The 44,613-nt window shown below is 71.8% G+C and carries 20 protein-coding genes and 1 pseudogene (1 of these 21 running past the window's edge); 1 reads left to right on the top strand and 20 read right to left on the bottom strand.

Annotated elements, in window-relative coordinates; genetic code table 11:
- Window positions 1–74 precede the first annotated feature (74 nt).
- The 8 genes from ACFRU2_RS19880 to ACFRU2_RS19845 all read right to left on the bottom strand — a co-directional run bounded on the left by ACFRU2_RS19880 (window position 75) and on the right by ACFRU2_RS19845 (window position 20,276).
- Window positions 75–1,778, bottom strand: coding sequence for an ABC transporter ATP-binding protein (locus ACFRU2_RS19880; RefSeq protein ID WP_382973707.1), 1,704 nt, complete (start codon window positions 1,776–1,778; stop codon window positions 75–77).
- Complete coding sequence (locus ACFRU2_RS19875) at window positions 1,765–12,711, bottom strand: amino acid adenylation domain-containing protein (protein ID WP_382973704.1); 10,947 nt, start codon at window positions 12,709–12,711, stop codon at window positions 1,765–1,767. Before ACFRU2_RS19875 ends, ACFRU2_RS19880 begins: the two co-directional genes overlap by 14 nt.
- A gap of 57 nt (window positions 12,712–12,768) precedes the next feature.
- Window positions 12,769–14,556 (bottom strand): ABC transporter ATP-binding protein, encoded by a 1,788-nt coding sequence (locus tag ACFRU2_RS19870; protein WP_382973701.1) that lies wholly within the window; start codon window positions 14,554–14,556, stop codon window positions 12,769–12,771.
- A 4-nt stretch (window positions 14,557–14,560) separates the two neighbouring features.
- Window positions 14,561–15,622 (bottom strand): iron-siderophore ABC transporter substrate-binding protein, encoded by a 1,062-nt coding sequence (locus ACFRU2_RS19865; protein WP_382973699.1) that lies wholly within the window; start codon window positions 15,620–15,622, stop codon window positions 14,561–14,563.
- Window positions 15,623–15,728: 106 nt separating this feature from the next.
- Window positions 15,729–16,574 (bottom strand): ABC transporter ATP-binding protein, encoded by an 846-nt coding sequence (locus ACFRU2_RS19860; protein WP_382973696.1) that lies wholly within the window; start codon window positions 16,572–16,574, stop codon window positions 15,729–15,731.
- A gap of 40 nt (window positions 16,575–16,614) precedes the next feature.
- Complete coding sequence (locus tag ACFRU2_RS19855; protein ID WP_382973695.1) at window positions 16,615–17,700, bottom strand: FecCD family ABC transporter permease; 1,086 nt, start codon at window positions 17,698–17,700, stop codon at window positions 16,615–16,617.
- Window positions 17,697–18,785 carry a FecCD family ABC transporter permease gene (locus ACFRU2_RS19850; RefSeq protein WP_382973692.1) on the bottom strand — a complete coding sequence of 363 codons (1,089 nt, stop codon included), beginning with the start codon at window positions 18,783–18,785 and terminating at the stop codon, window positions 17,697–17,699. The genes ACFRU2_RS19855 and ACFRU2_RS19850 overlap by 4 nt, the downstream gene beginning before the upstream one ends.
- A 123-nt stretch (window positions 18,786–18,908) precedes the next feature.
- On the bottom strand, window positions 18,909–20,276 hold the full coding sequence (locus tag ACFRU2_RS19845; RefSeq protein WP_382973690.1) for a lysine N(6)-hydroxylase/L-ornithine N(5)-oxygenase family protein: 1,368 nt from the start codon (window positions 20,274–20,276) through the stop codon (window positions 18,909–18,911).
- A gap of 262 nt (window positions 20,277–20,538) precedes the next feature.
- Here ACFRU2_RS19845 and ACFRU2_RS19840 point away from each other — a divergent pair, with 262 nt between their 5' ends.
- Entirely contained in the window at window positions 20,539–21,486 is a 948-nt protein-coding gene (locus tag ACFRU2_RS19840) for a methionyl-tRNA formyltransferase (protein ID WP_382973687.1), read from the top strand.
- 139 nt (window positions 21,487–21,625) lie between these two features.
- Here the strand turns inward: ACFRU2_RS19840 and ACFRU2_RS19835 are convergent, their stop codons facing one another.
- The 12 genes and pseudogenes from ACFRU2_RS19835 to ACFRU2_RS19780 all read right to left on the bottom strand — a co-directional run.
- Entirely contained in the window at window positions 21,626–23,248 is a 1,623-nt protein-coding gene (locus ACFRU2_RS19835) for a hypothetical protein (RefSeq protein ID WP_382973685.1), read from the bottom strand.
- A 247-nt stretch (window positions 23,249–23,495) separates the two neighbouring features.
- The gene (locus tag ACFRU2_RS19830; protein WP_382973683.1) at window positions 23,496–24,239 is read right to left on the bottom strand and encodes a hypothetical protein; all 744 of its coding nucleotides are present in this window, start codon (window positions 24,237–24,239) and stop codon (window positions 23,496–23,498) included.
- Between the two features lie 17 nt (window positions 24,240–24,256).
- Entirely contained in the window at window positions 24,257–24,478 is a 222-nt protein-coding gene (locus ACFRU2_RS19825; protein WP_382974023.1) for a phosphopantetheine-binding protein, read from the bottom strand.
- Between the two features lie 78 nt (window positions 24,479–24,556).
- Window positions 24,557–25,327: pseudogene (gene ddaH, locus ACFRU2_RS19820) on the bottom strand (dimethylargininase); the annotation flags it as partial.
- 212 nt (window positions 25,328–25,539) lie between these two features.
- Complete coding sequence (locus tag ACFRU2_RS19815) at window positions 25,540–27,084, bottom strand: AMP-binding protein (protein ID WP_382973681.1); 1,545 nt, start codon at window positions 27,082–27,084, stop codon at window positions 25,540–25,542.
- A 25-nt stretch (window positions 27,085–27,109) separates the two neighbouring features.
- Window positions 27,110–27,766 (bottom strand): FMN-binding negative transcriptional regulator, encoded by a 657-nt coding sequence (locus tag ACFRU2_RS19810; protein WP_382973679.1) that lies wholly within the window; start codon window positions 27,764–27,766, stop codon window positions 27,110–27,112.
- A 2-nt stretch (window positions 27,767–27,768) separates the two neighbouring features.
- Window positions 27,769–29,061: a lysine N(6)-hydroxylase/L-ornithine N(5)-oxygenase family protein gene (locus ACFRU2_RS19805; protein WP_382973676.1), complete on the bottom strand. Its 1,293-nt coding sequence runs from the start codon at window positions 29,059–29,061 to the stop codon at window positions 27,769–27,771.
- Between the two features lie 22 nt (window positions 29,062–29,083).
- Window positions 29,084–29,440, bottom strand: a complete 357-nt coding sequence (locus ACFRU2_RS19800; RefSeq protein ID WP_382973673.1) for a nuclear transport factor 2 family protein — start codon at window positions 29,438–29,440, stop codon at window positions 29,084–29,086.
- Window positions 29,441–29,447: 7 nt separating this feature from the next.
- A complete protein-coding gene (locus tag ACFRU2_RS19795; protein WP_382973671.1) occupies window positions 29,448–29,666 on the bottom strand; it encodes an MbtH family protein in 219 nt (72 codons plus the stop codon).
- A gap of 27 nt (window positions 29,667–29,693) precedes the next feature.
- A complete protein-coding gene (locus ACFRU2_RS19790; RefSeq protein ID WP_382973670.1) occupies window positions 29,694–39,503 on the bottom strand; it encodes an amino acid adenylation domain-containing protein in 9,810 nt (3,269 codons plus the stop codon).
- A 1-nt stretch (window position 39,504) separates the two neighbouring features.
- Entirely contained in the window at window positions 39,505–44,094 is a 4,590-nt protein-coding gene (locus ACFRU2_RS19785) for an amino acid adenylation domain-containing protein (protein ID WP_382973667.1), read from the bottom strand.
- Window positions 44,091–44,613, bottom strand: the end of a protein-coding gene (locus ACFRU2_RS19780) for an amino acid adenylation domain-containing protein (protein WP_382973664.1). 10,553 nt of this gene lie beyond the right edge of the window; the window shows 523 of its 11,076 coding nt (coding positions 10,554–11,076); its start codon lies beyond the right edge, outside the window; the stop codon is at window positions 44,091–44,093. Before ACFRU2_RS19780 ends, ACFRU2_RS19785 begins: the two co-directional genes overlap by 4 nt.

Here is a 44,613-nt window from a genome sequence, read left to right as displayed (position 1 = left end):
CCCCCCCCCGCCCCCCCCCCCCCCCGGGCCCCCTCCTGTTCCGTTCACCGGCTCGCGTTCACCGTCTCACGGGGTCACCGCGTGACCGCCGCGCAGTACGCCGGGTCGCTCGCCAGCAGGTGGCGGTGCGTCCCTTCGGCCGTGACCACCCCGTCGTCCAGGACGAGGACCCGGTCGGCCGCGTCCAGCAGGGCCGGGCTGCTGGTGATCACCACGGTGGTGCGGCCCCGGCGCAGCTCCGCCATCTTGCGTGCGACGAGCTGCTCGGTGACCGCGTCCACGGCCGTCGTCGGGTCCCGCAGCACCAGCACGTCGGAGTCCGCGGCCAGCGCCCGGGCCAGCGAGAGCCGCTGGCGCTGCCCGCCGGAGAGGTTCGAACCGCGGTCGCGGACCTCGTAGTCGAGTCCCTGGCGGTGCAGGGCGACGACATCGGTCAGCATGGACGCCTCGACGGCCTCGGGCACCGTCCGGCTGGTGCCCGACGGGTCGATGTTCGTACGGAGGGTTCCCGCGAAGATCTCCCCGTCGTACGGGTTCACCAGCATCAGTTCGCGGACCGCCTCGACCGACAGGTCCGCGAGGTCCTGCCCGCCGAGCCGCACCGTGCCGCCGTACGCGGCGGGCGGCACGTTCACCGCCAGGATCGAGGCGAGTTCGGCCGCCGCCCGCGGCTGGTAGACCGCGATCGCCGTGAACTGGCCCGCCGGGACGTGGAACTTCAGGCCCTGGAGGGACTCGTACCGGACGCAGTCGATCTCCAGGTCCCCGCCGGGTGCCGGGCGGGCCGTCCCCGGGGCCGCCACCGGCGGGGCGGACAGCACCAGGGCCATCCGCTCCGCCGAAGCGCGCGCCATCATCACGTACTTGGGCATGTCGGAGAACAGCCGGAGCGGCTCCATGATGAACTGCGCCAGGCCCACGGCCATGACGAGCTCACCGATGCTGATCTGCCCGTCGAAGGCCAGCCAGCCGGCGGTCAGGGTCACCGCGGCGGCGAGGGTCGAGTTCAGGGCCAGCGCGGTGCCCGTGTAGGCGCCGTTCACCTTGGCGACCGTGATCGCCTGCTCCTTGGCCTCCGTGCTGACCTTCCGGTAGGACCGGAAGGCCGCGTGGTTGCCGCCGAAGCCGTGCAGCGGGCGCAGGCCGGTGATCAGGTCGGCGACCTTGGCACCCGCCCGCGCCACCCGGGCCTGCTGCTCCTGGGTGCTGCTGCCGATCCGCTTCGACATCACGCTGAGGGTCGACAGGATCGCGACCGTTCCGATCATGACGAGCAGGCCGAGCCGCAGGTCCGCCAGGCTCAGCGCGACCGCCGCGACCAGCACCGCGACCGAGGAGCTGATCAGCATCGGCACGACCTCGACGATGTCGGAGGTCTGGTCGGCGTCCTCGGTGGCGATGGTGAGCACCTCGCCGGACTTGAGGTCCACGTCCCGGGCCACCGGCTGGAGGCCGCAGGACGCGACCCGCACCCTCCAGTGGTGGGCCTCGGTCGTGTTGGCCTTCTGCAGGATGCGCATCCCGTACCGCCACGACAGCGACACGGTCGTGATGATCACGGCCAGCGCGGCGATCGAGAGGGCGAGTGCCCCCGGGCTCCGTTCGCGCATCGTGTGGTCGACGATCAGGCCGAGCGCGATCGGGAAGGCCGTCTCGCCCGCCTGGTACAGGCCCATGAGGACGGTGCCCCAGACCATGGCGCCGACGTTGCGCCGTATGGCGGTCCGGAGGATGTCGGATCCCGCGCGGCGGGATCCGTGGACGTCAGGAGTTGTCATCAAGGTGCCGGGCAATCGCTTCGGGGGTTCGCAGGGTGAGCAGGTCGCGGATGGTGATCGTGGGGCCGAATTCCCGGCGCAGGAGTCCGACCAGGCGTACGGCCAGCATGGAGTGTCCGCCGAGGGACACGAAATCGCTCACGGCGCTCACCTCGTCGTCGTCCAGGTCCAGGGCTTCGGCGAAGAACTCGCAGACCAGGACCTCGGTCTCGGTCTCCGGGCCGCGCTCGCCCGAAGTGGTCAGCGCGCCCAGCGGCTTGGGCTCCGGCAGGGCCTTGGTGTCGGCCTTCCCGTTCACCGTGAGCGGGATGGCGTCGACCTGAGCGTAGTGCGTCGGGCGCATGTAGTCCGGCAGTCCGGTGCCCGCCTCGGCGGCGACCGCCGCCAGGTCGGCTCCGGCGTCCAGCACGAGGTACGCGGCCAGCCGGTAGGCGCCGTCGACCTGCGGGTCGGGCTGGGCGACGGCGGCGGTGAACCGGACCGCCGGGTGTGCGGCGAACGCGGCCTCCACCTCCCCCAGTTCGACGCGGTGACCGCGGATCTTGACCTGCTGGTCGGTGCGGCCGAGGTACATCAGGTTCCCGTCCGGCCGGCGGACCACCAGGTCGCCGGTGCGGTACATGCGCTCGCCGGGGGCGCCGAACGGCGAGGCGACGAACCGGTGCGCGGTCTGGGCCGGCTGGCCGAGGTACCCGCGGGCGATGCCGATGCCGGAGACGTAGAGCTCACCGGGAACCCCGTCCGGCAGCGGCCGCAGCCACGGGTCCAGGACGAACACCTCGGTGTTGTCGATGGCCACGCCCACCACCGGGTCCTGGCACTCGAAGGTGCCCACGCCCAGGGTGTTGATGGTGTATTCGGTCGGGCCGTACAGGTTGTAACCGACCGTCCCCTCGGTCTCGGCGAGCCGCTGCCACAGGGTCGAGGTGACCGCCTCGCCGCCCAGGAGCACCAGCGCGGGGCGCCGCTCCGGGTTGTCGAGCAGGCCTTCGGCCGCCAGCTGCTGCGCGTAGGTCGGGGTCACGTTGATGACGTCGATCCCGTGCTCACGGCAGTAGTCGACCAGTCCGGGTGCGTCGCGGCGCAGTTCCTCGTCGCAGATGTGCACCTCGTGGCCGTCGGCGAGCCACAGGAGCTCCTCCCACGACATGTCGAAGGCGAAGGAGACGGTGTGCGCGATCTTGAAGATCCGGTTCCCGTGCTCCGCCAGCACCGGTTCGAAGATGCGGCGCTGGTGGTTGATCAGCATGTTGGTGAGGCCGGCGTACTCCGTCACGACGCCCTTGGGCTTGCCCGTCGAACCGGAGGTGTAGATCGTGTACGCCGGGTGCCGCAGCCGGTTCGGGTCCTCCGGTGCGAACGTCACGAGCGGCTCGGCCTCCGGAAGGGGCCGGTCCAGTTCGATCAGCTCGCCGGTCAGCCTGGGTGCGACGGCGCTGACGGTGAGGATCACCTCGGGCCGGGCGTCCGCGACGATCGTGGCGATCCGCTCGTCCGGGTGGTCCAGCTCCAGCGGTACGTACGCGGCTCCGGTGCGCAGGACGGCGAACAGCGCGACGATCCACTCCAGCGTGCGCGGGATCGCCAGGCCCACCGTCTTCTCCGGGCCGATGCCGCGTCCGGCGAGCACGCCCGCCAGCAGGCGGCTGCGGTCCCGGAGTTCGGCGAAGGTCATGCTCCGGCCCTGGGCGACGAGCGCGACCCGCTCGGGTGCGCGGTCCGCCGCCCGGTCGAAGCGGTCGACCACCGTGTCGGTGCCGATGTCGGTGCGCTCGGCCGACCCGGGCACCGGCCCGAGGCCGGGCAGCGCGCCCACCGGTCCGGTGGAGCGGGCCAGGTCCTGGAGCAGGCCGACGTAGTCGTCGAGGAGCCGGCGGGCGCTGCCGGAGTCGCCGTGGCGGTGCTCCAGCTTGACCGTGAGCCGGTCGCCGGGGGTGACGACCCAGGTGAAGGGGTAGTGGGTGGAGTCGTCCGACTTCACCTCGGTGATGCCGTGGCGGGCGTTCATCTCGGCGAGCCCGTCCAGGTCCAGGAAGTTCTGGAGCACGAACAGGTTGTCGAAGAGGGTGTCGTGGCCGCTGGCCCGCTGGATCTCGCCGAGCCCCAGGTGCTCGTGCTCCATCGCGTCGACCCGGGCCGCCTGTACGGCTGCCAGGTACTCCCCGACCGTGTCCTGCGGCCGGGCCCGCGTCCACATGGGCACGGTGTTGAGCAGCACGCCGACGATGTCGGACAGGCCCTCGCCCTCGCGGCCGGAGACGGTCACGCCGAACACGGCGTCGCTGCGGCCGGTGTGGGCGCCGAGGAGCAGGCCGAAGGCGCCGGTGAGGACCGAGTTGAGGGTGACTCCGTGCGCCCTGGCCGTCTCCCGCAGCAGCTGCGACTGTTCGGCGGTCAGGGTGTGCAGGAGCGCGGGCGGCAGGTCGTCCGAGAGGGACGGCGCCGGTCCGGCGAGCAGCGTCGGGCCGGAGAGCCCGGTCAGGTGCTCGGCCCAGAACCGCTCCGAGACGGCCGGGTCCTTGGCGGCGAGCGATCGGGCGTGCTCCTCGAAGGAGGGCACGGCCGGGGTCGCGTCCGGCTGCTCACCGGCGATCAGGGCCCGGTAGGCCTCGAACAGGTCCCGCAGCACGATCGCGCGGGACCAGCCGTCCCACAGCAGCAGGTGGTAGCTGAGGAGCAGGCCGTCGCGGCCGTCGGGCAGCCGGATCACGGTCAGCCGGATCAGCGGTGGCTCGGCCGGGTCGAAGCCGGTGTTGCGGTCGCGGACGCGCAGGGCTTCGACGTCCTCCTCGGTCGACAGCTCGACCGTGTGGACGCCGACCCGGCGGCCCGCCTTGAGGATCTGGACCGGATTGCCGTCGTCGTCGGTGGTGAAACCGGCGCCGACGACCGGGTGTCGGGCCATGACCACGGCCATGGCCTCGGTCAGTGCGTCGGTGTCGAGGCGGTGGTCGAGGGCGAAGTAGCTCTGTGCGACGTAGTGTCCGGCCGTGCCGGCCAGCTGGGCCTGGAAGAACAGGCCGCGCTGGAGCGCGGTGACGGGCGCCGTGCGCTCGGCCGTCACGGAGGCTTCCGCGAGGGTTTCCAGGGCGTGCAGCCAGTGCGCGGTGATCTCGTCGGGGATCTCCTCGGCGAGGGTGAAGGTCGCGTGCAGGCTGCCGGTGGCCGCGTCGGTCCAGGCGTTGACCTCGACGGCGTACGGGCTGCCCTGGTCGCCGCCGGTGATGTGCAGGGCGCTGGACTCGCTGCCCCGGCCGAGGTAGTTGAAGAGCACCTGCGGGCGGGCCGTCAGCAGCGGGGCCGTCTGCGGGTTGAGGTAGCGCAGGCGGCCGTAGGCGAGGTGCCCGGACTCGTCCGGCTGGCGCGCCGCGAGCTCGCGGGCCGCCGCGACCGGGTCGGTGTGCGCGGTGAGCCGGACGGGCGCGATGGCGGTGAACCAGCCGACCGTACGTATGTAGTCGTGGTGCTCCAGTACGGACACCCGGCCGTGCCGCTCCAGTTCGATCGCGAGATCGGTGGGCGTCGGCTGGATCCGCGTCAGGGCGGTCCGCAGGGCGCCGCACAGCAGCTCGGTGAGCGCGACGCCGAGCGCCGCGGGGGCGGTGCGCGTCACCAGGTCGCTGACCTCGGGGCCGAGGACCACGGTGGTGTCGCGCAGCGCGCCGGACGCGGGCAGCAGCGCGGGGGCCCGGAGGGTGTCGACCCAGGGCCCGAGGTCGTCGGCGCCGGCGGCGGACCGCAGGGTGAGGGCGTCGGCGTACTCGGCGTACGAGGTGGTCGCCGGTGCGAGGGTCTCCCCGCGCAGGGCGGCGGCGAGGTCGTCGAGCAGGATCAGCCAGGACACCGAGTCGACGGCGATGTGGTGCACGGTGACCACCAGCGTGCCGGTCTCCGCGAGCCAGGTGAAGGCGGCGACCTCCCCGGTCTCGGGGTCGAGCCGTCCGGCTGCCTCGTTGGCGGCGGCCGTGGCGTCGGCCGTGTCCGTGCGGACGACGGCGGCCTTGCGCGCGGGTTCGGTGCGCAGGGTCCACACCCCGTGCTCGGTGTTCAGGCGCATCCGCAGGGCCGGGTGGGCGGCCAGTACGGCGTCGGCGGCGCGCTCGATGTCGGCGAACGCGGTGCCTTCGGCCACCTCGACGGTCCGGGCCTGGGCGAACCGGGCGAGGGAACCGCCCAGTTCGCGCTGGCGCAGGATGATCGGCGTGGGCGCCAGCGGGCCGTCCTCGCGGCGCGCGGGGGCCGGAGCCGGGGCGGCCTGGGTCTGCGGTGCGCGCGTGCCCAGGAGCTCGGCGAGGGCGCGCGGGGTCTTCAGGAGGAACACGTCGCGGGGGGCGATCGGCAGGCCGAGGGCCCTGGCGCGGTTGACCACGGTGATGGCGACGATGCTGTCGCCGCCCGCGCCGAAGAAGTCGGTGTCCGCGTCGGCGGCCGGGTGGGACAGGGTGTCGGCGAAGATCCCGACCAGCGAGGCGAGCAGGGAGTCGGCCGCGGATCCGGTGGCGGCCACGGGGGTGTCGTCCTGTGCGGCCGCCGCGATCAGGGCCTTGCGGTCCAGCTTGCCGTTGACGGTCAGCGGCAGGGAGTCCACGGGCAGGACCCGGCCCGGCACCATGTGTACGGGCAGCTTCTCCGCGAGGAGGGCGGAGAGGTCGCCGGGCACCCGGCCCACGACGTGCGCGACCAGGTGGTCGCCGCTGTCGGCCACGGTGACGGCCACGTCGACGACGCCGTCGAGGTCGCGCAGCGCCGACTCGACCTCGCCGAGCTCGATGCGGAAGCCCTTGAGCTGGACCTGGTCGTCGGCGCGGCCGGTGAACTCCAGCTCGCCGTCGAGGGTACGGACGGCCAGGTCGCCCGTGTGGTACATCCGGGAGCCGTCGTTCGCGAACGGGTTCGCCACGAACCGGCCGGCGGTGAGACCCGGCCGCCCGAGGTAGCCGAGGGAGACCTGGTCGCCGGCCACGTAGATGGCGCCCACCTGGCCCGGCGGCACCGGCCGGAGCCGGTCGTCGAGCAGGTGGGTGACCAGGCCCGGGATGGGTCCGCCGATCGGGCTCACGTCGTCGCCGAAGGCGAAGTCCCCGTCGGTCAGCACCCGGTGGGTCACGTGGACCGTGGTCTCGGTGATCCCGTACATGTTGACGAGCTCGGGCGAGGCGGCGCCGTGCCGCTCGACCCAGCCGCGCAGCCGTCCGAGGTCCAGTGCCTCGCCGCCGAAGATGACGCGGCGCAGGGCCGGAAGCGGCTCACCCGCGTGCCGGTCGGCCTCGACGAACTGGTAGAAGGCCGAGGGCGTCTGGTTGAGCACGGTCACTCCGCGCTCGCGGACCAGCCGGTGGAAGTCGACCGGGGAGCGGGTCAGGCCGTAGTCGGGGACGAGCAGCTCGCCGCCGTGCGCCAGGGCGCCCCACAGCTCCCAGACGGCGAAGTCGAAGGAGTAGGAGTGGAACTGGACCCAGACGTCGTCGGGGCCGAAGTCCATGTCCGGCTGGGTGTTGGCGAGCAGCGCCAGCACGCTGGAGTGCGGGACGACGACGCCCTTGGGCTTGCCGGTCGAACCGGACGTGTAGATCACGTACGCGGGGTCGTGCCAGTTGGCCTCGTCGGCGACGGGCTCGGCATCCTCTTGCGGCAGTTCGTCGCCCTGTACGAGGACCCGGGCGGCGACTCCCGCCCGCTCCAGCAGCGCGGTGAAGCGTTCGCGCTGACCGGGGTCCACGAGGACGGCCTGCGGGGCGGCGTCGCCGAGGACGTACTCCAGCCGGTCGTCGGGGTAGGCCATGTCGAGCGGGACGTAGGCGCCGCCCGCGCTGACGATCGCGACCAGGGCGACGACCTGCTCGATGGTGCGCGGGACGGCCACGGCCACGCGCCGGCCCGGCCCGACTCCGGCCGCGCGCAGGGCGGCGGCCAGTTCGTTCTTCGCGTCGGCGAGTTCGCCGTAGGTCAGGGAGCGGGTGGTGCCGTCGAGTGCGCACTGGGTGACGGCGGTGGCCGCCGGGTTCCGGTCCGCGGCGGCGTCGAAGAGCGCGCCGAGCGTGGTCGGGGTGATCCGTGCGGGGCTCCTGCCGCCCGCGGGCGCCAGGTCGCCGACCGGGGCGTCCGGCCGGGTGAGCAGGCCGGTGAGGGTGTCCGTGAACCGGGTCAGGATGTCCCGGGCGCTGCTCTCGCGGAGCAGTTCGCCGTCGTAGATCAGGTTGAAGCGCGGGCGCCCGTCGAGGGCCCGCTCCACGACCAGGGTCAGCGGGTAGTGCGGAGCCCCCTCGTTGACGAGGCCGGTGACGGCGAGGGTGTCGCCGGTGCGGCGCAGGGCGGCCACGTCGGTGGCCACGTCGAACACCACGAGGGTGTCGAAGAGGGAGCCGACGCCGGCCAGCCGGCCGATCCGTGCCAGCGAGACGTGCTGGTGCGGCAGGACCGCGCCCTGGTGCTCGCGCACCGAGGCGAGCAGTTCGCGCGCCGTGGTGCCGGCGGCCCACCGCGCGCGCAGCGGGACGGTGTTGATGAACAGGCCGACCATGTCCTCGATGCCGGGGACGTCCGCGTCGCGGCCGGAGACCGTGGATCCGAAGACCACGTCGGCGGAGTGCAGGATCCCCCCCAGGGTCACCGCCCAGGCGCTGTGCACGGCCACGCTCAGCGGTACGCCGGCGGCGCGGGCGGCGGCGTCGACGTCGAGGGACTGCGCCGGCTCGACGGAGGTGTCGGCGAACCGGTCGGACGGGGTGTGGTCCCGGGCCACCAGCGAGGGGCCGGGCAGCTCGGCGAGTTCGGCGCCCCACACGCGGTCGCTCTCGTCGGCGTCGCGCTCCGCGAGCCAGCCGACGTAGTCGGGGAAACCGCTCAGCGGGTAGGTGCTTCCCGGCGCGTGGTACTCGGCGAGCAGCGCGCGCAGCATCGGGGGCACCGACCAGCCGTCGGCGATGATGTGGTGGACGGTCTGCACGAGGACGTTGCGGCCGGACTCCGGGTCGCGGACCAGCGTGAACCGCATCAGCGGGCCGGTGGCCAGGTCGAATCCGGCGCGGCGGTCCCGCTCGGCGAGTTCGTGGAGTGCCTCGTCCGTGATGCCGGGCCGGTCGAGGGTGGTGAAGGGCGCCTCGGCGCCGCTTTCCAGTACGGAGACCACGCGGCCGTCGGCGAGGGCGGTGAACCGTGCGGCCAGGTTCGGGTACAGGGTGAGCAGCCGGGTGGCCGCGGCCCGGAGGCGGGCGGGGTCGAGCTCGCCCTCCAGCGTCAGCAGCTGCTGTTCTACGTAGCTGCCCGCGGAGTCGTCGTCGAAGACGGAGTGGAAGTACAGGCCTTCCTGGAGCGGGGTCAGGGGCAGGACGGCGCGCAGCGCGGGTCCGTCCAGGGCGTCGACGTCGGCCTGGGTCAGCCGCACCAGCGGGAAGTCGCTGGGCGAGTGGCCGCCCTCGTCGAGCGCGGCCAGGGCGGTGAGGGCGGCCTGGAAGTGCCCGCCGATCGCCTCGATGTCCTCGTCGGTGAACATCCCGTCGGGCCAGGAGAGGGTGGTGACGAGTTCGTACGCGCCGGTGGCGGCGGGTTCGGCGATCGCGTTGAACTCCAGGGCCCGCGGCAGGCGCATCTTCGGGTCGCGCTTCTCGCCGAGCTGGCCGGTGGTGCCGGAGAGCTGCCAGTCCCCCGACGCGCCCGCGTCGAAGCGGCCCAGGTAGTTGAAGAGGACCTGGGGTGCCGGGGCCGTGAAGGGGGTGTCGGCCAGGTAGCGCAGGGCGCCGTAGGAGACGCCGTTGCTCGGGACGCGGGCGAGGTCTTCCTTGACCGCCTTGAGGGCGGCGGCGAGGTACCGGGGGTCGGTGAAGTCGCCGGTCGTGCCCGGGTCCACGGTCACGGGGAACAGCGTCGTGAACCAGCCGACGGTCCGCGACAGTTCGGGCTCGATGCCGGCGGCGCCCGCCACGTGGCGGCCTTCGCGGCCGTGGCCCTCCAGCTCGACGTGCGCGAAGGTCTGCTCCTGGCCGCGGCCGCGGCGCCACCGGGCCAGGGTGACGGCGAGCGCGGTCAGCAGGACGTCGTTGACGCCCGCGTGGAACTTCGCGGGGATCTCGCCCAGCAGGGCGGCGGTGGCCTCGGAGCCGACGGTGAAGATCCGGTGCCGCTCCCGCTCGACGGTGTCGGCCTCGGAGGGGGCCCGCCTGCCGAGCAGCGCGTCGGGGCCGGGGAGGGGGCGCTCGAAGTAGGCGCGGTCCGCGTCGAAGTCCGCGTTGCCCAGGAGCTGGGTCCAGCGCCGGAACGAGGTGCCCACGGCCGGGAGTTCGATCTCCTCACCGGCGGTGAACTGGCGCCATGCCGTGGCCAGGTCCTCCATCAGGACCCGCCAGGACACGCCGTCGACCACGACGTGGTGGGCGACCAGGACCAGCTGGCGGGCCTCGCGGCGCCAGACGGCCCGCAGCATCACGCCGCCGTCCGGGTCCAGTCCTCCGGTGGCGAGGGCCACGCACGCGTCGAGCGAGCCGTCGCTCTCCTGCCAGTCGGCCGCGGCTCCGCCGGTCTGCGGGATGTCGAAGCTCCAGCGGTCTCCGCGTACGAGCCGGGCGCGCAGCATGTCGTGCCGGGCGACGACGGAGTCGAGGATCGGGCCCAGCGCGTCGGCGGTGAGGTCCGCCGGGGTGTTCAGTACGACCGCCTGGACGAATCCGTCGATCGCGTCCGTGGTCCGGCCCAGCCACTGGACGATGGGCGATCCCTCCACGGGACCGGTCGCCACGTCGGCGTGGTCCGCCCGGGTCACGTCCTCGCGGCCGGCCACCGCCGCCAGGGCGCCCAGGACGCTGTTGGCGAAGATCTGCCCCGCGGTGACGTAGAGGCCCGCTTCGCGCAGGGCGCTCAGCAGCGAGATCGCGAGGATGCTGTCTCCGCCGAGCTGGAAGAAGTCCTGGTCGACGCCGACTTCCTCCAGCCGCAGCACGGAGGCGACGGCCGCGCACACGGCGCGCTCCTCGTCGGTGGAGGGCCGTACGAACGCCCCGGTCACGATCTCCGGTTCGGGCAGGGCGCGCCGGTCGAGCTTGCCGTTCGCGGTGAGCGGGAACTCGGTCATCACGACGACGTGGGCGGGCACCATGTACTCGACCATGTGCTCGGTGGCCCAGGCCTTGACCTCGTCGGCCCGCAGTTCCTCGTGGCCGGCGGCCGGGATCACGTAGCCGACCAGGTAGGTGCCGCCCGCGCTGTTCTTCTTCGCGATGACGCAGGTGTGCCGTACCGCGGGGTGCTCCGCGAGGCCGACCTCCACGTCCTCCAGTTCGAGGCGCATGCCGCGGATCTTGATCTGGTTGTCGGCGCGGCCGAGGAAGTCCAGGGAGCCGTCGGGGGCGAACCGGGCGAGGTCGCCGGTGCGGTAGAGGCGGGAGCCGTCGGTGGCGAAGGGGTTCGCCACGAACCGGGACGCGGTCAGTCCGGGTGCGCCCACGTAGCCGCGGCCCAGGAGGAAGCCGCCGACGTAGAGCTCGCCGCCGACGCCGACCGGGACGGGGCGCAGCTCGTCGTCGAGGACGTAGAGCTGGGTGTTGGGGTTGGCCTTGCCGATCGAGGTGGAAAGGCGCTCGGCCTCGCCGCGGTAGATGACGTGGGAGACGCCGATGGTCGTCTCGGCCGGGCCGTAGCCGTGGTACATGGGGATGTCGAGCCGGGTGCGGAACCGCTCGTACAGCTCGGGGGTGAGCACCTCGCCGCCGCACCACACGTGGCGCATGCTGTCGAGGCGGTCGGAGTCTCCGGCGATCTCCAGCAGGACGTCCAGCATGGAGGAGACGAGGTAGGTGAAGGTGACGCGGTGCTCGGCGATCACGGCGAGCAGGTGGTGCGGGTCGCGTTCGCCGCCGGGCCGCAGGACGACGAGGCGGCCGCCGCACACGAGCGGGAGGAAGATCTCGTTGATGGATATGTCGAAGGACAGCGGTGCCTTGAACAGCGAGGCGTCGTCGTGGCCGAAGCCCAGGATCTCGTCGACCTGCCACAGCAGGCGTTCGCTGATCGCCTCGTGGCGGATCATCGCGCCCTTGGGGCGGCCGGTGGAACCGGACGTGAAGATCACGTAGGCCAGGGCGTTGCCGTGCGCGGTGATTCCGGTGTCCCCGGCGGGCTGGTCGGCGTACCGCCAGTCGTCGAGGTCGACGGCGGCGGCGGCCGGTTCCGCGGGGTCGTGCGCGCCGGAGTCGTTCAGCTGGAGCACGACCTGCGCGTCGTCGATGACGACGGCGCGGCGGGCGGCGGGCCACTGCGGGTCGAGCGGGACGAACGCGCAGCCGGCCTGGAGCACGCCGAGGAGGCCGATGACCATGTCGGCGGAGCGGCCCAGCGAGATGCCCACGACCTGCTCGGAGCCGAGTCCGCGTCCGATCAGGTGGTGGGCCAGCTGCGCGGACAGCTCCGCCGCCTGGCGGTAGGTCAGCGAGCGGTGTTCGTCGATGACGGCGATCGCGTCCGGCCGCAGGCGCGCCTGCTCGCGGAACATCTCCACGATGGTCGGCCGGACCCGGTCCGCCGCGTTGTCGTTCCACTCGGCCAGGGTGGTGAGCCGCTCCGCCACGGTGGACGGGCTGATGGTGCCGAGGGGCCGGTCGGGGAAGTCCGCCAGGTCGTCCAGCGCGAGCTGGGCGTCGGCCTGCGGGACGCCGGCCGGCAGGCCGTCGGCGGGGACCGCGATGGCCCAGCCGTCCGGTGCCGCCTCGCCGGTCTCCCAACCGCTGGGCGCCGTACCGCCGTTGTCGACCCATCCGAGGACGTCCGCGAAGAGCGTGCCGGGGGTCAGGTCGATTCCGTCGGGGCTGGCGCCCGTCGCCCAGTACGACAGTCCGATGGCACAGGCCTCGGCGATGGTCCGGTCGGAGTATCCGCCGGTACGCCGGCGCACGTCTGCCAGGCGCGTAGGAGAGATCAGCACGAGACGAGCGCTCGGTTCCATCATTGAAGACTCAACACCCTTCCAAGGTACGAAGGCTAGCCTAACCTAAATTAGGGTGACCTAACTAGCGTCTCTCCAGGCTCGCCAGAGTCGCGCGTAGCGGCCACCCAGGGCCACCAACTCCTCGTGCGTGCCCTGCTCCACGACGCGTCCCGCATCCAGCACGGCGATCCGGTCGGCGGCCACCGCCTGGGTCAGCCGGTGGGCCACGAACAGCGTGGTCCGCCCGGCGCAAGCGGCCAGTACGGCCCGCTCCAGCTCGGCGGCGCCCTCACTGCCCGCCTCCGCGGTCGACTCGTCGAGCACCACCACGGGCGCCCGGCCCAACACCAGCCGGGCCAGGGCGACCTGGGCCACCTTCGTACCGTCCAGCCGGGCACCGCCCTCGCCGACCGCGGTGTTCAGACCCTCGGGCAGCGCATCGACCCACTCGGCCGCCCCTACGGTGGCCAGCGCGGCCAGCAGTTCGGCGTCGCCCGCCTCCGGCGCGGCCAGTCGCAGGTCGTCGGCGAGCGGCCCGGAGAACACGTGCGTCTCCTGGGTCAGGATGCTCACCAGCGCCCGCGCGGCGGCCTCGTCCAGATCGGCGAGGTCGGTCGACCCGATCCGCACCGACCCGGCCTCGGGGGTCCCGATGCCGGCGACGAGCGCGGCCAGGGTGGTCTTGCCGGCGCCCGTCGCGCCCACCAGGGCCAGGGAGCCGCCCGCCGGGATCGTCAGGCTGACATCGCTCAGGACCGGTTCCTCGGCTCCGGGGTAACGGAAGGTCAGCCCCTTCACCGTCACCGCGTACGGCTCCTCGCCCGCCGCCTCGGCGGACGCGTCGCCCACCAGCCGGTCCTGCGTGGACTCCCCCAGCACCCCGACGAGCCGGGTCAGGCTCGCGCCCGACTTCTGGGCCTCGTCGAAGGTGAACATGATCGCGCCCAGCGGGGTGAACAGCCGGTGGAACACCAGCGGCGCAGCCGCCACTTCGCCGAGGCTGGCCGAGCCGGTCTCCAGCAGGGCGTAGCCCACCACCAGGATCAGGACCAGGCCGATGAACTCGGCGCGGTTCTCCCGGCCGACGAACCGGCCGAAGAAGTGGAACACCTCGATGCCGAGGTCCCGCACCCGCCGCGAATCCTCCGAGACCTTCTCGCGGAAGGCCTCCTCCAGGCGGTGCGCCCGTACCGTCTCGATGCCGTTCAGCCCGCTGATCAGCGCCTGCGCGCGCTCGGCCTGGGCCACCGCGCGCTTGCGGTAGAGCGGGGCCGACCGGGGCAAGTACCAGCGCAGGGCCAGCGCGTAGGCCGGCAGCGCACAGGCGCCGGCCAGGCCGAGCCGCCAGTCGAGGCCGAACATGCCGATGGTGGCGATGGCCACCAGGACCCCCGCGGAGAACACCGTGGGGATGGCCGAGCGGATGCCCTTGGACAGGACGGCGACGTCGTCGCCGACCCGGGAGAGCACGTCTCCGCGGCCCACTTGCTCGACCCGGGCGCTGGGCATGCCCAGGACGGCCCGTACGGCACCTTCGCGCAGGTGCGCGAGCAGATCGGCGCCGAGCCGCCCGATCAAGTAGGCGGACAGGGCGGTGGCCGCCGCGCCGAGCAGCGCGGCGGCCACCATCCATGCCCCGATCGTGACCAGGACCGAACGCGGTTCGCCCCCGGTCACCGCGTCGACCACCCGGCCGAGCAGCAGGACGGGGAGCATCTGGAGAGCCGCCCCGGCGACCGTGCTGAGTACGGCGCCGGACGTCAGCCAGGGCATCGTGCGGCAGTTGGCCACGACCCATCGGGCTGCTTCACGTCCGGACGTCGTACGCAGGGTTGCCGGGGCGACCCGAATGTCCGTGGTGCTCACAAACCTAGCCGACCGACTTGACGAGCTCGTCGATGGCGAACGGCAGGGCGGGCAGGGTGGCCTGGGACATGGCCGCGCCGGCCGCCGGGCCCTCGCTGTCCAGCAGGTAGGACACCTTGTTGGCCTTGGTGACCTTCAGGTTGGCGAAGAGCTCGGACTTCTTCATCGCGTCCGTGTCGGCCTTGTCGTTGATGACGAAGACGCGGTCGACGTCGATGAGGTTCATGCGCTCCGGGGAGAGCGCGAAGGAGAACTTGCCCTCCGAGATCTTGTCGAGCTCGGTCTGGGGCTTGAAGCCCATGCCGGTCAGCAGCTGGCCGCGCACGTCGGTGGAGGTGAAGGGGTTGACCGCGTCCTTGTACCAGGACACCGCGACGGCGGTCTGGGTGGCGAACTCGGGGTGCGCCTTCTTGACCGTGGCGAGCTTGTCCTGGATGCCCTGGATCATCGCCTTGCCCTCGGTCTCCTTGCCGACCGCCTTGGCGATCTGGAGGGCGTTGTCCGACCACGGAGCGCTGAAGGGCTCCTTCTCGGTCTTGGTGCGGCCGACCGTCGGGGCGATCTTCGACAGCTTGTCGTAGGCGGCCTGGTCGACCTCGGAGTAGACCGCGATGATCAGGTCGGGGCGCAGGGCCGCGATCTTCTCGAAGTTGGGGCCGGCGTCACCGTTGTTCATGATGACCTCGGGCTTGGTCTCGCCCCACTTGTCCTTCACCCAGGGCCACTGGGTGTTGATGTCGGGGCTCTGACCCGCCGGGTTCGGGTACTGGTCGACCATGCCGACCGGCTTGATGCCGAACGCGAGGACGCTCTGGTCGTCGGTGTAGCCGACGGTGACGACGCGCTGGGGGGCCTTCTTGACCTCGGTGGAGCCGAAGAAGTGCTCGACGGTGACGGGGAACGCACCGTTGGCGGCCGGGGCGTTGGCGGCGTCGTCCTTCTTCTTGTCCTTGTCGGCGGTCTCGGAACCGCAGCCGGCCAGGACGCCTACACCGAGGGCCGCTGCGGACACGGTCGCCGCCAGCTTCAGCCAGGGCTTGTTACGTGTCGTTCGGTCGAGGAGCATGCGGAATCCCTTGCTTTCGTGCTGTCCACTGCGGCCCCACTTAGGGCAGGCAAACCGTACCCCGGGGAAGTGAGGTAAGCCTAGCCTAAGTGGTAACGCTCTGGTTTCAGCTGCCCGCACTGTGGACGTGCGTCCGACCGATCGGCACGACGAGCGGCCGGTCGCCCACCGGATCGTCAATCACCATGGCACGCAGGCCGAATGCCTCGTGCAACAGCTCGGCGGTCAGCACCTCGCGCGGGTGACCCTGCGCCAGGACCGAACCGCCCTTCATCACGATCAGGTTGTCGCTGTAGCGCGCGGCCAGGTTGAGGTCGTGCAGCACCATGACCACGGTGCACCCCGACTCGTGCAGGTCGTCGACCAGGTCGAGCACGTCGACGGCGTGCGCCAGGTCCAGATAGGTGGTGGGCTCGTCGAGCAGCAGCAGATCGGTCCCCTGAGCGAGGGTCATCGATATCCATACGCGTTGACGCTGCCCCCCGGAGAGGGCGTCGACGGGACGGTCGGCCAGGTCGGCCACCCCCGTCATGGCCAGCGCGCGCTCCACCACGGAGGCGTCGTCCGAGGACCACTGGCGCAGCCAGCTCTGGTGCGGATGCCGGCCCCTGGCGACCAGGTCGGCCACGGTCAGGCCTTCCGGCGCGACCGGCGCCTGGGGCAGCAGGCCGAGCTTCTTCGCCACGTCCCTGGTCCGCAGCCGGGCGATGTCCTCGCCGTCCAGGACGACGGATCCGCTGGTCGGCTTGAGCAGCCGCGACAGGGTCCGCAACAGGGTGGACTTGCCGCATCCGTTGGGGCCGATGATCGTGGTCACCACACCCGGCGGGATCGTCACGTCGAGCGAGTCGATGACGGTCCGGTCGCCGTACCCGACCGTGACGCCCTTGGCCGCCAACCGCGGGACGCCCTCGGTCCCGGACTGGGCCTCGGTGATGTACTGAGCGACCACGGCTCCCCCTCTATTTAGGCTTGCCTAACCTTTCTATCACCTAGCGGCGGTTCGCCCGCACCAGGAGGTAGATGAGGAAGGGGCCGCCGATCGCGGCGGTGACCACGCCGACCGGCAGGGCCACCGGCAGCGCCGTACGGGCGACCAGGTCCGAGCCGATCAGCAGCAGCGACCCGACCACGGCGGAGGCCACCAACGGCGGCGTGGGGGACTTCGTCAGACGGATCGCCACCTGCGGAGCCACCATGGCCACGAAGGGGACCGGCCCCGCCGCGCTCACCGCGAAGCCGGCCAGGAGAACCGCGCACAGCAGCAGGACGGCCCGTACCAGCGCGTACCGGACGCCGAGGCCCGCGGCCACGTCGTCGCCGAAGTGCAGCGGCTTGAACTGGAAGGCCGCGCACGCCACGACCACCGCGAGGGCGAGGGTGCCCCAGAGGGCCACCGACACCTCGTCCCACGACCGGTTGTCCAGGGAGCCGACCAGCCACGCCTGGGCCCGCGCCACGTCCCTGATGTCGGCGGTGACCAGCAGCCAGGTCGTGAGCGCCTCCATCACGGCGCTCACGGAGAGGCCGATGAGGATGAGCCGGAAGCCGTCGACCCCGCGCCGCCACGCCATGAAGTACACCAGCAGACCCGTGCCGAGGCCGCCCGCGAGCGCCGCCCCGGACAGGCCCACGGAACTGACGACGGCGGCCGTGGCCCCGCCCGACACGGTCACCAGGCACACCGCGACCGCGCTGGCGCCTCCGGTGATGCCCAGGATGTCCGGACTGGCCAGCGGATTGCGGGCGATGGACTGGGTGATCGCCCCGGACATGCCGAGCGCGATGCCCACGACGAGCCCGGCCAGGGCCCGCGGCATGCGCAGATCCATGATCACGAACTGGTCGACCTGCTCGCCGCCGCCGAAGAGGGTGGCGACCACCTGCGACAGACCGAGGGGGAAGTCCCCCACGGCGATGGACAGGCAGAACAGCAGGAAGACCGCCGCCATCAGCAGCAGCGTGACCAGCACGATCCTGGGCCGCCAGACGAACGACATGCCGCCGAGCCGTATGCCCGGCGCCACGGAAGGCTTCCGCTCGGGCTTCCCGGCAGGCTTCACCACTGTCACGTTCATGCGCTCTTGAACTTTCCCCGCCACACCAGGACCGCGAAGAACGGGGCGCCGAGGAGAGCGACGAGGATGCCCGCGTCCAGCTCTCCCGGCCGCACCACGACGCGTCCCACGATGTCGCAGACCAGAAGGACGACCGCGCCGAGCAGGCCCGCGTACGGCACCAGCCAGCGGTAGTCGGGCCCGGCCAGATAGCGGGCCACGTGCGCCACCATGAGGCCGAGGAAGGCGATGGGGCCGCACGCGGCCGTCGCCGCGCCCGCCAGCAGCGTGATGGCGATGATGCCGACGGTCCGGATGAGCGTGATGTTCACGCCCAGTCCGCGCGCCACGTCGTCGCCCAGGTTCAGCAGGTTGACGGAGGGCAGGGTGGCCAGCGCCACCACCAGCCCGACCACGATGAAGGCGGTCACCGGCCAGATGACGTCGAAGCCGACGCCGGCCACCGACCCGGCGTTCCAGAACCGCAGGGCGTTCAGCGCCGCCTTGTCCGTCAGCGCGACCGCCGTGGTCATGGCCATCAGGAACACCGTGACCCCCTGCCCGGCCAGAGCGAGCGTCAGCGGGTTGCCCGCACCCCGGCCGATGCTCGACAGCCCGAACACGACGACACCGGCGAGCGCGGCGCCCAGGAAGGCGAACCAGACGTACTCGAACGGATCCGTGAGCCCGAGCAGGGCGATCGCCGACACCACGGCGAACGAGGCGCCGGTGTTCACCCCGAGCAGGCCGGTGTCCGCGATGGGGTTGCGCGTGTACCCCTGGATCAGCGCTCCGCCCACGCCCAGGGCGATGCCCGCCACGATCGCGAGGACCGTACGGGGCACCCGTACGGTCCTCATGATGAGCCGGGCTTCGGAGAGCTTCTGATCGGGGTCCGGATCCGCGAAGAGCCCGTGCCACGCCTCGGCGGGGCTGAGCGCCCGCGCGCCGACGGCGAGGGAGACCAGCGCCGCGGCCACGAGGAGCGCGAGGAGGGCGACCAGACCCACGATCCGCCGCCGCCGGGCCTGCGCGACGACCCGGGACGGCGCCGGGCGCCCGACCGCGGGCGGGCCGCCGGCGGGGAGGCGAGTACCAGTGGGCACGGACGTTCCTTCGGTATGGGACGGGGGTGATTGCACACTACTGCCGCACCTCTGGGGCGAGTACGCCCGGGAGGCACGGCAGTGGGTGGGTGTGCGCGGGTGGGTGTGCGCGGGTGGGGCCGGTCAGACGGCCGGCTGGCGGGCTGCGGCGCCCGCTCCCCCGGCGACCGGACGGGCCTGGTCGGGCACGGACTTGAGGTTCCGGTCGAGGATCGAGTCGAGTATCTCGCCGACGCGCACGGCGGTGTTGGACAGCAGGGAGGAGGTGATGCCGTGCGTGTGCTCGGTTCCGCCCTGGAGGTAGATGCCGCAGCTCAGCTCGAGGTCGGTCGCCACCCGGTAGTCGCGCTCGACGCGGACCCGGCCCTGCTCGTCGCGGTGGCAGCGGTCCGCGACCTCGCCGAGCAGGCCCAGGCCGTCGGCCTGCTGGTACCCGGTGGCGCACACCACGACGTCGGCGTCGAGCACGCTCTCCTCGCCGGTGACGAGGGACTTGATGCTGGCGCGGACCCCGTCGGCCGTCTCCTCCACGCCCGTCAGGCGCGAGACGTTCAGGAAGCGGAGCCGCTCGGTGCCGAGCACCTTCTCCTGGTACGACTGGCGGTACAGGTCGTCGATGAGGTCGATGTCGACCACGGAGTAGTTGGTGTTGCCGTGGTAGCCCATCAGCCGCTGCTTCACGTCCTCCGGGGCGGTGAAGTACTCGTCCACCGCCTGGGGGTCGAAGATGCGGTTGGCGAAGCTGCTGTCGTCCGCGGGGCTGTAGCCGTAGCGGGAGAAGACCGCGCAGACCTCGGCCTGCGGGAAACGGCGGTGCAGGTAGGCCACGTTCTCGGCGGCGCTCTGGCCGGCGCCGACCACGATGAAGCGGGTGGGCTCGCTGCCTTCGAGCGCGTCGACCTTCGTCAGCAGGTCGGTGTTGTGCCAGACGTGCTCGGTGCGCTCGACGCCCTCCGGCATGACGGGGCGCAGACCGGTGGAGATGACCAGGTTGCGGGCACGGTGGACGACGACCTCGTCGCCGGAGCGCGCGGTCACGTCGAGGTACTCCACGACGCCGTCGCGCATCACGGGCTCCACCGAGACGACCTGGTGGCCGTACGAGACCATGTCGTCGACCTTGGCGGCTGCCCACTCGAGGTAGTCGTGGAACTCGACGCGGAGCGGGAACAGGTTCTTGTGGTTGACGAAGTCGATCAGCCGGCCCTTCTCCTGCAGGTAGCAGAGGAAGCTGTATTCGCTGGTCGGGTTCCGGAGCGTCACCAGGTCCTTCATGAAGGACACCTGCATCGTCGCGTCGTCGATGAGCATGCCGCGGTGCCACCCGAAGCGGGGCTGCTGCTCGAAGAAGTGAGCGGTGACCGCCTCTTGCCTTCCGACGCGCACGTTGTGCTCGCTGAGCGCGATCGCCATGGCGACGTTCGACGGCCCGAAGCCGATACCGATCAGGTCGTGGATCAGTGGTGCGTCGCCAGGAAGAGCCTGTGACATGTCACTCCCATTTGGTGCGGGACAGCCGCCTGCCAGGCGTCGTGTCAGGGGTGGGGGAAAGGGGGAGTCCAGGCGCACCGGTGACCGGCAGCCGAGTGGAACTTAGGTAAAGCTAACCTGATCTGGACGACCTGTCGACCGGACAAACCGCACAAAACACCCGCACCCTGGTCAATCGAGCCCAGAATCGGGGCTGTTGCGCTGTTAGGTAAGCCTTGCTTTACTTACCTTTGCTCATTCGCTCTTCTGAGGAGGAACCCCGATGCGGGTCGTTATGTTCGGTTATCAGACCTGGGGCCACCGCACCCTCAAGGCGCTCCTGGACTCCGAGCACGACGTCGTGATGGTTGTGACCCACCCCAAGAGCGAGCACGCCTACGAGAAGATCTGGAGCGACTCGGTCGCCGACCTCGCCGAGGAGCACGGCGTCCCGGTCGTCATCCGCAACCGCCCCGACGACGAGGAACTCTTCCAGCAGCTCAAGGAAGCCGACGCGGACATCCTCGTCGCGAACAACTGGCGCACCTGGATCCCGCCGCGCATCTACACCCTCCCCCGCTACGGCACCCTGAACATCCACGACTCCCTGCTCCCGAAGTACGCGGGCTTCTCCCCCCTCATCTGGGCGCTCATCAACGGCGAGCCCGAAGTCGGCGTCACGGCGCACATGATGGACGAGGTGCTCGACGCCGGCGACATCGTCATGCAGCACGCGATCCCGGTCGGCCCGACGGACACGACCACGGACCTGTTCCACAAGACGGTCGACCTGATCGCCCCGGTGACGATCGCCGCCCTCGACCTGATCGCCTCCGGACAGACGGAGTTCACGAAGCAGGACCGCTCGCAGGCCACCTTCTTCCACAAGAGGGCCGAGGAGGACATCCGCATCGACTGGGCGTGGCCCGCCGCAGACCTCGAGCGCCTGGTCCGCGCCCAGTCCGCCCCGTACCCGGCCGCCTTCACCTTCCACAAGGGCAAGCGCCTGGAGATCCTCACGGCCGTCGTCTCCGAGGGCCGCTACGGCGGCACCCCCGGCCGCATCTTCTACCGCGAGGGCGAAGGCGTGGTCATCGTCGCCGGCGCGGACGCCCGCACGGGCCGCAACCACGGCCTGGCCATCACGAGCGTCCGCACGGAGGACGGCCGGGAGCTGCCCGCGTCCGAGTACTTCAAGTCCATGGGCGGCTACCTCACCTCCCGCCCGTAACCGGGCACACCCCCGAACCCCGGCCCGCCCCGGACGGTCCCCGGGCGGGCCGGCCCTCTTCGTACAAACCCCGTCGCCCCGGGCACAGACCCAGGGCGACGGGGTGGTGTCGGGGTCACGGCCCCGTCGGTCGGCAGGCTCAGCGCACGTCCACGTAGTCCTCACGGCCCTTGGACGCGTAGTGCGTCGAGGGGGCGTCCTCGTAGCGCATCTGCCAGGTGCCGTCCTGGTCCGCGGTGAACTTCCGGCTGAAGGTGCCGTTGGCCAGGGTCTTGGCGGTGCCCAGCTGCTTCCACGCGCCACCCGGCGTTGCCGGCTTGAAGTAGATCCGGACGGTCTGACCGGCGAACGGCTTCCAGGTGGTGCTGTACCTGTGCGTCAGCAGCCCCTTGGCGGTGATCGTCGTACCGCGGGCCACGCCCTCGGGCGTGACATCGTCAGCCGTGATCTGCGTAGGCCGGCGGATGAACTGGAAGGTCTGGCTGGTGGTCGGTCCCACGTTCGCGGTGCCGTGGCGCAGGCGCCACAGACCGGGCTTGGCGGAGGAGTACGGGTTCTTCAGGGTGAAGGGCGTGTTGTAGGTGGTGGTGGTGGAGCCGACGTAGGTCCAGGTCTTGCCGTTGTCGCCCGAGAAGTCGAAGTGGACCCGGGCGGACGCGCCGGCCGGGACGGTGCCGTCCTTGACGATCAGTTTCCCGCTGTAGGTGATGTTCCGGTACTTGTCCACGCTTCCCACAAGGCCCTCGAAGGCACTCATGTGGGTGGCGTGCACGGCGAAGGAAGAGGACGAGGGCTCGAACCAGGCACTGGAGAAGCCGACCGTCATCTTCGCATCGCCCGTGACGCGGAAGCCGTTCACGCCGTTGCCGCAGTCCTCCCGGTATACGGCGACGCAGCCGTCCTTGGTCACCTCGAGGCCCACGTCCAGGGGCTTCTGCGTGCCGTCGTCGGCCGTGCGCGTGAGGGTGCCGCGCACGGGGATCTTGGTGCCGAACCGTGCGGTCACCGTGGCGCCGGGCGAGGTCACGTTCAGCTTCGTGGCCTGCTTGCGGATCGGCGGGGACAGCTTGCTCTTCACCGACTCGCTGCCCACGAGCGAAGCCTGCAGAGAGGCCTCCGTCTCGTCGCCGCGGAAGGCGAAGGGGCTGGCGAACTGTCCCGCCCCGTCGGTGGTCAGCTTCGCGGTCTCTCCGCTGTAGGTGTTGACCTCGACCCCGGCGCCCACGAGCGGCTTGACCTCACGAGTCTTCGGATCCTCCGCGACCACCCTGCCCGAGGCCTGCCCCGAACGGCTGTCATAGGACAGCGAGGGCAGCGAGGACTTGAAGCCGTCGATCTTCGGGTTGAGGGCGTAGTTCAGCACCCCCTTGGCGGTGCTGACCTCCTCGTCGCTCTTGCCCTCGTTGCGGACCAACTCGAGGTCGTAGACGGCCATCTTGTCCAGCTTGGCGGGCGCGGACTTGTATTCGGCGTAACTGCAGGACTCGTCCCCACACTGGCCGCCGGTGATGCCGCCGACCCGCGCGACCACCGCACTTGTGCCCTTCTCCCGCACCCGGACGGCGAGGGCGTCGCCGATCTGCCAGCCGTCGCCTGACTGGAACTCGACGCGAAACGCCCCGTCGGACCCGACCGAGGCGGTCATGTAGTACACCTCGTCCAAACTCCCGCCCGCGGCCTGCGCTGCCGGGGCGGCGAGGAACGTGGACGCGGTGATACCGAGGGTGACGCCAAGCGCCGTGATGAATCGTTTAGTTGACATGCATGATGCCTTCCGGAGCGTGCAGGAGCGGGAAGCGTCGGCAGTACCGTCCTACGAGTGAGCCACTGCCACCCGTTCGACTCACGACTACGGGAGATGGTTGCCCCGCCCCCGAAAAAATGGAGGCGGCTTCCGGGGCGACGACGGGTTCGTCGTCGAGGACCGCCTGCCAACGGCCGTGGGTGCCCCCCTCCGCTGAGGGGGGCACCCACGGCCCCGCGGCGGCGCCCGGCCGCCCGGCCCCGGCTCACGCCAGCAGGGAGAGCACCGTGTCGCGGGTGGCCGGGTCTGCCAGCAGGCTCGCGCGCTCGTGCGCCGTACGCACGACCCGCGTGGCACGGGCCCCCGGCCAGTCCCCCTGGAACGCGTTGCCGGCGGACACGATGTTCACCACGTCCCCGCCCCAGGCGGGGGCCGCCCCGTGGTAGGCGGCGATCTGATGGGTCAGCAGGTCCAGGTACACCCGTACGATCTGCTCACTGGCCAGGGCGACCTCTTCGTCGTCGAAGAGGTCTTCCGCGAGGGAGTTCCTCGCGTACCGGGTCATCTCCTCCCGCATGGCCGCCACGAGCTCTTCGGGAGTGCCGATGAGGGAGGCGACGTCCGTCTGCGAACCGCTCTCCTCGAACCCCGAGGCGTCGATCTGCCGGAGGACGGCCGTGTAGTCGTCGGTGATGTCCTGCGCGGTCAGCGGCGCCGCGTCGAAGAAGAAGAGCGGGGGCGCTTCGCTCCCGGCCTCCACCATGTGCCGGGCGAGTTCCTGCGCCAGCGGAGCCGAGGCGCAGTAGGCCAGTACTCCGGCGATCTCCCGGTCGGCGACACCGTGCGTGGAGAAGAGCTTCTCCGCGTAGGCGCGTCCGGTCAGTTCGTCGGGGAGGGGCGCGGTCAGCAGATGTGCCACTTCGAATCCGTGTGCTTCGAGACCGAGGTCGGCGATCTTCGCCTCGGCGCGGCGCCCCGGGTAGTCCAGGGCCAGCAGCGTTCGTACCACGTCGGTGTCCTTCCGGGTCAGGGCTTCGCGGGGGTCTGAGCGGACCGCACGAGGAGATCGATCTGTTCGGCGAGGTCCTTCAGCACGGGGTGGTCGAGCACGGCCTGAACATCCAGGCCGATGCCCCACGTCTTGCGGGCGCGCAGGACGACCCGGGTCACGAGCAGCGAATCCCCGCCGGCGTTGAAGAAGTTCTGTTCCCGGTCCTCCTGCGGGGAGTTGAGGACCTCCTCCCAGATGGCGGCCAGCGCACGCTCCGTGCCGGTCCGCGGTTCGCGGGAGCGCGCGTCCGGGGAGTCACCCGGTGCACGGTGGGAACGGAGTTCCAGCGTGCAGCACTTCGCGCTGCCGCCTGCCTTGAGCAGCTCGGAGAGGTCGACCCCGATCGGGTTGAACCCCCGCTGCCTGAGCTGCTCGGCGAGGCCGGTGGCGGCCTCGGGCATGATCACGTTGAAGCCGTCGCTGAAGGCGTTGAGGCCGAAGACCGCCGCGTCCTCGGGAGAGGCCAGGATCGCGTCGGGGAAGAGCTCTTCCAGGACGGCCCGGCTGCCGGGCGAGAAGGCCTCCGGGTAGTACATGATCTCGGTGTCCGAGAGCACCGCGAGGGCGGTGTCCAGGTGGTAGTGGTTGGGGTTGACCAGGGTCAGGCCCGTGACGGGGACACCGAAGAACTCCTGGGCCTCCGCGTGGGAACGCGGGTCGGTGCGGAAGCCGGTTCCCGCCAGGAGGCGACGGCCGGCCAGGAGGTAGTCGCCCTCGCCCTCGTTGATGAACTCGGGCCACAGCACCTGGTCGAAGCCCTGGTCGTGGAGCCAGGAAAGGTAGGCGGGACCTTCGGCGGTCCGTTCGGCGTGACGGAAGCGGGCACCGAGGACCTTGCCGTCCACCACGGTCGCGCCGTTGGCGGCGAAGACCATGTCGGGCAGGCCGGGGATGGGGTCGATGACGTCCACGGTGTGGCCGAGCGAACGGTAGAGCTCGTACAGCCTCTCCCACTGGGCGAGCGCCAGGCCCGCGTCGCACGGCTTGTCCGGGTGCATCCACGGGTTGATGGAGTACACGACGTCGAAGTGCTCGGGCCGGCACATCAGCAGTCGGCGGGGGGTGGCCACGCGACGGCCGGCGGGCTGCTCGGCGGCCGGGAGGATCGCATCGGTGATGGGCACGGACTTGCTCCTACGGGGAATGAGGGGATGGCGCTCGATGCGCAAGGGAGGGACGCTCAGGCCTGTTTCGCGGCGCGGCGTCGAGGATGCGAAGAGGGCGGAGCGGATGAAGAAGACGGAGAGGACGGAGAGGACTACAGACTGCTCGCGAGGAGGTCTTTTCCGATCCGCTGGCGGTCGATCTTCCCGCTCGCGGTACGCGGCAGTGCCTCGACCACGGTGATCGACACCGGCACGGCCGGGGCGGGCAGTACCTCGCCGAGCCGTCGCAGGAGCTCGCCGGTGTCGGCGGGCGGTGCGTCCTCTTCGACGGTGATCACGGCGCGGAGGGTGCGGGAGCCTTCGGCCGTTTCGACGGCGACACAGGCGGCTTCGACCACGCCGGACTGTTCGAGCAGCCAGACGTCGACCTCCAGCAGGTTGACGCGGAAGCCGCGGATCTTGACGTCGTGGTCGCGCCTGCTCAGGAACTGCAGCACGCCGTCGTCGAGCCGGACCAGGTCGCCTGTGCGGAACGCCCGGGTGTGGCCCTGAGGGGACGGGTCGATGGTGACGAAGCGTTCCGCGTTGAGCTGCTCCTGGTTGAGGTAGCCGAGCGACAACGGCAGGCCTGCCACGAGCAGTTCGCCCACTTCGGGCTCGGCCGGGTCCACGGCGTCGATCAGGAGCTCGCACCCCGGCAGGGGGGTGCCGATCGGAGGCAGCGCCGGCCAGGTCGAGGGGGAACCGGTGAGGGTGTGGGCCGTGACCATCGCCGACTCGCTCTGGCCGTAGTGGTTGTTGAGCCGGCAGGCCGGCAGCCGCTCGAAGAACTCACGGATCGGGCCGGTGCAGACGAACTGCTCGCCGGCCGTGTTGATCTCCGCGAGGGCCAGGTGGTCCAGGGAGTCCTCCGCCGAGGCCGCGACGGCGAGCATGTTGAGGGCGAGGTAGGGCAGGAAGAGCCGCTCGATCCGGTTCTCGCCCAGCCAGTCCAGCAGGGAGAAGGCGTCCCGCCGCAGCTTCTCGGGCACGATGACGAGGGTGCCTCCCCCGCAGAGCGTGCCGAGGACCTCCTGGAAGCAGACGTCGAAGTTGAGGGGTGCGAACTGACCGGTGCGCAGGTCGCGCCGGACCGAGTGCTCCGTCTGCCATGCGGCCATGCCGTCCAGGCAACTGTGCGGAATGCTCACGCCCTTCGGCCACCCCGTGGTGCCGGAGGTGTAGATGACGTAGACGGGGAGGTCGGGGCGGCACGCGACCGGTCGCCACGGGAGGTCAGCCGGCACCGATCCCGGCTCCGGGATCCGGACCAGGGTCGCCGAGGTCTCGAACCCGGGCTCGTCCCCGGTGTACAGCAGCACCTTGGCGGCGCTGTCGTTCAGCATGTGGGCGAGGCGCTGCACCGGGTACTCCGGGTCGAGCGGGACGTACGTGGCGCCGATCGCGACCGTGCCGAGGAAGGCGGCGACCACCGCGGCGCTCCGCGGGCCGGTCACGGCCACGCGGTCCTCCGGGCCGATCCCCTGGGCGACGAGGAGTTCGGCCACCGCTCCCGCCCAGTCCCGGAGCCGGGCGTAGGTGAACTCGGTGTCCCCCTCGACGACGGCCACCGCGTCGGGCCGTTCGGACACGACCTCCAGGAACGAATCGAGCAGGCAGTTCGGGGTGGCAGGTCCACCCCACAGGTTCAAGGGCACGGAGGTCACGGCGCCTTTCGGGGTATCAAGCGGCATGGTCGCCGTCGAGGTAGAACTCGCGCATCAGCTGTCCGAGGTCGCGGCTGGGCCCGGCATCGGCCGTGCTGAACCGCTCGGAGACCCGGCTGCGGACCTCCGGCTCCTTCTCCTGGCTGAGTTTGAACATGCCGTCGGCCGACTCCACCTCGAAACGGAAGCCGCCGACGGCCGTTCCGATCCGGGCGAAGTAGTCGAGCGAGCCGTCCATCTGCCAGCCGTCACCGTGGGCCGCCTCGTAGGCGGCGACCGTCAACTGCACGACATCGAGGGTCTCCTCCATGCTCTGGAGCAGCCGCAGCTTGCCCTGCACGTGTACCGAGACGAAGTTCCAGGTCGGCGCCGCCGGCGTGGTCCGGTAGAGGGTGGGGGTGATGTATCCGTGCGGCCCGGTGAAGATGAGCTGGGCGCCGGCGCCGTCGCTCAGGGAGTCCCAGTGCGAGTTGGCCTTGTTCATGTGCCCCAGCAGCGTGGCACCCTCGGGGCCCCCGGTTCCCGAGGCGTCCTCGGGCGAGAAGATCACCGGCAGGTGCGTGGCGTACGGCACCTGGTCCCCGTTGGTGATCAGGGTGGCCAGGGGGTAGCGCCGGATGATGCGGCGGAGCCAGCCGCGGTCTTCGGGCTGATAGATGGACGGTACGTACATGACTATCCCTTGAGGATGGAAGCGGCGATCTCTCCGGAGCGGACCGCGGTGTTGGACAGGAGGCCGGCGGCGAGACCGTGGGAGTGCTCCGTGCTCGCGCCCTGGAGGTAGATCCCGCAGCGGACCGCGTCCGACGTCGTGACGCGGTAGTCCCGCCCCACCACGAGCCGGCCCTCACCGTCCCGCTTGCAATCGGCGAGCAGTTCCCCGAGGAGGGGCAGCGGGTCGCTCGGGCGGTAGCCGGTGGCGTAGACGACCACGTCCGCGTCGATGACCCGGGACGAGTCGCCCGCGAGGGAGTCGACGGTCACGCGCACGCCGCCCGGGTGTTCCTCCACGGCGGTGGCCCGCGCGGTGTTGATCATGTTGAACCTGCGGGTCCCCAGGACCTTCTCCTGGTAGACGCGACGGTAGAGCTCTTGCGACAGATCGAGGTCGACCACCGAGTAGTTGGTGTTGCCGTGGTAGTCGATCAGCGTCTGCTTCACGTCCTGGGGCGCGGAGTAGAACTGGCCCACGGCGTCCGGGTCGAAGATGCCGTTCACGAACGGACTGTCGTCGGCGACGCTGTACCCGTAGCGCGAGAGCACGGCGTTGACCTCGGCGTCGGGGAAGGTGCGGTGCAGGTAGTCGGCGGCTTCGGCGGCGCTCTGCCCGGAGCCGACGACCACGAAGGTGCGGGGCGTACGGGTCAGGGCGGCCGCGCGGTGCAGCAGTCGGGAGCTGTGCCAGATGCGGTCGCTCTCCACGACCCCTGCCGGCATCCTGGGCGAGAGTCCCGCGCCGATCACCACGTTGCGGGCGCGGCTCACGACGGTCGGGGCGGCGTCGGGAGACGTACGGGCGAGGATGTCGAGGTATTCCACCGCACCGTTCTCGACCACCGGGCGGATTCCGGTGATATCGGATGCGTACGACACCACCGAGGTGAACTGTTCGGCGACCCATTCCAGGTAGTCGTGGAACTCGACCCGGAGCGGGAACAGCGTCTTGCCGTTGATGAATTCGGCCATCCGGTCCTTCGCCTTGAGGTAGGAGACGAAGGTGTAGGCGCTGACGGGATTGCGCATCGTCGCAAGGTCCTTCAGGAAGGAGACCTGCATGGTCGCACCTTCCATCAGCATGCCACGGTGCCAGCCGAACTCCTGCTGCCGCTCGAAGAACCGCATGCCGATGGCGGTGTTTCCCGCATTCGATCCTGCCGATTCTTCCAGGGCGATCGCGAGGGCGAGGTTCGAAGGGCCGAATCCGACCCCGACGACATCCTCCGTGCGCGGTCCTGACCGTGCAGTCATGCTGTGGACTTCCTTCCCGTGTTCATATCGCCCGATCGGCGAAGTAGGTGTACCGGCGCCATATCTTCCCGCCGCGGAAGAGGTGGAAGTCCGCCCAGTTGACGGACACTTCCTCGGAACTCTTCAGCCGGCCGGTGAACACTCCGCGGGCGGCCACCCAGTTTCCGTTCTCCACGATCGAGGCCACCTCGTGCCGACCGGAATCGATGATCCTGTCGGCCAGATAGAAGCGTTTGAATTCGTCCATTCCGACGATCGTTTCGGTGCCGCCACGCTCGTAGATCAGGTCTTCGCAGAACATGTCGAAGACCGCCTCGTAGTCGGCCGCGTCCACACGTTCGTAGTATTCACGGACCGCATTCTCACGACTCGCTGCCATGTTCCCGCTACTTCTCGTGGAGGGCCATGGCGCGGATCAGCGACGTGGGGCGCAGATCGGTCCAGTGTTCGTCGACGTAGTCGAGGCACGCCGCCCGGTCGGCCTCGCCGAAGACGGTCGTCCAGCCGGCCGGGATGTCCGCGAAGGCCGGCCAGAGGGAGTGCTGGCCCTCGTCGTTGGTCAGCACGACGTACACGCCGTCTTCCTTCTCGAACGGGTTGCTCATGGTGTTCTCGCCTTCTGGTCGTTCTTGTCAGTTCGTTTCGCCGCGCAGGGCGGCGGCGACGATTTTTCCGATACGGGCGATCATGCGCGGCTGGGTCATTCCACCGTGATCGCAGTCGAGATCGTGGTTGTCGATGCGACCGTCGACGTGCGGGCCCCAGGCGTCGTGTCCGAATGACTTCTCGGTTCGCCCTTGCAGTGCGGTGAAGAAGAGCATGTCACCACGGAAACGGTCGGGTTCGAAGATGCGAAGCTGCCTCATGCTGTTCAGGCAGATTTCCTTTACCGCTTCCAGGTGGGATTCTTGCAGCTCACCCAGGACGCCGCCTTCTCGGCGGATCGTCTCCATCAGCAGATTACCCTGGAGCAATTCGCCCTTGGTGTGATCGAGTTCCCGCATCACGACCTGGAACAGCGCCGGGAGCACTTCGTCCTCGGGCACGTGGAACATCGCCTCGTCCTGGACCGGGAATGCGTCCATGAGGGCCAGGAGTGCGACTTCTTCGCCCTGCCGCTGCAATTCGGTGGCCATGGCGTAGGCCAGATGCCCGCCGAATGACCAGCCCAGCAGATGATAGGGGCCGTTCGGCTGGACCTTTCGGATCCTGTCCACGTACTCGACGGCGGATTCCGCTATGTCCTCGGGAAGCCGGCCGTCATCGGCCAGCCGCGGGGATTGGAGACCGTATATCGGTCGATCCTTTCCCACATGCGGAACGAGCCCAGAATAGCACCAGCTCAGACCACCGGCCGGATGCATGCAGAAAAGGGGCGGGAGTTCGCCGCTGGTGCGCAAAGGAAGAAGGACGTCAAAGGCATCGTGATGCGCGACCTCGTCCAGCTGTCCGGCCAGCGCGGCGGGCGTGGGGTTCTCGAAGAGGTGGCGCAGCGAGAGGTCCGCACCGAGCGCCACACGCACCTTGCCCATGAGGCGGGTCGCGGCGAACGAGTGGCCTCCGAGTTCGAAGAAGTCGTCCTCCAGACCTACCCGGTCCACTCCGAGCACCTCGGCGAACAGCTCGCACAGGATCTGCTCCCGCGCCGTTCGGGGTGTGCGGTCGCTGCGGCCGCCACCGGAGTCGGGTACCGGCAACACCGCCCGGTCCAGGGCGCCTTCCTCGTCGAGGGGAAGGCGGTCCACGACCATGAGGACCTCCGGCACGAGGTACTCCGGCAGGAGGCCGCGCGCCGTCTCCCGGACGCTGCTCACGAGACCGTCCCGGGCGCCCGCGCCGTCCTCGGGGACCACGTACCCGACGAGGCGCCGGACTCCGGCCGCGTCCGTCCGTGCGGCCACGGCCGCGCCGGCGACCCCCGGGGTCCGGGCGAGTACCGATTCGACCTCGGCGGGCTCGACCCGCATGCCCCGGACGTGCGTCCGGTCGTCCGTACGCCCGATGAACTCGAGCACGTTCCCGCTTCCCCAGCGGACCAGGTCACCGGTGCGGTGCATCCGCGCGCCCGGGGGGCCCGAGGGATCGGCCACGAAGCGCTCGGCGGTCTCGCCCGGCACGCCGTGATAGCCGCGGGCCACCCCGGGGCCCGCCACGTAGAGCTCTCCGGGAACGCCCCGCGGGACGGGGCGCAGCCGCGCATCCAGCACGTGCACCCGGCGGCCGGCGAGCGGACGGCCCATCGGCACCGACCGGCCGGACACGGGCCCGTCGCCGGACACCGGCCCGTCGCCAGGCACCGGCCCGTCGTTCGGCACCTGGTGCGTGACGGGGCCCGCGGCCTCCGCCAGGCCGTAGCCGTGGGCGACCGTCGTCCCCGGGCAGGCGGCCGCGACCCTCTCCACGGCTTCCGCCGAGAGCACGCCGCCGCCCGCCGCCACGTACGGGACCTCCGCGAGCAGGTCGGGCCGCCGCTCCGCGACGAGCTCGAACTCCTCCGCCGACATCACCAGTCGCTCGACCGGGGTGCCGGCCGGCAGGGCCGTCAGGGCATCGACGGCCGTGTCGCCTGCGGGCGCCACCGTCAGCCGTCCGCCGGAGAGCAGGGGTGCCCACCATTGCGCCGTCGGTCCCGCTTGCACGTGCGCGGGGAGGAGGATCGTCCGGCCCCGGTGCGTCACCGGACCCCCGTCCGTGACGGGGCCCGCCATGTCGCGGTGGGTGAAGGCGATGCCCTTGGGCCCCGCCGTCCCCGACACGTACCGCACGCAGGCGAGCCGGTCCGGCTCGACCACGAGCCCGAGGTCGGCCGTACGGCCGCCGTCCGCCTCGTCGTCGATGAGCAGCTCCGGCGGGTTCGCCGTACCGTCCGTCCCGGTACCGGGCCGGTCGACGAGTACCAGCCGGGCGTCCGCCGCCGTGAGGACGGCCTGCCATCGGGGCGCCGGAGCGGACCCGGCCAGGGTCACGTACGCGCCTCCCGCCTTGGCCACCGCCACCGCGGCCGCCATCAGGTCCAGGGGCCGCTCCAGGCGCAGGGCGACCCGGGCTTCCGCCGTCACGCCGGCCTCGACGAGCCGGTGGGCCAGGCGATTGGCCCGTGCGTTCAGCTCCGCGTACGTCAGGGTCGCGCCGTCGGCCTCCACGGCCACCGCCGAGGGGGTCAGCGCCACCTGTCGCTCGAAGAGCGCGGCCAGGCCGTCGGCCGGGGCCGGCGCCTGCGTGCCGCTGCCGGTGCCACTTCCACTGCCCGTGCCGGCCGCGAGGAGTTCCTCGCGCTCGCCCGGGACCAGCACCTCGTACCGTCCGATCGGCAGCGCCGGGTCCGCCACCGCCGCCGCCAGCAGCCGCTCCAGGCGCATGCCCAGCGTGGCCACGTCCTCGCGGTCGAAGAGGTCCGTGGCGAACTCGACGAATCCGGCCACTCCTTCGAGGGTTCCGTCGGCGGAGAGCTGCTCCCGGAAGAAGAAGGAGAGGTCGAACTTGGCGGTGTGCGTCCCCATGGGCTCCACCGCCATGCCCAGGCCGGCGAGCTCGAAGTCGGGGGTGACCATGTTCTGCAGCACCAACAGCACCTGGAACAAAGGCTGATGGGCCTGCGACCGGATGGGATTGAGCGCTTCCACGAGCCGCTCGAAGGGCACGTCCTGATGTGCGTGCGCGGCCAGGTCCGTGTCGCGGACCCGCTCCAGCAGCTCCAGGAAGCCGGGATCGCCCGAGGTGTCCGTACGCAGCACCAGGGTGTTCGCGAAGAACCCCACCAGGTCGTGCAGCGCCTCGTCGGTCCGGCCGGCGACGGGGGTGCCGATCGGGATGTCGGTTCCGGCCCCCATCCGGGTCAGCAGGGCGGCGAGCGCGGCCTGCAGGATCATGAACAGGCTCGTGCCGGTCTCCCGCGCCAGCCCGAGCAGCCCCGCGTGCAGTTCGGGCGACAGGCTCAGGTCCAGCATGTCGCCCCGGTAGCTCGCCACGGGAGGCCTGGGGCGTGCCGCCGGCAGCCGCAGGCTCTCGGGCACACCGGCCAGCGCGTCCCTCCAGTACGCGAGTTGGCGCGCGGCACGACTGCCGGGGTCGCTCTCGTCGCCGAGGAACTCGTCCTGCCAGAGGGTGTAGTCGGCGTACTGCACGGGGAGCGGGTCCCACTGCGGCGCCTCGCCGGCCGTCCGGGCCCGGTAGGCCTCGGCCAGGTCGCGGGCCAGCGGAGCGAGGGAGGATCCGTCGCCGGCGATGTGATGGATGAGGAGGGTCAGGACGTGGTCGTCCGGCGCGAGTGCGAACAGGCTGGTCCGCACGGGCGGGGTGGTGGCGAGGTCGAAGGAGTGGGACACCGCGTCCGCGAGCAGGCCCGGCAGGGCGTCGGCGGTCGTGTGCACCGTGTGCAGCCCGCCCCAGGCGTCGGAGACGTCCAGGACCTGCTGGCAGGGGACGCCGTCGGTCTCGGGGAAGACCGTGCGCAGGCTCTCGTGCCGCTCGGTCACCCCGCGCAGGGCGGCTGCCAGGGCCTCCCGGTCCAGTGCCCCGGACAGCCGCAGCACCAGCGGGATGTTGTAGGTGGGGCTGGGGCCTTCGATCCGGTGCAGCAGCCACATGCGGCGCTGCGCGAAGGAGAGCGGAACGGTCTCCGGTCGCCGTACGGGACGCAGCGCGGGCGGCGCTTCGTCCGCCTCGTCCAGCCGCGCCACCAGTCCGGCGACGGTGGGGGCGTCGAAGAGGAGCCGGATCGCCAGGTCCACGCCGAAGGTGGCGCGGATCCGTGCCGTCAGACGGGTCGCGAGCAGCGAGTGCCCGCCCAGGAGGAAGAAGTCGTCGTCGATGCCGACGCCCTCCCGGCCGAGGACCTCGGCGAACAGGGCGCAGAGGATCTCCTCGCGGGGTGTGCGGGCCTGCCGGCCGGCCGGCCGCTCCTGCGGGGCGGGGACCGGAAGGGCCTTGCGGTCGAGTTTGCCGCTGGCGGTCGACGGGAGCGCGTCCAGGACGACGAACGCGGCCGGCACCATGTGGCCGGGGAGGCCTCCGGCCGCCCGGGCGCGCAGTTCCGCCGGGTCGAGCGGCTCCGACGCGGAGCGGCGGGCCACGTACGCCACGAGGCGCTGGTCACCCGGCGGGTCCTCGCGGAGGACCACCACGGCCTGGGCCACCCTCGGGTCCTGCTCCAGCACGGCTTCGATCTCGCCGGGCTCGATGCGGAATCCCCTGAGCTTCAGCTGGTGGTCGGCGCGCCCGGCGAACTCCAGTTGGCCGCCGGCCGTCCAGCGCGCCATGTCTCCCGTGCGGTACATGCGGGAGCCTGCCGGGCCGAAGGGGTCGGCGACGAAGCGTTCGGCGGTCAGTGCGGAGCGGTGCAGGTAGCCGCGGGCGAGACCGGAGCCGGCGATGTACAGCTCGCCCACCACGTTGGCGGGCACCGGCTGGAGTGCGGAGTCCAGGACGTAGACGCGGCTGCCCGGAACGGGGCGGCCGATCGGGGGCGCTCCGGCGCCGGCCAGCGGCTCGCTCATCGTGGCGGCCACGGTGGACTCGGTGGGTCCGTAGGCGTTGATCATCCTGCGGCCCCGCGACCACCTCGCCACGAGGGCCGGGGAGCACGCGTCGCCGCCGACCACGAGGGTGGCGAGCGAGGGCAGTTCGCACTCCGGCATGCTCGCCAGGGCGGCCGGGGAGATGAACGCGTGACTGACGGCCTGTCCGGCCAGCAGCTCGGCCAGTTCGCGGCCCGCCAGCGGACCGTGCGGCGCGACGACGAGGGTCGCCCCCGCGGCGAAGGCCATGCAGATCTCCAGCACCGACGCGTCGAAACTGGGTGACGCGAGCTGGAGGACCCGGCTCGCCGGCTCGACGCGGAATCGCTCCACCTCGGCGGCGGCGAAGGCGGCGATGCCCGAGTGGGTGACCAGGACGCCCTTCGGCCGGCCCGTGGAGCCCGAGGTGTAGATCACGTAGGCCGGGGTGGCCGGCCCGGTCTCCACGGCCGGGTCCTGCGCCGGGTACCCGGCCAGGGCCTGACGGCACTCCGCGAGGTCCAGCAGCCCCGGGAACCCGAGCACCGCGGGGGGCACGTATCCGGTGCCGGTGTCCGCGACGACGTGGGCGGGAGCGGCGTCGGACAGCATGAAGGCGATCCGGTCGTCCGGGTAGTCGGGGTCGACCGGGAGGTAGGAGGCTCCGGTCTTGAGCACGGCCAGTACGGCCACGATGAGCTCGGCGGAGCGGGGCAGCGCGAGGGCGACGATCCGCTCCGGACCCACGCCCCGTGCGAGCAGCAGGTGCGCCATGCGGTTGGCGGCGGCGTTCAGTTCCGCGTACGAGTACGCGTCCTCGCCGGACACCAGAGCGGTCGCGGCGGGCGTTGCGGCGACGTGCCGTTCGAAGATCGTGTGCAGGCGGGTGGCCGGCACCGGCTCGCCGGTTTCGTTCCACTCCCCCAGGATCTGCAGGCGTTCGGCCGGGGCGACCACCTCGACCTGGCTGAGGGGCAGGTCCGGCTCGTCCGTGACGGCGGTGAGCAGTCGCACGAAACGCTCGCCGATGCGCCGCGCGGTCTCCTCGTCGAACAGGTCGGTGCTGTACTGGATCCAGCCCTCGACGCCTGCGGCCTTGCCCTCCTCGGTCCGGTTCTCGCTGAGGTGCACCGAGAGTTCGAACTGGGAGAGTCCGAGGTCGACCGGTTCCAGGCGGGCGTCCGCCCCGGGCAGCCGGAAGACCGGCCGGGTGTTGTTCTGGAAGGCCAGCATGACCTGGACGAGGGGCTGGTACGAGGACGTGCGCGCCGGGTTGAGCGCTTCCACGAGCCGCTCGAAGGGCAGGTCCTGGTGCGCGTAGGCGGCCAGGTCGGCAGCCCGTACACGCTTGATCAACTCACGGAAGCCGGGGTCGCCGGAGGTGTCCGTACGCAGGACGAGCGTGTTGACGAAGAGCCCCACCAGGTCGTCCAGGGCGTCGTCGGTGCGGCCGGCGATCGGGCTGCCGACGGGGATGTCCGTACCCGCCCCCAGACGGGTCAGCAGTGCCGCCAGACCGGCCTGGACCACCATGAACAGGCTGGCCCGGTTGCTGCGCGCCAGGTCCCACAGCTTCTGGTGGAGTCCGGCGTCGAGCCGGAAGGGCACCGCGTCCGCCCGGAAGCTCGCGACGGCGGGGCGCGGCCGGTCGGCGGGCAGGTTCAGGTTCTCCGGGAGGCCGTCCAGGGCCGTGGTCCAGAAGTCCAGTTGGCGGGCGAGCGGGCTGTCCGGGTCCGCCTCGTCCCCGAGCGTCCGGCGCTGCCACAGGGCGTAGTCGGCGTACTGGACCGGCAGCGGCGACCAGGACGGCGCGCGGCCGTCGCACCGGGCGGCGTACGCCTCGGCGAGGTCGTGCGCGAGCGGCGCGAGGGACCATCCGTCCCCGGCGATGTGGTGCAGGAGGAAGAGCAGGACGTGCTCCTGCGGGCCGGTCCGGAAGAGCGTGGGCAGCACCGGGGGCTCGGTGGCGAGGTCGAAGGTGTGCCGTGCGGCCTCGGCGAGGGCCCGGGGCAGTTCGGCTTCCGGGACGTCGGTGATGCGCAGGCGAGTGGGCAGGGCCTCGCGGCCCAGGACGACCTGATGGGGTCCGTCGGCCGTCTCGGGGAAGACCGTGCGCAGGCTCTCGTGGCGCTCCATGACGTCGAGGAGCGCCAGTTCCAGCGCCTCCGGGTCCAGGTGCCCGGACACCCTGAGGGCCGGCGCGATGTTGAGGGCGGGGTTGGCCCCGTCGAAGTGGTTGAGGAACCACAGGCGGCGCTGGGCGAAGGAAAGCGGTACGCGTTCGGGCCTCGTCGACGCCGTGAGGGGGTCGGCGGCCGACCGGCCGGTGCGGAGCACGTGCGCGAGGGCCGCCACCGTCGGTGCGTCGAACAGCGCGCGGACGTTGAGGTCCACGCCGAGGGTGGAACGGATGCGGCTGGTGAGCCGGGTGGCCAGGAGGGAGTGGCCGCCGAGGTCGAAGAAGTCCTCGTCGACACCGACCCGCGGCAGGCCGAGGACCTCGGCGAACAGGCCGCACAGGACCTCCTCCTGGGGGGTCCGCGGCGCGCGGCCCTCCCGGGGGACGGCGGACTGCGGCGATGCGGGCGCCGTCGTGTCCGTCGTGTCCGTCGTGGGTGCGGCCGCCGGATCGCCGGAGCGGCGTACGGGCTCCAGGGCTCCCGCGGACGTGCGGCGAACGAGCTCGCCGGTCCGGTACATCCGCTCGCCGGGAGCTCCGAAGGGGTCGCAGACGAAGCGTTCGGCCGTCAGACCGGCCCGGTGCGCATAGCCCCGTGCCAGTCGGGTTCCGCTCAGGTACACCTCGCCCACCGCGCCGGGCGGCACCGGCTGGAGGGCGTGGTCCAGCACGTGCGTCCGGATGTTCGGTGTGCGCCGTGCGGTCGGGGCGGCCCCGGTGGCCTCCGACCGTCCCCCGGAAGCCGGTGCCGGCAGGCCGGGCCGGGCCTCGATCGTTCCGCCGCTCATCAGCGCGGGGAAGAGCGCCAGCGGCGAGACGCCGGAGGTGAAGAGGTCGGGGACGCCGACGCCGGACCGGCGGGGGGCGTCCTGTACGAGGTCCACGACGTTGGTGTGGGGCAGCAGGACGCAGGAGCCGTCGGCGGAGGGCAGGATGCAGGCGGTGTTCGACGGCAGGAGCGGGCGGCGGCGATCGGCGTCCGCGAGGTCCGTCTCCGGGCCGGTCCGCAGCGCCGCGGCGTTCTCCGGGGAGTCCAGCACCACGGTCGCCAGCTCCGCGGGGAGCGTGAGCGCGGTGCTGGAGTCGACGAGGGCGCAGACGGGCCGGGCCTCGGCGAGGATCCGGGCGAGCCGGTCCTGCGGGGTGTCCGCCGCCAGGGGAAGGCACGCCGCTCCCGCCTTCAGCACGGCCAGCAGGGCCACGACGGTGTCGGCGGTCTTCGGCAGGGCGAGGGCCACGACGTCCTCCGGGCCGGCGCCGCGCCGGACGAGGAGGCGGGCGAGCCGGTTGGCCCGTACGTTCAGCTCGTCGAAGTCGATCCGTGCGTCACCGCCGGCGATGGCCACCGCCTCCGACGTGAGCCCGGCCTGCGTCTCGAACATCGCGGGAAGGGTGACCGGCTCGGTCTCGCGCGCCGTGTCCTGGTCCCCGCCGGGCGCCGTGGCGACGTCCCGGGGAGCGGACCGGCCGACCCGGCCGATCGCCTGGTGCGGGTCGCGGGCCACGCATTCCAGCATCTCCAGGAGACGGTGGGCGAGTTGCTCGGCCGTGTCCCGGCCGACGAGGTGGGGCTGGAAGTCCAGGCGTATGAGGAGGCTCTCGGCCGGAACCACGAGAAGGGTGAGCGGGTAGTGGGTCCCGTCGTGGGTCTGCACGCCTGCGATGCGCACCCCGCCGGTGTCGGCCTGGAGCGCGTCGGGGTCGCTGGGGTAGCTCTCGAAGGCGACGAGCGTATCGAAGAGCTCCCCGTGGCCCGCGAGTTGCTGGATCTCCGCGAGCCCGACGTGCTGGTGGTCCATGAGGGCGCTCTGCCGCTCCTGGAGGCGGGACAGCGCGCTCAGCACCGTCTCGTGCGCGCTGAAACCGACGCGCACCGGCAGGGTGTTGACGAAGAGGCCGATCATGCTCTCGACGTCGGGGACCTCGGGCGGACGGCCCGAGACGGTGGCTCCGAAGACCACGTCCTCCCGGCCGGTCATGCGGCCGATCAGGAGGCCCCAGACCCCCTGGAAGACCGTGTTCAGCGTCAGGCCGTTCCCTCGCGTCACGGCCGTCAGGGCGGAGGCGAGCGCCGGCGGCACCTCCAGCGTGACGCGCTCCGCGGCCACGGGCACCGAGTCCCGGGCCCGGGGGGCGACCAGCGTCGGACCCGTGAGCCCGCGGAAGGCCTCGCGCCAGGCGGTCTCGGCGCCGTCCCGGTCCCGCGCGGCCAGCCAGCTCACGAAGTCCCGGTAGGGGGCTGCCGGGCGCAGGGCCTTCTCGTCGCCGCCGTTGCGGTACAGGGCCAGCAGGTCGGCCATGAGCAGCGGCACCGACCAGCCGTCGATGAGGATGTGGTGGACGCTCAGGACGAGGCTGTACTTCTCCTCGTCGAGGCGGACCAGGGTGCAGCGCATCAGCGGCGGACGGGCGAGGTCGAACCGGCGGGCCCGGTCGGCCGCCCGTACGGCCGCGAGGGCCTCGGGGCGGGCGTCTTCGGGCGTGTCGCGCAGGTCGACCTCGGCCCACGGCAGCTCGCACCGGCGGGGGATCACCTGGACGGCCTGGCCGCGGCCGGTGATCCGGAAGCCGGCGCTCAGGTTGGGGTGCCGGCGCAGGAGCGCCTCGGCCGAGGTCCGCAGCGTGGACGCGTCGAGCGGCCCGTGCAGTTCGAAGGCGAACTGCACGAGGTAGAGGTCCGCGGCCTGGTCGTCGTAGAGGGCGTGGAAGAGGAAGCCCTCCTGCATGGGTGACAGCGGGAGAACGTCCTTCAGCCCTGACTGCTTCACGTTAAAGCTCCCACTCGGAGTCGAGGTCGTCGAGATCATCGAGGTCGTCGATGTCTTCCTGGCTCAGCGAGACCAGGGGCAGGTCGGACGGGGTGTGGCCGCCCGCCCGGTAGGTGTCGATGCGTCCGGGCAGGGCCCGGAGCGTGGCCACGAGGGTGTCGGCCAGGTCGTGCACGGCGCCCTCCGCGAGGAGGGCCTCGGGCCACATGAGGCTGATGTCGAGCCGGGGCCCGTCCGCCTCGTCGCGGGTGAGCATGGCGACTTCCAGCGCGTGGGCCACCGGCATGTCCTCGTCCGAGCCGCTGCCGAGCAGGTCCTCGGCCGGAGCGGGGGCCCAGTCGCCGGCGGTCGGGGCCGAGAACCGACCCAGGTAGTTGAAGCCGATCTGCGGCGCGGCCTGTGTCTCGAGCTCCTGCGCCGACCGCGGGTTGAGGTAGCGCAGCAGTCCGTATCCGATGCCGTGGTCGGGCAGGGCCCGGCGCTGCTCCTTGACCCGCTTGAGGCCTTCGATGAGCGAAGGGCTCGTGCGCCAGTTCGCCACCTTGGGGTCCACGCGCACCGGGTGCATGCTGGTGAACCAGCCGACGGTCCGGGAGAGGTCGACGCCTTCGCCCAGTTCCTCCCGCCCGTGCCCCTCGACGTCGACGAGCACGGCGGTGTCGTCGCCCGCACCCCGGCGACGGCGCCAGTCGGCGGTCGCCAGCGCGAGGCCCGTGAGCAGGACGTCGTCGACGCCGCCGTTGACGGCCGCGGGCACCTTGGTCAGAAGGCTCTCGGTGAGGTCGGCCGGCAGCTCGCGGCGGACGTAGCGCACGGTGCGCGCGAGGTCCCGGGCCGGGTCGAGCGGGCGGTCCGTCAGCAGCGGTTCGGGGGCGGCGAGTACGCGCCGCCAGACGGGCAGTTCCGCCTCCCGGGTCGGTGCCTGCGCCTGCGCGTGGAGCAGCTGCGACCAGCGGCGGACGGACGTGGCGCCGTCGGCGGGCTCGGGCTGCCGGCCGGCCGCCAGGGCCTGCGCGGCGGCCGCCAGGTCGGGCAGCAGGATCCGCCAGGACACGCCGTCCACGGCGAGGTGGTGGATGACCAGCAGCAGGCGCCCCGGGCGCTCCGGTCCGGCGTCGAACCAGACGGCCTGCAGGATCCTGCCGTCCTCCGGAGCGAGCCGTGCCCGGGCGGCCTCGGCGTGCCGGCCGGGCCAGGAGTCGCCTTCGGCGGCGAGGTCGACGCGGTGCAGGCAGTCGGCGGCCCGGACGGCGCCCTTCGGCGGGATCTCCAGCGTCCAGCGCCCGGGGGTGCGGCGCAGGATCGTGCGCAGCGCGTCGTGACGGTCGAGGAGGACCTGCAGGGCGTCGCGCAGCAGCTCTTCGTCGAGCCCGGCGGGCACCTGGACGGTCATCGACTGGTGGAACCCGTCGATCGGCCCGCCGAGTCCGCGCAGCCATTCCATGACCGGTGTGGGCTTCAGTTCGCCGACGGGCTCGTCGGCGACGGCGTCCGGGGCCGCGTCCACGCTGCGGGCGGCGGCGGCCAGGGCCTCGACGGTCTTGAGCTCGAACACCTGGCGCGGGCTGAGGACGAGTCCGGCCTTGCGGGCCCGCCCGACGAGCTGGATGGACATGATGCTGTCCCCGCCGAGGTCGAAGAAGCTGTCGCCGACCCCGACCCCCGGCACTCCGAGCACGTCAGTGAAGAGGGCGCACAGCGCCTCCTCGCGGGGCGTGCGGTGCAGTCGGCCGACCGGGGCGTGCTCGATCGCAGGCCGCGGCAGTGCGGCCCGGTCCACCTTGCCGTTGCGGGTCAGCGGCAGTTCGTCGAGGAGGACGAACGCCACCGGGACCATGTACGCGGGAAGGGCGTCGGCCGTGTGGCGGCGCAGTTCCCCGGCGTCGACGGCCGTGCCCTCGGCGGGTACCACGTAGGCGGTGAGCCGCTTGTCGCCGGGCCGGTCCTCGCGGACGACGACGGCGGCGCGGGCGACGGCGGGGTGGCGGCCGAGGACGGCGCCGACCTCACCCGGCTCGATGCGGAAGCCGCGGATCTTGACCTGGTCGTCGGCGCGGCCGACGAACTCCAGTGCCCCCGCCGTGCCCCAGCGCACGAGGTCGCCCGTACGGTACATCCGCGAGCCGGGCGCCCCGAAGGGGTTGGCGACGAACCGCTCGGAGGTGGCCGCGGACCGCCCCAGGTAGCCCCGGGCCAGGCCCGCTCCCGCGACGTGCAGTTCACCGACGGTTCCGTGCGGTACGGGGCGCAGCCGCTCGTCCAGGACGTGGACCTGGTGGTTGTCGAGCGGACGGCCGATCGGGACCGACGCCGCGGGCGCCGCGCCGGCCGTCATCCGGTGGTGGGTGGCGAACGTGGTCGTTTCGGTCGGCCCGTAGCCGTTGACCACGGCGGTGCCGGGGCAGTGGTCGAGGACCCGGCGGACGGCCTCTGCGGGAACGACGTCACCGCCGGTCCAGACCTCCCGCACACCGGCGAAGAGCTGCGGTTGCTGCTGGGCGGCCAGGTCGAAGAGCCCGGCGGTCAGCCACAGCCGTTCCACCCGCTCCTCGGTGACGACCCGGGCCAGGGCGTCGATGTCCAGGTCGCCCGCCGGGGCCACCACGAGCCGGCCGCCGAAGAGCAGCGGCACCCACAGCTCTGCCGTGGAGGCGTCGAAGGCGTGCGGTGCGTAGACCAGGGTTCGGGCGGGCCCGGTGGCGTCCCAGGCGCGGTCGTACGCCAGGCTCACCACGTCGCGGTGCGTGGCGGCCACTCCCTTGGGCTCACCGGTTGAGCCCGAGGTGTACATGACGTACGCCAGCCGGTCGGGGGTGCACGGCAGTCCGAGATCCGCGTACGGCCCCTCGTGCGCCGCGTCGCCGATGACGATCTCGTGGATCCCGGGACCGCACTCCCGGCCCCGGCCGGCCCGGTCGACCAGGACGACCCGGGCTCCGGTTTCGGCGGCCGCGCTCTGCCACCGGCTGCTCGGCGAGTCCGCGTGCAGCGGAACGTACGCGCCGCCGGCCTTGAGGATCGCCAGGATCGCCACGACGAGGTCGGGCGAGCGGTCCGCCAGCAGCAGGACGCAGCTCTCCGGTCCGACGCCTTGGGCGACCAAGCGCCGTGCCAGCCGGTTGGCGAGGACGTTCAGCTCCGTGTACATGAGCTGGACCTCGCCGGACACCAGGGCCACGGCGGTGGGCGTCCGCCGGGCCTGCGCCTCGAACAGTGCTGTCAGATCGCGCTCGGGGAGGGCCGTGGAGGCGCCGTTGCCGGGCTGCTGCGTCTCCGTGGCCGGGGACGGGAGCGGCGTGAGCGCTCCGATCTCCCCGACCGGCGTCAGCGGGTTCTCCGTCATCGTGACGAGCAGTCGCTCCAGCCGGGCCGCGATCGCCGTGACGGTCTCCCGGTCGAGCAGATCGGGCCGGTGGTCCAGGCGGAAGCGCAGACGCGGGCCGGGCATGGCCGCCACGGTGAGCGGGTAGTGGGTGGCGTCGTAGCTCTTGGCCCGGGTCACCCGCAGTCCGCCGGCGGCGGGCAGCGCGTCCGGTTCGAAGGGGTAGTTCTCGAAGACCAGGAGCGTGTCGAACAGGTCCCCGGCGCCGACCTGTCGCTGGATGTCGGCCAGCCCGATGTGCTGGTGCTCCATCAGCAGGGCCTGGCGGCCCTGGAGGGCGCGGCAGGCGTCCAGCAGGGAGTCGGTGCGCCGGTAGGGGAAGCGCACCGGGACGGTGTTGATGAAGAGGCCGACCATCGACTCGACGCCGTCGATCTCGGGCGGCCTTCCCGAGACGGTCGTACCGAAGACCACGTCGTCACTGCCCGCGAGACTGCCCAGCAGCAGTCCCCAAGCGGACTGGATGAGGGTGTTGAGGGTCAGGCCGTTGCGGCGGGCGGTGGCCTCCAGCTCCGACGAGAGCTCTTCGGACAGCTCCAGTTCGACCGTGTGGGGCATGACGGTGGCCCGCTCGTGCTCGCCCGGGACCAGCAGGGTGGGCGCCTCGAACCCGGCGAGCGCCTCGCGCCAGGCGGCGAGGGCGGGCTCGCGTTCGCGTCCCGCCAGCCAGGCCAGGTAGTTCTTGTACGGGACCGCCCTGGGCAGGGCGCCGCCCTCGTAGAGCCGGAACAGCTCGTCGAGCAGCACCGGCAGGGACCAGCCGTCGAGCAGGATGTGGTGGTTGGTCAGGACCAGGCGGTGGCGCTCGGCCCCCAGCCGCACCAGGGTGCAGCGCAGCAGCGGGGCGTCACCGAGGTCGAACCGCCGGGCCCGGTCCCGCGTGAGCAGGTCCTCGAACGCGCGGTCCTGCTCGCTCTCGGACCGCCCGCCGAGGTCGGTCTCCCGCCAGGGGAGCTCCACCTCGTGCGGGATGACCTGCATGGTGCGGTCCAGGCCCTCGTGCCAGAACATCGCGCGCAGGTTGGGGTGCCGGCGCAGCAGGGCTTCCACCCCGGCCCGCAGGGCAGGGGCGTCCAGCGGGCCCTGGAGGTCCAGGACGAGCTGGGTGTTGTAGAGGTCGGGGGCATCCGTGTCGTACGAGGAGTGGAAGTACATGCCTTCCTGCAACGACGTCAGCGGCAGGATGTCGGCCAGCCCGGAACGCTTCACTTCCTATTCCTCCATACGGCTTCAAGCAGGTCGATGTTGGTCTGGTCGAGGGAGACCAGGGAGAGGTCCGAGGTGGTCAGACCGCCCGCTTCGGGGGCCGCGCCGTGGGCGACGAGCCCGTCGAGCGCGGCGGCCCAGAGATCGGTCAGTTCGTGCACCTCGGCCTCGGTCAGCAGCCCGTCGGGCCACGACCAGGTGCAGATGAGGCGGGGTCCTCGGCCGTCGTCCCGGGTGAGGGCGTTGAGTTCGAGGACGTGGGCCGCCGGGGTGCCGGCGTCCGTGCCGCCGCCGAACGCCCCGTCCTCGGCCACGGGCGCCCAGTCGGTGTCCGCCGCGGCGTTGAAGCGCCCCAGGTAGTTGAAGGCGATCTGCGGGCGCGTGGCGAGGGCCGCCAGGCCCGCGGTGGCGGGGTTGAGGTGACGCAGCAGTCCGTAGCCGATGCCGCGGTCGGGCAGGGCCCTCAGCTGCTCCTTGACCCGCTTGACCGCGCCGCCCACCGCGGGGCCGCCGGCGAGCACC

The organism is Streptomyces sp. NPDC056883 (assembly GCF_042788835.1).
GTDB lineage: Bacteria > Actinomycetota > Actinomycetes > Streptomycetales > Streptomycetaceae > Streptomyces > Streptomyces stoeckheimensis.
Note: the sequence above shows the minus strand (reverse complement) of the source record. Positions and strands in the feature narration are given on the sequence as shown.

Bases quoted from the DNA above. Each gene is read 5' to 3' on its own strand.
- ACFRU2_RS19880 (WP_382973707.1), bottom strand. From the start codon at position 1,778: ATGACAACTCCTGACGTCCACGGATCCCGCCGCGCGGGATCCGACATC.
- ACFRU2_RS19875 (WP_382973704.1), bottom strand. From the start codon at position 12,711: ATGATGGAACCGAGCGCTCGTCTCGTGCTGATCTCTCCTACGCGCCTG.
- ACFRU2_RS19865 (WP_382973699.1), bottom strand. From the start codon at position 15,622: ATGCTCCTCGACCGAACGACACGTAACAAGCCCTGGCTGAAGCTGGCG.
- ACFRU2_RS19855 (WP_382973695.1), bottom strand. From the start codon at position 17,700: ATGAACGTGACAGTGGTGAAGCCTGCCGGGAAGCCCGAGCGGAAGCCT.
- ACFRU2_RS19845 (WP_382973690.1), bottom strand. From the start codon at position 20,276: ATGTCACAGGCTCTTCCTGGCGACGCACCACTGATCCACGACCTGATC.
- ACFRU2_RS19840 (WP_382973687.1), top strand. From the start codon at position 20,539: ATGCGGGTCGTTATGTTCGGTTATCAGACCTGGGGCCACCGCACCCTC.
- ACFRU2_RS19835 (WP_382973685.1), bottom strand. From the start codon at position 23,248: ATGTCAACTAAACGATTCATCACGGCGCTTGGCGTCACCCTCGGTATC.
- ACFRU2_RS19810 (WP_382973679.1), bottom strand. From the start codon at position 27,766: ATGTACGTACCGTCCATCTATCAGCCCGAAGACCGCGGCTGGCTCCGC.
- ACFRU2_RS19805 (WP_382973676.1), bottom strand. From the start codon at position 29,061: ATGACTGCACGGTCAGGACCGCGCACGGAGGATGTCGTCGGGGTCGGA.
- ACFRU2_RS19800 (WP_382973673.1), bottom strand. From the start codon at position 29,440: ATGGCAGCGAGTCGTGAGAATGCGGTCCGTGAATACTACGAACGTGTG.
- ACFRU2_RS19795 (WP_382973671.1), bottom strand. From the start codon at position 29,666: ATGAGCAACCCGTTCGAGAAGGAAGACGGCGTGTACGTCGTGCTGACC.